This is a genomic window from Paenibacillus phoenicis, from assembly GCF_034718895.1.
GTDB classification, from domain to species: Bacteria; Bacillota; Bacilli; order Paenibacillales; family Paenibacillaceae; genus Fontibacillus; species Fontibacillus phoenicis.
On record NZ_JAYERP010000001.1, the window covers coordinates 1783027 to 1840697 of the forward strand.

52 protein-coding genes (2 of these 52 only partly in view) are annotated in these 57671 nt (G+C 52.8%); 8 read left to right on the forward strand and 44 right to left on the reverse strand.

The genetic code is table 11. The features are described from left to right. The 9 genes from nagZ to adhE all read right to left on the reverse strand — a co-directional run. Nucleotides 1–1497, reverse strand: partial view of a beta-N-acetylhexosaminidase gene (gene nagZ, locus U9M73_RS08485; RefSeq protein WP_323076834.1) — the 5' portion only. The gene continues 138 nt to the left of window position 1, outside the view; the window shows 1497 of its 1635 coding nt (coding positions 1–1497); it begins with the start codon at nt 1495–1497; the stop codon falls past the left edge of the window. 5 nt (nt 1498–1502) lie between these two features. Continuing rightward, nucleotides 1503–3110: a response regulator gene (locus tag U9M73_RS08490; protein WP_311202273.1), complete on the reverse strand. Its 1608-nt coding sequence runs from the start codon at nt 3108–3110 to the stop codon at nt 1503–1505. Continuing rightward, complete coding sequence (locus U9M73_RS08495; protein ID WP_260070925.1) at nt 3085–4935, reverse strand: cache domain-containing sensor histidine kinase; 1851 nt, start codon at nt 4933–4935, stop codon at nt 3085–3087. The genes U9M73_RS08490 and U9M73_RS08495 overlap by 26 nt, the downstream gene beginning before the upstream one ends. Nucleotides 4936–4986: 51 nt before the next feature. After that, nucleotides 4987–5814, reverse strand: a complete 828-nt coding sequence (locus U9M73_RS08500) for a carbohydrate ABC transporter permease (RefSeq protein ID WP_260070924.1) — start codon at nt 5812–5814, stop codon at nt 4987–4989. Then, on the reverse strand, nt 5814–6698 hold the full coding sequence (locus U9M73_RS08505; RefSeq protein WP_260070923.1) for a carbohydrate ABC transporter permease: 885 nt from the start codon (nt 6696–6698) through the stop codon (nt 5814–5816). Before U9M73_RS08505 ends, U9M73_RS08500 begins: the two co-directional genes overlap by 1 nt. Before the next feature lie 93 nt (nt 6699–6791). Continuing rightward, nucleotides 6792–8183, reverse strand: a complete 1392-nt coding sequence (locus U9M73_RS08510; RefSeq protein WP_323076837.1) for an ABC transporter substrate-binding protein — start codon at nt 8181–8183, stop codon at nt 6792–6794. 209 nt (nt 8184–8392) lie between these two features. After that, nucleotides 8393–9133, reverse strand: a complete 741-nt coding sequence (gene pflA / locus U9M73_RS08515; protein WP_323076838.1) for a pyruvate formate-lyase-activating protein — start codon at nt 9131–9133, stop codon at nt 8393–8395. Nucleotides 9134–9248: 115 nt separating this feature from the next. Then, nucleotides 9249–11516 (reverse strand): formate C-acetyltransferase, encoded by a 2268-nt coding sequence (gene pflB / locus U9M73_RS08520; protein WP_260070920.1) that lies wholly within the window; start codon nt 11514–11516, stop codon nt 9249–9251. A gap of 249 nt (nt 11517–11765) precedes the next feature. After that, on the reverse strand, nt 11766–14381 hold the full coding sequence (adhE, locus tag U9M73_RS08525; protein ID WP_260070919.1) for a bifunctional acetaldehyde-CoA/alcohol dehydrogenase: 2616 nt from the start codon (nt 14379–14381) through the stop codon (nt 11766–11768). Nucleotides 14382–14817: 436 nt separating this feature from the next. On the opposite strand from adhE, the gene U9M73_RS08530 reads away from it, so the two are divergent. Next, the gene (locus tag U9M73_RS08530; protein WP_036645269.1) at nt 14818–15534 is read left to right on the forward strand and encodes a Crp/Fnr family transcriptional regulator; all 717 of its coding nucleotides are present in this window, start codon (nt 14818–14820) and stop codon (nt 15532–15534) included. Between the two features lie 295 nt (nt 15535–15829). Here the strand turns inward: U9M73_RS08530 and nirD are convergent, their stop codons facing one another. The 9 genes from nirD to U9M73_RS08575 all read right to left on the reverse strand — a co-directional run bounded on the left by nirD (nt 15830) and on the right by U9M73_RS08575 (nt 24813). After that, nucleotides 15830–16177 carry a nitrite reductase small subunit NirD gene (nirD, locus tag U9M73_RS08535; protein ID WP_028538283.1) on the reverse strand — a complete coding sequence of 116 codons (348 nt, stop codon included), beginning with the start codon at nt 16175–16177 and terminating at the stop codon, nt 15830–15832. A 31-nt stretch (nt 16178–16208) separates the two neighbouring features. Continuing rightward, entirely contained in the window at nt 16209–18641 is a 2433-nt protein-coding gene (nirB, locus tag U9M73_RS08540; RefSeq protein ID WP_085278477.1) for a nitrite reductase large subunit NirB, read from the reverse strand. A gap of 239 nt (nt 18642–18880) precedes the next feature. Then, on the reverse strand, nt 18881–19513 hold the full coding sequence (locus U9M73_RS08545) for a hypothetical protein (RefSeq protein WP_139817480.1): 633 nt from the start codon (nt 19511–19513) through the stop codon (nt 18881–18883). A 256-nt stretch (nt 19514–19769) separates the two neighbouring features. Then, on the reverse strand, nt 19770–20336 hold the full coding sequence (locus U9M73_RS08550) for an FAD-dependent oxidoreductase (protein WP_323076841.1): 567 nt from the start codon (nt 20334–20336) through the stop codon (nt 19770–19772). Between the two features lie 63 nt (nt 20337–20399). Continuing rightward, entirely contained in the window at nt 20400–20717 is a 318-nt protein-coding gene (locus U9M73_RS08555) for a winged helix-turn-helix transcriptional regulator (RefSeq protein ID WP_323076842.1), read from the reverse strand. Between the two features lie 169 nt (nt 20718–20886). Then, nucleotides 20887–21855: a sugar phosphate isomerase/epimerase family protein gene (locus U9M73_RS08560; protein ID WP_323076844.1), complete on the reverse strand. Its 969-nt coding sequence runs from the start codon at nt 21853–21855 to the stop codon at nt 20887–20889. Nucleotides 21856–21874: 19 nt separating this feature from the next. Then, nucleotides 21875–22957 carry a Gfo/Idh/MocA family protein gene (locus tag U9M73_RS08565; protein ID WP_323076845.1) on the reverse strand — a complete coding sequence of 361 codons (1083 nt, stop codon included), beginning with the start codon at nt 22955–22957 and terminating at the stop codon, nt 21875–21877. Continuing rightward, nucleotides 22950–23720, reverse strand: coding sequence for a sugar phosphate isomerase/epimerase family protein (locus U9M73_RS08570; protein WP_009225298.1), 771 nt, complete (start codon nt 23718–23720; stop codon nt 22950–22952). Before U9M73_RS08570 ends, U9M73_RS08565 begins: the two co-directional genes overlap by 8 nt. Nucleotides 23721–23754: 34 nt before the next feature. Next, a complete protein-coding gene (locus U9M73_RS08575) occupies nt 23755–24813 on the reverse strand; it encodes a Gfo/Idh/MocA family protein (protein WP_260070917.1) in 1059 nt (352 codons plus the stop codon). Between the two features lie 149 nt (nt 24814–24962). On the opposite strand from U9M73_RS08575, the gene U9M73_RS08580 reads away from it, so the two are divergent. Continuing rightward, complete coding sequence (locus U9M73_RS08580; RefSeq protein WP_009225296.1) at nt 24963–25784, forward strand: AraC family transcriptional regulator; 822 nt, start codon at nt 24963–24965, stop codon at nt 25782–25784. 87 nt (nt 25785–25871) lie between these two features. Here the strand turns inward: U9M73_RS08580 and U9M73_RS08585 are convergent, their stop codons facing one another. Then, complete coding sequence (locus U9M73_RS08585; RefSeq protein WP_028538289.1) at nt 25872–26573, reverse strand: TerC family protein; 702 nt, start codon at nt 26571–26573, stop codon at nt 25872–25874. A 454-nt stretch (nt 26574–27027) separates the two neighbouring features. Between U9M73_RS08585 and msrB the strand changes: the two genes are divergently transcribed. Further along, the gene (gene msrB / locus U9M73_RS08590) at nt 27028–28017 is read left to right on the forward strand and encodes a peptide-methionine (R)-S-oxide reductase MsrB (RefSeq protein ID WP_260070915.1); all 990 of its coding nucleotides are present in this window, start codon (nt 27028–27030) and stop codon (nt 28015–28017) included. A 65-nt stretch (nt 28018–28082) separates the two neighbouring features. Here the strand turns inward: msrB and U9M73_RS08595 are convergent, their stop codons facing one another. After that, the gene (locus tag U9M73_RS08595) at nt 28083–28649 is read right to left on the reverse strand and encodes a CGNR zinc finger domain-containing protein (RefSeq protein WP_323076847.1); all 567 of its coding nucleotides are present in this window, start codon (nt 28647–28649) and stop codon (nt 28083–28085) included. 131 nt (nt 28650–28780) lie between these two features. Here U9M73_RS08595 and U9M73_RS08600 point away from each other — a divergent pair, with 131 nt between their 5' ends. Next, nucleotides 28781–29269, forward strand: a complete 489-nt coding sequence (locus tag U9M73_RS08600) for a DinB family protein (RefSeq protein ID WP_323076848.1) — start codon at nt 28781–28783, stop codon at nt 29267–29269. A gap of 29 nt (nt 29270–29298) precedes the next feature. Here U9M73_RS08600 and U9M73_RS08605 read toward each other — a convergent pair whose 3' ends face one another. Next, nucleotides 29299–29964 carry a YitT family protein gene (locus tag U9M73_RS08605; protein ID WP_323076849.1) on the reverse strand — a complete coding sequence of 222 codons (666 nt, stop codon included), beginning with the start codon at nt 29962–29964 and terminating at the stop codon, nt 29299–29301. A 444-nt stretch (nt 29965–30408) separates the two neighbouring features. On the opposite strand from U9M73_RS08605, the gene hmpA reads away from it, so the two are divergent. Continuing rightward, nucleotides 30409–31614: an NO-inducible flavohemoprotein gene (hmpA, locus tag U9M73_RS08610; RefSeq protein ID WP_323076850.1), complete on the forward strand. Its 1206-nt coding sequence runs from the start codon at nt 30409–30411 to the stop codon at nt 31612–31614. Nucleotides 31615–31684: 70 nt separating this feature from the next. Here the strand turns inward: hmpA and U9M73_RS08615 are convergent, their stop codons facing one another. From U9M73_RS08615 to U9M73_RS08660, 10 genes are all read right to left on the reverse strand, one after another. After that, nucleotides 31685–32197 (reverse strand): Crp/Fnr family transcriptional regulator, encoded by a 513-nt coding sequence (locus tag U9M73_RS08615; RefSeq protein ID WP_009225289.1) that lies wholly within the window; start codon nt 32195–32197, stop codon nt 31685–31687. 109 nt (nt 32198–32306) lie between these two features. Then, nucleotides 32307–33233 carry a hypothetical protein gene (locus U9M73_RS08620; RefSeq protein WP_323076851.1) on the reverse strand — a complete coding sequence of 309 codons (927 nt, stop codon included), beginning with the start codon at nt 33231–33233 and terminating at the stop codon, nt 32307–32309. A 14-nt stretch (nt 33234–33247) separates the two neighbouring features. Further along, nucleotides 33248–34588, reverse strand: a complete 1341-nt coding sequence (locus tag U9M73_RS08625; RefSeq protein WP_407673974.1) for a nucleotide sugar dehydrogenase — start codon at nt 34586–34588, stop codon at nt 33248–33250. Between the two features lie 66 nt (nt 34589–34654). Beyond that, nucleotides 34655–35467: a response regulator transcription factor gene (locus U9M73_RS08630; RefSeq protein ID WP_323076853.1), complete on the reverse strand. Its 813-nt coding sequence runs from the start codon at nt 35465–35467 to the stop codon at nt 34655–34657. Nucleotides 35468–35597: 130 nt separating this feature from the next. Beyond that, the gene (locus tag U9M73_RS08635) at nt 35598–36995 is read right to left on the reverse strand and encodes a glycosyltransferase family 2 protein (protein WP_323079096.1); all 1398 of its coding nucleotides are present in this window, start codon (nt 36993–36995) and stop codon (nt 35598–35600) included. 43 nt (nt 36996–37038) lie between these two features. Then, nucleotides 37039–37794 (reverse strand): hypothetical protein, encoded by a 756-nt coding sequence (locus tag U9M73_RS08640; protein WP_323076854.1) that lies wholly within the window; start codon nt 37792–37794, stop codon nt 37039–37041. 26 nt (nt 37795–37820) lie between these two features. Further along, the gene (locus U9M73_RS08645) at nt 37821–40052 is read right to left on the reverse strand and encodes a hypothetical protein (protein WP_323076855.1); all 2232 of its coding nucleotides are present in this window, start codon (nt 40050–40052) and stop codon (nt 37821–37823) included. A 514-nt stretch (nt 40053–40566) separates the two neighbouring features. Then, nucleotides 40567–40734 carry a hypothetical protein gene (locus tag U9M73_RS08650; protein WP_157273437.1) on the reverse strand — a complete coding sequence of 56 codons (168 nt, stop codon included), beginning with the start codon at nt 40732–40734 and terminating at the stop codon, nt 40567–40569. A 164-nt stretch (nt 40735–40898) separates the two neighbouring features. Then, the gene (locus U9M73_RS08655) at nt 40899–41693 is read right to left on the reverse strand and encodes an arsenite methyltransferase (protein ID WP_323076856.1); all 795 of its coding nucleotides are present in this window, start codon (nt 41691–41693) and stop codon (nt 40899–40901) included. 62 nt (nt 41694–41755) lie between these two features. Further along, nucleotides 41756–42202, reverse strand: coding sequence for a MarR family winged helix-turn-helix transcriptional regulator (locus U9M73_RS08660; protein ID WP_009225281.1), 447 nt, complete (start codon nt 42200–42202; stop codon nt 41756–41758). Nucleotides 42203–42387: 185 nt separating this feature from the next. Between U9M73_RS08660 and U9M73_RS08665 the strand changes: the two genes are divergently transcribed. From U9M73_RS08665 to arsC, 3 genes are read left to right on the forward strand one after another with little or no spacing between them, the layout of a single operon-like run. After that, on the forward strand, nt 42388–42711 hold the full coding sequence (locus U9M73_RS08665) for an ArsR/SmtB family transcription factor (protein WP_016311641.1): 324 nt from the start codon (nt 42388–42390) through the stop codon (nt 42709–42711). 16 nt (nt 42712–42727) lie between these two features. Then, nucleotides 42728–43783: an ACR3 family arsenite efflux transporter gene (gene arsB, locus U9M73_RS08670; protein ID WP_016311640.1), complete on the forward strand. Its 1056-nt coding sequence runs from the start codon at nt 42728–42730 to the stop codon at nt 43781–43783. A 20-nt stretch (nt 43784–43803) separates the two neighbouring features. Beyond that, nucleotides 43804–44232, forward strand: coding sequence for an arsenate reductase (thioredoxin) (gene arsC, locus U9M73_RS08675; RefSeq protein ID WP_016311639.1), 429 nt, complete (start codon nt 43804–43806; stop codon nt 44230–44232). A 106-nt stretch (nt 44233–44338) separates the two neighbouring features. Here arsC and U9M73_RS08680 read toward each other — a convergent pair whose 3' ends face one another. The 13 genes from U9M73_RS08680 to U9M73_RS08740 all read right to left on the reverse strand — a co-directional run. Further along, nucleotides 44339–44674, reverse strand: coding sequence for a YolD-like family protein (locus tag U9M73_RS08680; protein WP_323076858.1), 336 nt, complete (start codon nt 44672–44674; stop codon nt 44339–44341). Continuing rightward, nucleotides 44671–45915 carry a DNA polymerase IV gene (locus tag U9M73_RS08685; protein WP_323076859.1) on the reverse strand — a complete coding sequence of 415 codons (1245 nt, stop codon included), beginning with the start codon at nt 45913–45915 and terminating at the stop codon, nt 44671–44673. The genes U9M73_RS08680 and U9M73_RS08685 overlap by 4 nt, the downstream gene beginning before the upstream one ends. Further along, on the reverse strand, nt 45912–46301 hold the full coding sequence (locus tag U9M73_RS08690) for a YhjD family protein (protein WP_260070905.1): 390 nt from the start codon (nt 46299–46301) through the stop codon (nt 45912–45914). The genes U9M73_RS08685 and U9M73_RS08690 overlap by 4 nt, the downstream gene beginning before the upstream one ends. Further along, a complete protein-coding gene (locus tag U9M73_RS08695) occupies nt 46298–46684 on the reverse strand; it encodes a YhjD family protein (RefSeq protein ID WP_323076860.1) in 387 nt (128 codons plus the stop codon). Before U9M73_RS08695 ends, U9M73_RS08690 begins: the two co-directional genes overlap by 4 nt. 202 nt (nt 46685–46886) lie before the next feature. Beyond that, the gene (gene map, locus U9M73_RS08700) at nt 46887–47633 is read right to left on the reverse strand and encodes a type I methionyl aminopeptidase (protein WP_323076861.1); all 747 of its coding nucleotides are present in this window, start codon (nt 47631–47633) and stop codon (nt 46887–46889) included. After that, nucleotides 47630–48310 carry a TetR/AcrR family transcriptional regulator gene (locus U9M73_RS08705; protein WP_323076862.1) on the reverse strand — a complete coding sequence of 227 codons (681 nt, stop codon included), beginning with the start codon at nt 48308–48310 and terminating at the stop codon, nt 47630–47632. Before U9M73_RS08705 ends, map begins: the two co-directional genes overlap by 4 nt. 226 nt (nt 48311–48536) lie before the next feature. Continuing rightward, on the reverse strand, nt 48537–48827 hold the full coding sequence (locus U9M73_RS08710; protein WP_009225267.1) for a stage VI sporulation protein F: 291 nt from the start codon (nt 48825–48827) through the stop codon (nt 48537–48539). A gap of 104 nt (nt 48828–48931) precedes the next feature. Further along, entirely contained in the window at nt 48932–49786 is an 855-nt protein-coding gene (locus tag U9M73_RS08715) for a MurR/RpiR family transcriptional regulator (RefSeq protein ID WP_323076864.1), read from the reverse strand. Between the two features lie 113 nt (nt 49787–49899). Then, on the reverse strand, nt 49900–51351 hold the full coding sequence (locus U9M73_RS08720) for a PTS transporter subunit EIIC (protein ID WP_323076866.1): 1452 nt from the start codon (nt 51349–51351) through the stop codon (nt 49900–49902). Between the two features lie 43 nt (nt 51352–51394). Continuing rightward, a complete protein-coding gene (murQ, locus tag U9M73_RS08725) occupies nt 51395–52300 on the reverse strand; it encodes an N-acetylmuramic acid 6-phosphate etherase (protein WP_323076867.1) in 906 nt (301 codons plus the stop codon). A gap of 324 nt (nt 52301–52624) precedes the next feature. Further along, the gene (gene recG / locus U9M73_RS08730; protein ID WP_260070899.1) at nt 52625–54676 is read right to left on the reverse strand and encodes an ATP-dependent DNA helicase RecG; all 2052 of its coding nucleotides are present in this window, start codon (nt 54674–54676) and stop codon (nt 52625–52627) included. Nucleotides 54677–55270: 594 nt separating this feature from the next. After that, nucleotides 55271–56143 carry a DegV family protein gene (locus U9M73_RS08735; protein ID WP_323076868.1) on the reverse strand — a complete coding sequence of 291 codons (873 nt, stop codon included), beginning with the start codon at nt 56141–56143 and terminating at the stop codon, nt 55271–55273. A gap of 25 nt (nt 56144–56168) precedes the next feature. Then, nucleotides 56169–57671, reverse strand: partial view of a DAK2 domain-containing protein gene (locus U9M73_RS08740; RefSeq protein WP_323076869.1) — the 3' portion only. It continues 273 nt past the right edge of the window; 1503 of the gene's 1776 nt are visible here — the last part of the coding sequence; its start codon lies off the right edge, out of view; its stop codon occupies nt 56169–56171.

Consider the following 57671-nt stretch of genomic DNA (forward strand, 5'->3'; position numbering starts at 1 on the left):
GTCGTAAGGATTCCGCGTAGATACGACGATCAGACGTTTGCCCGACAGCTGCTGAAGGCGCTGGACGAGCTTCTGCTGACCTTCAGGGATCCCCCCCTCTGCTGTGTAGGTCGCCACAACGATTTGGCTGACCTCTTGACTTTGTTCCAGTACCGCGGCAATCTCTTCGTCGCTGGGCTGCGTTCCAATCACCGTCATGACGACCTGGCCATGAAGCGGCCGCAGCGCATCCGCCAGCGTATATTGATGCACCGCCGGCTCATCGACCTCGGTGCGGTGCCGCAGCTCCGGCCAGACGACCAGCACCGGCTGATCGCTCTGCAGCGGCAAGCGGCCCGCTCCCTTCACGAGCGTCACGCTGCGCTCTGCCGCATGGCGCAGCAGCGCGGCGCTCTCCGCCTCCGGCGTCAGCGGCGCTGCCGTCGCGGTCGCGGCGGCTACCGCCTGCGCCGCACTGCCGATCCGCTTCGCCTTGAGCGCCAAGATGCGCTCGAGCGAGCGGTCAATACTCGCCTCGCTGATCCGCCCGCTCCGCACCGCTTCGGCTACCCGCTCGATCGCCGCACGCTGGTCGGCCAGCGTATGGCTCACGAGCACGAGGTCTGCGCCGGCTTCGATCGCCTGGACCGCCCCTTCGGCGATGCCATAATGCCCCGCGATCGCCTGCATCTCCAGGCAATCGGTGACGATCAGCCCGCCGAAGCCCAGCTCTTCCCGCAGCAGGCCGGTCAGCACCCGGTGCGACAACGTTGCCGGCGTCCCCTCCGGCTCAAACGCCGGAAAGATCACATGCGCCGTCATAATTGCATCAACGCCCGCCGCAATCGCCTCCCGGAACGGGACCAGCTCGACCTGGTGCAGCCGCTCCTTCCCGTGCGGGACACTGGCTAAGCCGCGGTGGGAATCCACGGCCGTATCCCCGTGGCCGGGGAAATGCTTCACCGTCGCGATCACGTCTTCGGCCTGATATCCGCGAACCGCCGCGGCTCCATGCACGGCCACCCGGTCCGGCTGCTCCCCAAACGAGCGGACGCCAATCACGGGATTGGCCGGATTGTTGTTGACGTCGACGCACGGCGCAAAGTTAAAGTTGATGCCCAGCTGCAGCATCTCCTTGGCCGCCAGTCGCGCCACTTCCTCCGTCAACGCCGGATCATTGGCCGCCCCCAGCGCCATATTGCCGGGAATCCGGCTCATCCCTTCATGATCCAGCCGGGCTACCATCCCGCCTTCCTGATCAATCGAGATAAACAACGGAAGCTCCGGTTTGCTGCGCGGCAAGCCTTGCAAGCTTCGTGACAGCTCGGCAAGCTGCTCCACCGAAGCGATATTCCGGCGGAAATAAACTACACCCCCCACATGATACTGCTGCACCAGCGTCCGAATCTGTTCGTCCGGCACCAAGCTATGGAACCCACAAATAAATAACTGTCCGATCTTCTCCTCCAACGTCCATGCTGATAAATCCACGAGCCGTCCTCCTTGCCGCTTATCCATTAGTTTTAAGATACGTTTGATTCCTTCTGCCGGTAATCCGACGGCGTCATGCCGGTATACTTCTGAAAGACCTTCGTGAAATATCGCCGTTCCTGATAGCCGATTGAACTGCCGATTTGTGCGATCGAACGCTCACTGGTACGCAGCAGGCATTTCGCCATTTCCATTCGCTGTTTGGTCAAATACTCTACAAACGTTTCGCCAAAATGGTTCTTAAAGAGTAAGCAGAAATAACTGCTGCTAATGCCGAGATAGTCGGCGATGTCCTCGATCCCAAAGTCGCGGCCGAGATGGTTCTGAATATAATTTTGCGCGGACATCATTAGCAGCTCCGTAGATTTCTTCGCGGACAGGGAGCTGCGCGCATGCTCGATGAGCGAAACGATGATCGACAGCAACTCTTTCAAGCTCATCGGCTCCCGCAGCCGCTTCCATAGCCCTTCTTCCTGCTCCCTTGGGAGCATGTGCAGCTCGCGCATCTCGCGCAGCAAATGGATGAGCAAATAATGCATCAGCTTCTCCGCCGCACACGCCTGCCGTTCATCCAGACCGCCGATGTACGATTTCAATTCCCCGGCGATGCGATCCAAGACCTCGGTGCTCCCGTTGCGCAATCCGGTTCCAAGCTGCTCGATCCAGCCCCATTGCACTTCCACCGCGTCCTTATCCGGGGCGAAATCGTCTGTTGGCAGCGCGTCAGCCTTCACGAACCCTTCCTGCGCTGCTCCCAGAATCAACCGATGCTGCAAGCGATGGTACACAAGCGATAATTCCTGCAAACCATGTAGCCCTGCCGCCATGCACATCCGAACGGGAAGTTCCTCCTTGCTGCGGATGAGCTGTCGGATCCGCTCAAAGCCCGGCATCAGCGTCTCCTCGTCAACTGTCCGATCCGCTGAAGGGGACGGGAACACGAGGCACCATTCCCCCTCCCGGATCTGCAGCACAGTTAAGCCTGGCAAAACTTCGCCAAATACATCCTTCAGCGCATGCTTGATGTGCAGATTCCACGCTTTTCGTTCATGGAGCGTCCAGACGATGGATCGGTGCGAATAACCTTCCAGATCCAAGAGCAGCATGGCGTAACGCCGCTTCGCTTCACCGGCGTCCTCGTCGTCCCACAACAGCCCTTCCGCATCTGTCTCCTGTCCGAGCAAGGAATGTAATAGGAAGTTTTCATTGGCCAGATCAACCACCTGGTTCATCCGCTGCTCCTTGTTCAGGTTTTTGCGCTTCTCGCGAATCTGTTTGGCGATCCCCCGAACCGTCTCCTCCAGCTCAAAATAATTGATCGGCTTGCAAATATAATCCTTCACGCCGTAACGTATTGCAGTTCGAGCATACTCAAATTCCTGATACCCGGTCAACAGCAAAATTTCGCAAGGAATCTCCCGCTCCCGGAGCTCCTGCAGCAGTTGAATGCCGTCCATCACCGGCATGCGGATATCGCTTAAGATCAAGTCGGGACGATGCTGCGAAGCCATCTCTAACGCTTCCTTACCGTTCTTGGCCAACAAAACAACTTCAAACCCCATTTCCTCCCAAGGCAAAACCTTCGACAAGTTCGTGAGTATATGAATTTCGTCGTCAACCAGCAACGCTTTTAATTTCATCGTGATCCCCCGCCTCATATCTTGGTATCACACATTGAATCGTCGTCCCGTACCCGGGCTGCGAGCAAATAAACAATCCGTATCTGCTGCCATACTGAAATCTTAGCCGATCCGACACGCTGCGAAGCCCCAAGCCCCGGCGTTCATGATTCGGATATGGCGCCATGGAACGATACGCCGGATCGTCCAAATCCGCGTATTGGATCTTCGCCAGCTGCTCATTGGTCATCCCAATTCCGTTATCTTCAACCCTTAGCAGAATGCGGTCTTGCTCCATTCTCCCCGTGACCGTGATCCTGCCTTTATAATCGATGCCCTCAAACCCGTGCTGAATGCTGTTCTCCACGAGCGGCTGCAGCGTTAATTTCAACAGCAGACAGTTCATCATTTCGTCCGGAATATCAATCGAATACTCAAACAACTCCTCGAAACGGAACTTCTGAATTTCCAAATAGCTGCGCATATGCTCGATTTCGAGGCTCAGCTTGATCTCTTCCTTGTCTTGAATACTGATCCGCAAAATATTCGCCAGCCGCAGCACCATTTCGCTGACCTTACGCCCTTCGTTTTGGACGGCAAGCACGTTAATCGATTCCAACGTATTAAACAGGAAATGCGGCTTAATCTGAGCCTGCAGGACGCGCAGCTCGGCGTTGGCCTTCAGCCGTTGCTCCCGTTTCACTTGCTCAAACAGCTCATTGATTTTATCCATCTGGTTATTGAAGCCCTTCTGCAGCAGAAGCAGCTCATCGTCGCCTTTCTCATCTACCCGAGCTTTCAGGTCACCGCTTTCCACCTTGCGCATGAACCTGACAATCACACCAATCGTTCCCGTGATCCGGTTCATAAAGATCAAGTTAAATAACATCGCCGTCAGCACGCACACACAAATAATGGCAACAAACCATTTGGCAAAGGTCGTCACCTCCTGCGACAAATAGCTCCAGGAAGTAACCGAAACTAGACTCCACGGATAATCCTGCAATTTATAAATGGAGATAACGCTCTCTTGGTTGTTAAATTTACCTTTAAAGCTCCGATACCCCTCGCCGCTCTCCCATTTCAATTTCTTTGGCAGGTACGCTTCGATTTGCTGGCCATCCAACTCCAATTGATAATCGTATAGAATCAGGCCTTTGTCATTCACCAGCATAAACCGGGTATCGCGCATCTGACTGCCCAGTTTCAGGTTCTGAAAAATCTTCTCGAACTCCCAGTTCTTGATCTGCACCACCAGCACGCCAACCCGCTCCAGATTGCTAAGCTCCTTAATCAGGCGGATTTGCGTAAACACGTTGTCCGATCCGGTTAATTCCGGATATTCGTGGGGAGCGATCCATTTCGGTTGGCCGTTAAGGGCCATCACTTCGTTATATAAAGGATGCTCCTTAAATTTTTCGTAGGGCAGCGTCTCGAAATTTTCCTTATTAAATATCGCGATGACATTGGATTGCCGGCCCCCATGGATGTTGTACAAAAACGCGTAGTCAATGGCCGGATGGCTATACAGCAGGGAACGGAAATTTCGCTGATTGGCGTTCAGCTCCAGCTGGGTCGTGGCCGTCAAATCCTGGGTATCCGGGTCCTTGGCTGATAAAGCGGCCTGAAACACCCCTTTGGAGATGCCATTATCCGTGACGTTATTCATCTCCTGAAAGACGTTCTTAATGCTGTAGCTGATCGCCTTCAGTGAATATTCCGCCTGCTGGCTGTATTTCTTCTCAATCGAGTTAAACGTAATCCAAAACGTGATAATGCCTAACACAAACAATGGAATGATGACTAAACCCAAAAAGGCGGTAAACAGCTTAATGCGCAAATTCATCGGCGGCAGCTCCCAATTGGTAAGACTATCCCTATTCTAACACGCCACGATCTAACCCTTAACGCTGCCGGCCGTAACGCCTTCAATTATTTTTTCCTGAAGCACCGCATAGATGATCATGACCGGCAGCACGCTGAACACGATGCCAGCTGACATCTGCGCGTAGTTGGTGTTGTACGCATCGCGGAATCCGACCATCCCGACCGGGAGCGTACGAAGTTCTTCTTTGGATAGAAAATAGTTCGCCAGCAAAAACTCGTTCCAGTTGCCGAGGAAATTGATGATAAACACCGTCACGATCGCCGGTACTGTCAGGGGCAGCATCACGCGAAAGAACATCCCCGCTGAGCCTAAACCGTCCATGACAGCTGCTTCTTCAATTTCACCAGGGATCGAGCGCATAAACGCCGCCAGAATGATGACCGAAAACGGAATCGCGTTCGCCACATAAGGCAAAATCAACGCCATATGCGTGTCGAGCACGTTCAGGTTGCGCATCATGCCGTAGATCGGCAGCAGCAACGAGTTGTTGGGGATCAGCATCCCCAGCAGGATCAGCTGGAACACGACCGCGCTGATCCGATTGTACCGCATGCGCGTTACGGCAAAGGCCAGCATCGCAGCAAACAGGATCGACAAGCACGCCGATAATACACCGATATATAAGCTATTGAAAAAAAACGTGCTGATCTTGGCGTTCACCCAAGCATTCATGTAATTGTCAAAAATAATCGACGACGGCAACCCAAACGGATTGGAGGCGATCGCTTGGTTATCGGTTTTGACCGAAGAGAACAACACGAACAGAAACGGATACAAAATGATGAGTAGATACGCCATCAGGAACAGATGCGGGATCGTCTTTTTCAGCACTCTCATCAGTATTCAATCCTTTCTGTGCGTCGAACGACAAGGATTTGGTACAAGGCGGTAATAATGATCGTAAAGGCAAAGATCAGTACGGCGATGGCGTTGCCAAACCCGTGGCGGAAGCTGGTGATCGCGTAACGGATCATGTACGTCGCCATGACGTCCGTCGAGCCGGCTGGCCCGCCCTTGGTCATGACCAGCACAATATCGGCCGCTTTCATGGCGCCAGCCACCGACAGCATCACGACGACGCTAATGATCGGCATGATCAGCGGAATGGTGATTCGGATCGCCCGTTGGATGCCGCCCGCTCCATCAATCGCCGCCGCTTCGTCCAACTCGCGCGGGATCGCCAGGATCGCCGCCAGGACCATTACGATGTAGAACCCCGTCCACTGCCAAGCATTCGTAATCAGGATGGAGAGCATCGCCCAATTTTTGTCGGACAGCCAGTACACCGGGGGAATGCCAAAGATCCCAAGCACTTGGTTCATCAACCCGAAATCCGGGTTATAAATGAACCCCCACAAAATACCGATCACGGCAGTGGACATGATCGACGGCATAAAGACCGCGGTCTTATACAGTCCCTTGAGCTTCTTGACGTTTGCGATTAAGAGGGAGAAAAAAACGATCAGCGGAACTTGGATCAGACAGGAGAACAGAATGAAATATACATTGTTCCGCACCGATTTCCAGAACGCTTGATCCTTAAACGCCATCTCGTAATTATCCAAACCGATATAGGTCATATGCTTGGAAATACCGTTCCAGCTGGTAAAGCTGTTGTTGATGGCGGTAAAGATTGGATAGATGAAAAAGGCAAGAAACAAGATCAATGCCGGGAGAACAAATAAGCTGTAAATCAGAGGACTTCTGAGCGCTTTATTCATGCCTATACCTCCGTAGTTGGAAGCAAGGGCGTCCCCAGAACCGCTGCCGGCGGGTGACGCCCTTGTTCGATGATCAGTCTTAAGAATTAACGATTATTCCGCTGCGGCATTGGCTGCATCTTGCGCTGCCTGCACATTTTCCAGCATCTTCGCCGGCTCGATTTCGCCGCCGATGATTTGTTGAATGCCCATGCTCAGCGCCGTATTCACTTCCGCTTGCACGAGCGCGTCAAACGCCGGGAAGGAAGTGCCGATTTCACTTACCGCTCTAAAAATATCCTGCATCAGCGGGTCGTCGGACGCCGTCTTCATTTGCTCCAAATCCATCTTCATGGCCGGAAGTACGCCGTCTTCTTTCAAGCCGCGCAGCTGCATTTCTTCCGTCCACATGTTCTTAATGAACTCCTTAACGGCCGCCAGCTTCCGCGGATCCTCCGCCACCGCACTGGAGAAGCCGTAACCGTTGTTGGCATCCTGCATGACGACGACCGGATCCCCTTCATTCAACGGCGGCATATTGAAGAAGCCGATTTTACCCACCATATCGCCGGCTTGAGCCGGATCGCGGAAGACGGAGTTCGCCCAGGAGCCGTCCATCATCATGATAGCCTCGCCCGTAATAACCTGGTTTCTCATATCCGCGTATTCAAAGCCCAGTTCGCCTTTCTTAAAGTAACCTTTTTGAACCCATTCCTGATGTTTGGCAATCGCCTTAACCATATTCTCGTCCGTCCATTTCGTTGCGCCTGTCTTGAAGCCGTAAGTGATCTCCGGACCGGCAAAATAGGACCACAGGTTATTGGTCGTCATCAGCGGAATCCAAGCATCCTTGGAGGACTGAGCAAACGGGATTTTGCCGTCCGCCTTGATTTTCTCAGCGATTTGCTCCAGCTCCCCAAGCGTCTTCGGCACACTCAGCCCTTTGGATTCAAAGTACTCTTTATTATAGAAATACCCTTCGATGGAACCCCCGATTGGCAAGCCGTATACTTTGCCGTCAAGGGTAAACGGATCCAGTGTCGTAAATTTATCTTTAATGCCCAATTCTTCGATGATCGGTGTCAAATCCAGCATCAGGCCTTCCTTGGCATATAGCTGGGCATCCGGACTGCCAAATACGTCGAAGATTTCCGGCGGTTTGCCCGCGGCCATTTCGCCCCGCAGCTTCTCTTTGCGGTTCACTTCGGAGTCCACCGCATCCAGCTTGATGGTTAAGCCCGGTACAGCAGCTTCCGTCTTCTTGACGACGTCCTCCAGCATCGCCAGGCGGAACTTCTTGGATTCCCCAACCTGGGTGTGGCGGATCGTGATTTCAAACGGATCGTTGTTCGTTTCCGTTTCGGTCCCCGCATTTGACGTGCCCTGACTTTCATTCGACGGGGCAGGGGCAGCATTGTTTCCGTTGTTGCCGGATTTGCCGCAGCCGGCGAGCAGCGCGGATGCAACAAACACAAGAGACAGCAGCAGCACCAAACTCTTCCTCATGTTAGATAGACCCTCCTCAAACTCGTTTATGTGATACACCCTCATTATAGAAAGCGTCACCACCTTTGATAAGGAGGACATTTTTCTATTAAGGGGATAATATCCTCTAAAAACCAAAATGAAAACGGTTAAACCTAACGTATATCGAGAGGTTTAACCGTTTGGAATTGAGATATTGGATTTTAGTGTGAGAATATATGACATAGATTTCACGGTTTGGCTGCTACTTGCTGCTCGCCTTCACGAATCAACCGATAAGCTCGTTCGATCTCTTCATCCGTTGGCGAAGGTACGCCTTCCAGCGGATAAGCCCAACCGAGCTCCTGCCATTTGTACACGCCCATTTGGTGGTAAGGAAGAATTTCGAATTTCTCCACGCCCTTCAGGCTGCCGATAAATCTCCCAAGCTCCAGTAAATCCTGCTCATCGTCGTGGATGCCGGGCACATACACGTGACGAATCCACATTTTCCGATCATGATCCGACAGCCAGCGTGCCATCTTCAACATTCGATCGTTGGGTTTGCCCGTCAGCTTGATATGCTTCTCGTTGTCGATATGCTTCAGATCCAGCAGGACCAGATCCGTTACATCCAGCAGATCGCGAATTTTATCCCCTTCATTATAGCCGTTCGTATCCAGCGTCGTATGAAGGTTCCAGCGTTTCTTCACTTCCCGGAACAATTCCGTGACAAACGGCGCCTGCAGCGTCGCTTCGCCGCCGGATACCGTCAGTCCGCCGCCCGATGTACGGTAATAGTTCAAATACGGCTCGATCTCGGCCAGAACTTCCTCGACGGTCATCTCCTTGCCTTCCGTCAAGCTCCAGGTGTCCGGGTTATGGCAATATTGGCACTGCAGCAAGCAGCCTTGCATAAAGAGGACGAAACGAATCCCCGGTCCATCTACGGTTCCGAACGTTTCTAACGAATGTATGCGACCTTTAAGCATCTTCGTCACCCTTTCCCTAATTCGCCTCCGATAAAGGAATGAGGAGAAAGGCGATCCAAGCCCAACTCCCCATTTTATCGTTCAGCTTCAATTGTTGCTGCCCGTCAGCAGGTTATTACATTTTGCCGTGGAAGGTCCGGTTGATGACATCTAGTTGTTGTTCACGGGTCAACTTGATGAAGTTCACCGCATAACCCGATACACGGATTGTTAATTGCGGATAGTTTTCCGGATGTTCCATTGCGTCCAGCAGTTGTTCGCGGTCAAAGACGTTTACGTTCAAGTGATGCGCTTTGCTGCCGAAGTATCCGTCCATCATCGATACGAGGTTCGATTTTCGGGTTTCCGTGTCTTTACCCAAGGCCTTCGGCACGATCGAGAACGTATTCGAGATGCCGTCCAAGCTGTGCTCATATGGCAGCTTCGCTACCGAGCTCAGGGAAGCTAACGCCCCTTTCTTGTCGCGGCCGTGCATCGGGTTCGCCCCTGGTGCGAACGGTTCGCCGGCTTTACGTCCGTCCGGCGTGCTGCCTGTTTTCTTACCATATACAACGTTCGACGTAATTGTCAATACCGATTGGGTTGGCAGCGAGTTGCGGTACGTTTTATGCTTGCGGATCATGCCCATAAACGTTTCAACCAGCTCTACCGCAATTTGGTCAACGCGGTCGTCGTTGTTTCCGTAGCAAGGGAACTCGCCTTCGATTTCGAAGTCTACGGCAATGCCGTTTTCGTTGCGGATCGGTTTCACTTTGGCATATTTGATCGCACTGAGCGAGTCAGCCGCTACGGACAAGCCGGCGATACCGCAAGCCATCGTGCGGAGAATGTCGCGGTCGTGCAGCGCCATCTCGATCCGTTCGTAGCAGTATTTATCGTGCATGTAGTGGATCACGTTCAAGGTGTTCACGTACAGCTTAGCCAGCCATTCCATCATCGGGATAAAGCGTTTCTTCACTTCGTCATAGTCGAGGTATTCCGAAGTGATGGCCGGATATTCCGGACCAACTTGGACGCCGGATTTTTCATCCTTACCGCCGTTGATCGCATACAGCAGAGCTTTCGCCAAGTTTGCGCGAGCGCCGAAGAACTGCATTTGTTTCCCGATTCTCATCGCGGAGACGCAGCATGCGATACCGTAATCGTCACCGTAAATCGGACGCATCAGATCGTCGTTTTCATATTGAATCGAGCTCGTCTCGATCGATACCTTCGCGCAGTATTTCTTGAAGGCGTCAGGCAGTTGCTCCGACCAGAGCACGGTCAGGTTTGGTTCTGGAGCCGGCCCCAGGTTGTACAGCGTATGCAGGAAGCGGAAGCTGTTCTTGGTTACGAGCGTCTTGCCGTTTACGGACATCCCGCCGATCGATTCCGTTACCCAAGTTGGGTCGCCGCTGAACAGTTCGTTGTACTCTGGCGTTCTCAGGAATTTCACGATCCGCAGCTTCATGACGAAATGGTCAACCAATTCTTGAGCTGCTTCTTCGGTTAATGTTCCTTCGGCCAGATCGCGTTCGATGTAAATATCGAGGAACGAAGATACGCGTCCGAGGGACATTGCCGCACCGTCTTGTTCTTTGACCGCTGCCAGATAACCGAAGTACAACCATTGGAAAGCTTCCTTCGCATTGTTCGCCGGTCTGGAAATGTCGAATCCGTACATTTCGCCGAGCTGTTTCAATTCGCCTAAAGCGCGAATTTGTTCAGAAATTTCTTCCCGAAGCCGGATCACATCTTCATCGATGACATCTACTTCAAGAGATTTCAATTCTTGTTGTTTTTGCTTGATCAAGAAGTCTACGCCGTACAGGGCAACGCGGCGGTAGTCCCCGATGATCCGACCGCGGCCGTATGCGTCAGGAAGACCTGTGATGATCCCAGCCTTACGGGCGGCTCTCATTTCCGATGTATAAGCATCAAATACCCCTTGGTTATGGGTTTTGCGAATCGTTGTAAACAGATTTACGATCTCAGCTGGCAGATCAAAGCCATAAGCTTTGCACGCATTGATGACCATGTTGATCCCGCCGAATGGATGGATCGTGCGTTGGAAAGGGGCTGAGCCCTGAACGCCTACGATTTGTTCCTTCTCTTTATCCAAATATCCAGGAGCATGGGAAGTGATCGTGGATGGCGTGTTCACGTCTACATCCAGGACCCCGCCGGCTTCCCGTTCTTTCACGGACAGCTGCGATACGATATCCCACAACGCTTTCGTGTTCGCCGAAGCGCCTTTCAAGAAGGACTCATTACCTTCATAAGGATTCACGTTCGATTGGATAAAATCGCGCGTATCCACTTCCTTCATCCATTTCCCAGGTTTGAAGCCTCTCCATGCGTTTTGCGCCTTGGTTTCTGTTACTTCTCTTTCGATCACCGACATCTTGATTCCCTCCATTTTTATATGTGGTCGCGGTTGAAGGTCTATCCCGCGCCTCATGATCCCTAAAATTTGTGATACTTTTCACAACTTAGACAATTATGGTGCCCGGCCCCGAAGGACCGGGTTCCACTCCGTTAACAAACTTCTGAGGGATCATTTATATTGTAATCATAGCTCTTCCTATCCAAAAGTATTGTGACAAATATCACAATCAGTGATATTTGTCACCATTTTTACACGCCTGTTCACTTATTCTTCAAATCTTCCATAGAAGGCGTCGCGATAAATCTCAGCCAGCTCGCTGACCAGCGGCAGCTTCGGATTCGCAGTCGTACATTGGTCTTCGAAGGCACGGTCCGCCAGGTAATCGACGCGCGATTCGAAATCCTTCGCATCGAAGCCAAGCGCTTGGAACGATTCCGGAATGCCCAGCTTCTTGTTCAGATCGCGCACCGCTTTGATCAAGCTCTTCACGCCTTCTTCCGTCGTGCGAGCCGGCAGACCCAGAATGCGGGCGATTTCCGCATAACGTTCATCGGCAACGAAGTTTCTGTATTTCGGCCATGCCGCGAATTTCGTTGGTTTCTTCGCATTGTAGCGGATGACGTGCGGCATCAGAATCGCATTGGTACGTCCATGGGCCGTACCGTATTGACCGCCCCATTTATGCGCCAAGCTGTGGTTGATGCCAAGGAATGCGTTGGCGAACGCCATCCCTGCGAGCGTCGAAGCATTGTGCATTTTCTCGCGGGCCAGCTTGTCGCCGGTCAGCGCCGATTTCTCCAGGTATTGGAATACCAGCTGGATCGCTTTGATCGCCAGACCGTCCGTGTAGTCGTTAGCCATGACCGAGACGTAAGCTTCGATCGCATGCGTCAGTACGTCCATACCGGTATCTGCAACAGCCACTTTCGGCAAGCTGTAGACGAACTCAGGGTCAATGATCGCAACGTCCGGCGTCAGCTCGTAATCCGCCAACGGGTATTTCGTGTTGCCGTTGATTTTATCGGTAATAACCGAGAACGAGGTAACTTCGGAACCGGTACCCGATGTCGTTGGAATGGCCACGAATTTCGCTTTTTGGCCAAGACGCGGATATTTGTAGATCCGTTTGCGGATATCCATGAATTTTTGCTTCAGATTGTGGAAGTCGGTATCCGGATATTCATAGAACAGCCACATGCCTTTCGCCGCGTCCATCGGCGAACCGCCGCCCAGGGCGATAATGCAGTCCGGTTGGAACTTCGCCATCAGCTCAGTACCGCGTTGTACGGTCGTGGTCGATGGATCCGGTTCAACGTCCGAGAACACTTCGATGGCTACCGGCGTTTGGCGTTGACGCAGGAAATGTTCGACTCTTTCCACGTAGCCGAGCTTCACCATCATCGGGTCAGTAACGATCATGACGCGGGAGATGTCCGGCATCTTCGCCAAGTATTGCGTCGAGTTTTTCTCGAAGTAAATTTTGCTAGGCACTTTAAACCATTGCATGTTCACGGTACGATGATTCACCCTTTTCACGTTGATCAGATTCACGGCCGTGACGTTCGACGAAGTCGAGTTGCGTCCGTACGATCCGCAGCCCAGCGTCAGCGACGGCAGGTTTGTGTTGTAGATGTCGCCGATACCGCCTTGCGAAGAAGGTTGGTTCACCAGGATCCGGCAAGTTGGCATCCGATCGGAGAATTGTTGAATCACTTCCTCATTGTTCGAGTGGATTACCGAGGAGTGACCCATGCCGCCGAATTGCACAACTTCCAGCGCACGTTTAATGCCTTCCTCTGCATTCTTCACTTTGTAGCAAGCAAGTACAGGACTCAACTTCTCTGCGGACAATGGGAATTTCGGACCAACGCCTTCGATCTCGGCAACGAGAATTTTCGTTCCGGCCGGGACGTCGATGCCGCACATTTCCGCGATTTTTACGGCCGATTGACCAACGATCGCAGGGTTCACCGCACATTTCTCCGCGTTGATGGCTCCTGCGGTCAGCTTGGCAGCTTCTTCTTTATTTACAAAATAGCAGCCGTTGGCGATCATTTTCTTCTTCACTTGGTCGAAGATCGGTTCTTCGATAATCACCGCTTGCTCGGATGCGCAAATCATACCGTTGTCAAACGTTTTAGACAGGATCAGGTCGTTGACCGCTTGATCCAGATCGGCGCTCTTCTCAATGAAGCAAGGAACGTTACCAGGGCCTACGCCGAGGGCCGGCTTACCGCAGCTATAAGCTGCTTTAACCATCGCGGAACCGCCGGTAGCCAGAATGCAAGCGACATCCGGGTGATTCATCAGCGCGTTCGTGCGGTCCATGGATGGATTTTCGATCCATTGGATACAGTCCGCAGGTGCCCCGTGTTTAACAGCGGCTTCAAGCAATATTTTAGCGGCTTCCGTGCTGCAGGCTTGCGCGGATGGATGGAAGCCGAAGATGATCGGGTTGCGAGTTTTGATGGCGATCAGAGATTTAAAGATGGTGGTCGACGTTGGGTTCGTGACCGGGGTAATCCCCATGATGATCCCAACCGGCTCGGCGATTTTTTGGAAGCTCTCGTAAGGATTGTCTTCGATGACGCCTACTGTTTTTTGGTACTTAATGCTGTTCCAGATATACTCGGTTGCAAACATGTTCTTGATGATTTTATCTTCGTATACGCCGCGTCCCGTTTCCTCGATCGCCATTTTCGCCAGATGCATATGCTTGTCGAGCCCAGCCAAAGCCATCGCTTGCACGATCTTATCGATCTGCTCCTGATCCATGCTCATGAATGCTTCGGAAGCTTTCTTGGCTTTGTCGATCAACGTTTGAATATACTCTTGCGCGGTTGGCTGAGCCTTAGCAGCTACTTCGTTTTTAACAGCCATCTCTCTCATCCTCCTAAATTTTGATTTAGGGATTGCTTGCAGATGGTGGTCCTAAATCTTATTTGTGAAAAAATTCACTTGCAAGCGAATCCTTATGAAGCTTGTGCGCTTCTCTTTATGTCTTGATCATAGCACAGGCTTTTGATTTTGTATAGTGAAATTTTTCACATACTTTAAAAAAGTTGAAAGTTTTCACTTGTCACGATAAGTTTTTCATATATACTTTACATTGTGTACATAGTATCACCTTTAAATACTTACCGATCGCCAGTTTATTATTTTGCACCGTTTTTAGCGAGAACGTACTGTTCGACATAGTGAAATTTCTCACAATGTTCACTTTTTCGGGCTTTACAGCCCCCAAAAACTAAAAAAAACGGGTTATAATTAATTTAAAATTTTCAGAAAAATTTGGAGCACAAAGGGGAAATCGATGATGAGTGAAATTGTTAATGCCACCCTGCCCCGCGGCAATACGAGCTGTTTTTCAGAGCAAAACTTCAATCGCCTTCTCGTTACGATGAAAGACAAATCTTATCCCGAGGGGACACATTTGTTCTGGGAAGGTGACTATTCCGATAAACTGTTCTACATCAAGCGCGGCCGTGTGAAGTTGACGAAATCGACGGATGAGGGCAAAGAATTGATCCTCTACATGTATGGTGTCGGCGATATGGTTGGGCAAGCCGATCCGTTCTTCAGCTCGAAGCATAGCTTTACCGCCGAAGTCATCGAAGACTGTGAAATCGGCATTATCGAGCAGAAGGACCTGGAAATCATGATCTGTCAGCATTGCGATTTCGCCATCGATTTCATGAAATGGATGGGCATCCATCACCGTTTGACGCAAACCAAATTCCGCGATCTGATGATGTACGGCAAACCGGGCGCTTTGTGCTCGACCTTGATTCGCTTGAGCAATACGTACGGTGAGCCGCACGGAGACGCCATTCTGATCAATAAGAAGATCACCCATACTGACTTGTCCAACATGATCGGGGCAACGCGCGAAAGCGTCAACCGGATGCTGAGCGACCTGCGCAAGAAGGATGCGCTGGACTATGAGAACGGGATGATCGTGATCAAAGATCTGGTCATGCTGCAAGATATTTGCCACTGCGAGCTGTGCCCGAACGAAATCTGCCGCATTTAACCGCCTAGTACTCCCCCCATATTCGGCGTTAGTTCCGGTGTATTGAACCGTCCCATGATTGGAGGGCGGTTTTTTTGCTTTCTTCCCATCGCGTAAAAAAATCCCCCAATCCTCTTCGCTACCCAATGAGGTTGGGGGATACATATGTGGTTATGAGCCCTATGCTTTCTTGCGCATGGGGGAAATGAACCAATATGCCATTGCGACGAATACCGCACCGCCCCCAAATCAAACTTGCCTCATGCTTCAAAAATAGCGCGGCGACCTTCCGATCACCGCGCTGTCGATAGCCGCACTACGCTTGCTGCAAAGCAGCAGCGGCAATGTAGACCTGTTCGTCCTCCACCTTGACCGGGAACATCGTGACCTGCCCGGTATCCGGTGCTTGAACGAGCCCGGTGGTCAGGTCGATTTTCCAATCATACAACGGATCATACAGATAATGACCCGATACGATCCCCTCGGCCAGCGGTCCGCCCTTTGGATGCGGATTTTGGTTCAGCGCCGCAAAAATCCGGCCATCCGATGTTCGGAACACGGCAATTTGCAGGCCGGCCACTTCCACGACACGCCCGATTTGCAGCAGAAAATCCTCCAAGGCACCAACAGGATAAAACGTTTCGCCCTTACTCTCCATACTCATGCACCATGACCCCTTTCTCTAGGACGCTGTATTACAGCTGGCTGCTCACTTCTAACGAGTGATACAATTTGCCAAGCTGTTCGTTGTCGTTCAGCACTTTTTTCCATGGATCGGATACTTGCTTCAAAGCAAATTCAATCCGTTCCATCAGCGCTTTGCGGTTCTTCACATCGTCAACGATAACCGAGCGGATATGCTCAAGGCCCATCCGTTCCACCCATTCCGACGTTCTCTCCAGGTAGTTGCCGGTTTCACGGTAGTACTGCATCAGCGCGCCGCACACTTCAATCAATTCCTCATCGGTTTTCACCTTGCACAGCGAGTCCGCCAAGCGCGGCTTGATCCCGCCGTTGCCGCCAATGAAAACCTCCCAACCGCCGTCATTGCCAACGATCCCGATATCTTTGGTGCACGACTCGGCGCAGTTACGCGGGCAGCCGTTAACCGCCATCTTAAATTTCGCCGGGAAGTCCAGCCGCTCGAATTTGCGCTCCAGCAGCGCGCCCATACCCATTGAATCCTGGGTGCCAAAACGGCAGAACTGCGAACCAACGCAGGTCTTTACTGTGCGCAACGATTTGGCATAAGCATAACCTGACGGCATATCCAGCTCTGCCCACACCTTCGGCAGGTCCTCTTTCTTCACGCCGATCAAATCCAGCCGTTGTCCGCCCGTGACCTTGACCACCTTGACATTGTATTTCAACGAAACATCGGCGATTTTCTTCAGATCTTCCGGCGTTGTGACGCCGCCGTACATCCGCGGCACCACGGTATACGTGCCGTCCTTTTGAATGTTGGCATTCATCCGTTCGTTGACGAAACGCGAAGCTTTTTCATCTTCATGGGTATCCGGGTAGATCATGCCTAGATAGTAGTTAATCGCCGGCCGACACTTCGAACAGCCTTCCGGCTGCGTCCATCCGAGCACATTCATCACTTCTTTGGTTGTCTGCAGCCCTTTCGCTTTAATCTCGGCAACGATCTCGTCCCGGCTAAGCGTAGTGCAGCTGCAAATCCCCTGTTTCGCCGATTGGGTAAAGCCATCGCCAAGCACATATTGCAGGATCTGCTCGACGACCGGTTTACAGCCGCCGCAAGATCGAGTCGCTCCGGTGCTCGCTTTAATTTCGTCGACCGTCGTCATCCCTTGATTTACGATGCAGTCCACGATCGTGCCTTTCGTCACCCCGTTACAGCCGCAGACGATTTCCTCATCGCTCATCGTTTCGACCGATGCCTTCTTCTTGGTGCCGCCGCAGCAGCCCCCGCCCATCAGCGATTCGTACAACTCATCGGTCATCTCCGCGCCTTGCTTAATCAGCTTCTGCAGCTCAGCCGAATCTGTGATATCCCCGAACAGCACTGCCCCAACCAGCTTGCCGTCCTTCAGCAAAATTTTCTTATAGGTGCGTTTCCACTCGTCCTTGCTGACGATCACTGTATGCTCCGGTCCATCGATAAATTCACCGGTGGAGAATACATCCACGCCGGAAATTTTGAGCTTGGTCGATACGACCGAACCCTCATAAGGCGCGGTATCCACGCCGCTGATATGCTTCGCCAACACCATCCCCTGCTCGAACAAAGGCGCAACCAGACCGTAACAAACCCCGCGGTGCTCCGTACATTCCCCCACAGAATACACACCTTCAAGCGAGGTTTGCAGATAGTCGTTCACGACGATCCCACGGTTCACTTCGATGCCGCTGGCTTTAGCAACCGCAACATTAGGTCGGATTCCCACAGCCATAACGACGAATTCCGCCTCCAGCTCCGTCCCGTCGGCAAAGCGCAGGCCGCGAACCCGATGGTCGCCAAACAGCTCCGTCGTTTGTGCGCCCATCTTAAATTTGATCCCTTGCCGCTCCAACTCTGCTTTCAACATGCTCGCTGCCTGATGGTCTAACTGGCGTTCCATCAGATCTTCCATCAAATGTACAACCGTCACGTCCATCCCCAGTTGCACAAGGCCTTTGGCCGCTTCCAATCCCAACAGTCCACCGCCAATGACGGCCGCCTTCTTGTAGGTCTTCGCCGCCTCCAACATTTGCTTGCAGTCCGCGATGTCACGGAAGCCAACGACCCCTTCCTTATCGCTGCCTGGAATCGGCAAGATCAGCGAATTGGAGCCCGTTGCGATCAGCACTTTATCGTACGGGACGCGCAACCCATTATCGGCGACGACCTCTTTGGCTTCGGCATCAATCCGTTCCACTGCAGTTCCGACATGCAGGGTGATCCCGTTCTCTTTGTACCAGTTCAAATCGTTCAGCACGATATCGTCCAGCGTTTTGCTGCCTTCCAGCACATATGACAGCATAATTCGATTGTAGTTCGGATGCGGCTCGCTTCCGAATACCGTAATGTCAAATTTCGTAGTCAACTTCAGGATTTGCTCTACCGTGCTGATTCCGGCCATTCCGTTACCGATAACAACTAGTTTCTCTCGTTCCATTCCCATATCTTTAGAATGCCTCCTCCAATAAACACCTGGGTCTCATGCAACTTGGCGATAGTTAAAATTTGAAGTGCTCCCATGCTCCCAGTATACTTTTCAAATAAGGAGGACTTTGTGATTCCATTCACATTAATTGTGAAAATTTTAACATACTTTTGTCATAACTTTTTCAATGTTCTGTAAAAAAATCCGCTCTCCCGGATGATCACCAGGATTACGGATCTCTAAGTTACATCGTACTTCTATTGCGTCGTCAAGGTAATCTCCACGTAGTCTTGCGGCTTTAATCTCATATCCAGGCCATTATCCAGCAGCTTCTTCCCATTCACTTTCAGGATCCATTGCTCGTCCTGCTTAGGGGTATAGCCGCCGACGGAGATAATTGATTTATGGTTAGGGTTAAACTGTACCAATCCACTGTGCTTCAGGAGATCTCGAACGGTGGTGTTATCACTGTATTTATGGACAAAATATTGCTTCTGACTGCCCCCGTCGATAATCAACAGCAAGGACGCCAGCGGCGAGATCGCTTCATAGCTGTCCACCGTCTTGACGTAAACCAGCAGCTTGTCACCCATTTGCAGCTCCTGATCCCAGTTGGTAGAGGCCAGCTCCTTATCATTTAGCCGGGTCCCCCATTCCAACGCCGAATCCAGCGACACCTCCCCCACCGATTGAATGGCGGACTGGTCCTCTGTAAATTTGACAATCCCGCTGCTTGCCAAGGCATGACGTACCGTTAACCCGTCGATATAATCAAAATGCAGGTTACGCGTCACATCAGGGATAAAGGTGCCTCCATCAATCATTAATGTGATATCGTGGGGGTGTTCTACTTCTGTTGTCTGCGTCTCCGCTGGTGTCGGTTGATCCATAATCTGGCCGCGGGCGCACGCCGACGCGATTATGATTATAGTCAGTCCTGCCATACATCCAACGAACCATCGCCATCTGTTAAACATAGCCGCCCTGCCTTTCTCCTCATCATTTTCCCAACTTCGGCCAGATCGTATTCCTTCTTCTTAAGCATACCGGACAAAGTGCAGGTTCTCAAATTTCAGGCTCCCTGATGGATATTGGCAAAAATAAAAAGGCCCCCGTCATCGGAGGCCTGTTGTATGTTCAGATGTCTTACTTAAGTACGTCGTGATCAACGTAGCGTTCGCCGTTCATTTCGCTGATCAACTCAATCGCTACCTTCGCGCCGTCGCCGGCGGTAATGATCGTATGCACGCTTACCCCGGCAACTGTTCCCGCTGCCCATACGCGCGGAATGCTCGTACGGCCTTGGCCATCCGTAGCAATCACCGTCTTAATTCGAGGTTCGCGGCCTTCCTTCAACTCCAAGCCGATAGCGCTTGCAAGGTCGGTTAACGCGCCGGTGGCCAATATGATATGAGACGCTTCATAACTGCGGCCGGATTCGGTCTTCACCGTAACCGTTGAACCACCGTTCGTATCGATGTCAGTTACTTTCTCTTCAATGAACTTCGCGCCGAATTTCTCCGCTTGCTCCCGGCCGATCTTCAGCAAATCGGGTCCGGAAATGTCCTTCGCACCGTAATGATTCTCGATCCATGCCCGCTTGGTCATGCTGGTGTTGCTGTCCAGAACGAGCGTTTCTTTACCGGCCTTCGCCAAGAAAAGTGCTGCACTGGCTCCTGCAGGTCCTGCTCCAATAACAATTACATCAGCCACACGTACACCTACTTTCTATTATATTCCATGCCGCCCGCTCGCCGGTAACGGCATGTTTGTTGTTTACTTAATCCACTCTTCCGCCCAGGACTGCACTTGTTCCATAACGGGACGAAGCGCCCGGCCTTTCTCCGTTAATTCATATTCAATCCGAACCGGCGTCTCGGGATAGACATGGCGAACCAGGATTCCTTCACATTCCAGATCCTTCATCCGCTCGGATAACATTTTATCGCTCATGGAAGGAATCTGATTGGAAATATCCTTGAATCGCTTGGGACCGCTCATCAGCGTTTTGATGATCAGACCGTTCCAACGTTTGCCTAAAAACGAAAATGCCGATTCAAACCGCGGACACATCGCCTGGGAATGCTCATCCATAAAATTCACCTCGTTATCATCGCCGACCTAAAGGCTGAAAGCTTACAATTTGTTAGTATATATCATAATAGCATATTTATCGAAGGAAAGTAAGGGGGATGACCGATCATTTAAAAAAACGACCGCCCAGGCGGCGGCCGCTAATATAGTATATTACGTTGGTTGTAACTTATACCCACCACATTTCGGCGGCAGAATCCTCCACCAGCACCTGCTGAAGGTTGCGTACCGCCTTCGTAAACCCTTCGTCGATCGACATCAGGCCGTCTTCATGCTCGATGCTGACGACATAGTCGTAGCCGTACAAGCGAAGGGCGCTGATGATGTCCGCCCAGGTTTTCAAATCATGGCCATAACCAACCGTACGGAACTGCCAAGCCCGGTTCTGCATCATGGTATAAGGCTGCATATCCGTAAGTCCGTAACGGTTCACGTTCACCGGATCAATCGTCGTGTCCTTGGCGTGGAAATGGTGAATCGCACCAGCCCGGCCAAGGATCGAAATCGCCTGCACCGGATCAATCCCCTGCCACCACATATGGCTCGGGTCCAAATTGGCGCCGATAGCTTCCCCGGCCGCTTCGCGCAGGCGAAGCAGCGTGGCCGGCGTATGCACGGAGAAACCGCCGTGCAGCTCCAAACCGATTTTCACATGATGCTCTGCGGCATAACGGCCCATTTCCGACCAGTACGGAATCACCTTATTGTTCCACTGCCAATCGAGGATTTCCTGGTAATCGTTCGGCCACGGTGCGACCGGCCAATTCGGGTATTTCGCATCCTCATGATCACCGGGACAGCCGGAAAACGTATTAACAACCGGCACCTCCAGCAGTTCAGCCAATTGGACGGTCTTGACGAAGGCGTCATGGAACTCTTGCGCCACCGCCTTTTGCGGATGCAGAGGATTTCCGTGGCAGCTCAGCGCACTGATCGTTAATCCGCGCGATTCCACCGCCCGCTTGAACTCCTCCCGCGCTTGTTTATTCTCCAGCAGTACATCGGGATTACAATGCGCGTTGCCAGGATAACCGCCAGTCCCGATCTCTACGGCTTTTAACCCCTGGGCGGCTGCCTTATCCAACGCCTGCTCCAACGGGAGCCCTCCGAACAATACGAGAAATACGCCTAATTTCATTCCCGGTTCCCTCCCGTGATTAATCAAAATAAACGGTCTTACCTGTTCTCGCCGACTCGTAAATCGCTTCCAAAATTTCCGTGACGACCAGCGCTTGCTCCGGCTTCACCAGCGGTTCCTTATCCTCGAGAATCGCCTGCACCCAAGCTCTTGCTTCACGCGTTGCCTCGGTTTCCTGTTTGCCCTCAAAGAAGGCAACGCCGCCCGAACCCAAATCAATCTTCGTTTCATACAGGCGACTCATTTTCTCGCCGTTGATGCGCAGGCCGTTGGTCATGTCCGCGCCGCCTTCCGTCCCGCACAGCAGCGTCTTCGCTTCGCCGATATCCACGATGTTCAGCGCCCAGCTCGATTCAAGAATGATCGTCGCGCCGTTCTTCATCGTAATGAAGCCAAATGCAGAGTCCTCCACTTTAAATTCCTCCGGATTCCAAGGCCCAAACGCATTTGCTGCATTCTCGCGGCTGCCGAGTTTATGGAAGACGGAACCGGTGACGCTCTTCGGCTCGTAGTTGTTCATCAGCCACAAGGTCAGGTCCAGGGCATGGGTCCCGATATCGATCAACGGACCGCCGCCTTGCTTCTCCTCGTCGAGGAAGACGCCCCATGTTGGCACTGCCCGGCGACGAAGCGCCAGCGCCTTGCCAAGATAAATGTCGCCGAGCTCACCTTTTTCGCAAATCTCCTTCAAATACAAGCTGTCGCTGCGGAACCGGTTTTGGTAGGCGATTGTCAGCTTCTTGCCCGTACGCTTCGCTGCATCCAGCATTTGACGAGCCTGCTCTGCCGTCTTAGCCATCGGCTTCTCACACATGACATGGCGACCGGATTCCAACGAAGCAATCGTAATTTCGGCGTGGGAATCGTTTGGCGTGCACACATGCACAACTTCAGCATCGCTTTCCTCTAACAGCTGGCGATAATCGGTATACACCTTGGCGTTCTCCCCGCCGTATTGCGCTGCGGCTTTGGCTGCGCGCTCCTCGATAATATCGCAAAATGCGACCATCTCCACCTCAGGCTGCTGGGCCAGGCTTGGCAAATGTTTTCCGTTCGCAATCCCGCCGCAGCCGATAATGGCTACTTTCAACGTTTTAGACATGAAGTTTACCTCCTTTTTGCGCATAGTCACGTACCCATTCCATGCTTGTCTGAATGCTCGTGAGCGAATCTCCGGCGCAATGATCCTGCTCGACGATTAACCATTCCACCCCCGCAGCAATCGCAGCATCGCCGATTTCCGTGATGGCAATCTCCCCGCGGCCAAGCTCAACCGTATCCGGCGAACCGTCCGCCTTCTTGACCACGTCCTTCCAGTGCACCAGCGGAAGCCGCCCCGTATATGTAGCGATATAATCCAGCGGATTCGCTCCAGCAAAGGCGACCCAGCAGGAATCAAGCTCAACCTGCAACAGGTGTTCAGGCACTTGCTCGTAGATGGCGTCAAGCACCGGCTTGCCGTCGTGCTGTAACGTCAGCTCAAAATCATGATTATGATAGCAAAGCACCAAATCTTCCTCTTTGCACTTTTCACCGAATTTTTTCAAATCTTCGATGATTTCCGACCAACGGTTGCGGTCTTCCTCTGCCAAATAAGGAACGATGATATAGCGGCTGCCAATCGCTTTATTAAACGCCAATTCCTCGTCGATCGCTTCCTTCAACCGGGTATATGGGGTATGCGCACCAATCGCCGTTAATCCCGTCTCCCGCAAAATCTCCTGTACTTGCTCTGCCGTGCGCCCGTAAAATCCGGCAAACTCGACCCCTTGATAGCCAAGCTCTGCCACTTTGCGCAAAGTTCCTTCAAAATCCCGTTCCAAATGATCTCTTACCGTATACAACTGCAAACCAAGCTTCGTCATGATTTCATTCTCCTCTTCATCATAGTAAGTCCGATTAGAGCTCTACAGGGCTCAACAGGATATGCCGACCTTCCTTCGAGGACCGGGCAACCGCATGCATCGCCTCCAGGACATGATAAGCCAGTTTGCCGCTGGCTCGATGCTCCCGGCCTTCCTGTATCGCTTGCACCATTTCCTCAATACCGCGTCCCCGCTCGTTATCTCCGCTGGCAAACACCGGCGGCAGCGTCTCCCAAGTCTCTTCCCCGGCCCGACGCAGCTTCACCTCACCGGTAAACCAGTTCGGATCAGGGACTTCCAGCGTACCTTCGGTGCCGTAAATCTCAATCCGCGGCAGCATGCTGCCGCCCCGCACGTCAAAGCTGGTCACCAGCGTACCGATCGCCCCTCCCACAAAATCCAGCGTTGCGCTGTAATGGGTTGGCGTATGAACGGGAATCGGGGTGCCCGCTTTGGGACCGGACCCGATCGTCCGCTCCGGAATCTGGCTTCCCGCCGAACCGCTGATCCGGCGAATCGGTCCAAGTAATTGGACCAGCGCCGTCAGATAGTACGGCCCCATGTCGAACATCGGCCCGCCGCCTTCTGCATAGAAGAACTCCGGATTCGGATGCCAGCTCTCCGGCCCGCCGCTTACCATAAACGCGCTGGCTGCCACCGGACGGCCGATCAGCCCGTCTTGAATCGCCTTGCGGGCCGTTTCCAGTCCGGCGCCAAGGAAGGTATCGGGGGCACAGCCGACGCGAAGATGGCGTGCAGCGGCCAGCTCCAGCATTCGACTGGCATCCTCCAAGTGGATGGCCAGCGGCTTCTCCACGTAGACATGCTTGCCGTGCTCCAGAGCCGCAATGTTAATCGCCGCATGGGACGAAGGCACCGTGAGATTCAGAATCAGGTCGATCTTAGGATGCCGCAACATTTCTTCAACTGTGAATACGTTTTCAATTCCGAATTCCTCGGCCCGCTCGCGCGCCTTCTCCGGAAACTGGTCGGCCAGCGCCACAACCTTCAGCCTGTCGCTCTTCGCCAAATGACGGAGGTAAGCCGGACTGATGTTGCCGCAGCCGATAATGCCAATCTGGATGTCTGTCATTTTGGTCACTCCTGCCAAGCAGATGTTTGTCAATTTGATGCGCTACCCATGTACCATGGTATTTCAAATTGCTCCAATGTAAAATGAATAATATGATTGAAACATGAACAATCTGGTCATTTTTTTCGAGAACCCTGTGGAGGACACCGATGAACAAAGAGGTAAACCTGCAAATTTTACATGCCGGCTATTCGTTGCACCGCAAGCCGTTCCACACGACCCAGCCGAACGGGCACGAAAATTATCTGATCCGCCTGCAGACGTTAGGCAAATGCCGTACGCGGTTAAACGGGCGGCTGGAGTTGCTTGAGCCTGGGGATTTGCTGCTGTTTGCCCCCGGGGACCCTTACGAGCTGAAAATCGAAGCCGAAACGAACGGAACAGGCGAACCGGTGGTTTCCAGCGGAGATTACCATATTTTTTTGTCCGGGGAATGGATCGAGTCCTGGTGGAACCGCCGGCCGCTTCCGCACCGCTTGAAGGTTCCCCTGTCCGAAGGGATGGTTGGGGCCTTCCGGCAGATTATGCTGGAGCAGCGCCGCATCTCCAACCCGATGCCGGAAATCTCCGAGTACTACTTGAAGATTCTGTGCCTGGAGATCGAACGGAATTTGCTCGAGCAGCCGCAGCCCACCTATCCTACCTATCTTGCCCACCGTCTGAAAAATTATATCGAAGAAAACGCCTCCTCCCCATTTAAGCTGGAGGACGCTGCAGCCCACGTCGGCATCAGCGTGTCGCGGGCGGTGCATCTGTTCAAGCAGGCCTTTGGCACCAGCATGATTCAATACACGCTGGAGGTGCGGCTGAACATGGCGCGCGAGCGGATTATTTTCAGCCCTCTGTCGCTGGAGCACGTTGCGGAAAGCTCCGGTTTCCCCAGCTACAACTACTTTCATAAAGTGTTCCGCAAGCGGTTTGGCATGTCGCCTAAGCAGTTTCGTTTATCTGCCCGGGAGAACAACACTTAACTCCGGAGCCAAAAAATCGCAAAAAAACAACGCCGCGACGGGCCAAATGATCAGCCACCTGCGGCGTTGTTTGCATGCGTTTTTCCTTTAACTTCCGTTTGTCTGCGGCATCGCTTTCGCTTGGTGAAGCCGCGCTTTGCGCTTCTTCATGAATTTGCCCAGCAGCACGACAGCGGCGATGATGAGCAGCTCGAAGCCGTATTTAATCCAAGGGCTGGCGAACCAGTCATGAATCAGCGGTTCTTCGACGATCATCTTGGATGCTGTCCAAGCCAGCACGGCTGCCCCAATCGTAATGACGATCGGAAAGCGTTCAGTCAGCTTCAAAATCATCGTGCTGCCCCAAACCATAATCGGTACGGATACGGCCAGACCGATAATGACCAGCATGGTGTCCCCGTGCGCCGCGCCAGCTACCGCAAGCACGTTGTCGAGGCCCATCATGGCATCGGCGATGATGATCGTGCGGATGGCCGCCCACATCTGGTTTCCGGCCTTGATCTCATGACTTTTCTCCTCAATCAGCAGTTTATAAGCAATCCAGACTAATGCAAGCCCCCCGGCAAGCCGTAAACCCGGGATGTTGAGCAGCTGCACGACGAGCAGTGTCATGATCACCCGGATCAGAATCGCCCCCAGGGTCCCCCATACGATAACTTTCTTCTGATCCTGTTGCGGCACATTGCGGGCGGCAAGCCCAATGACGATCGCGTTATCCCCGGCTAAGACGAGGTCGATCAGGACGATGGATAATAAGGCCATCCAAAATTCCGGTGACAGTAAGTCCATGTTCTCTCCCCTTTCTAAATGTTCCATGCAACGGATCTATTTTTTCTGGATAACGGCCTCGCCATTCACGTCAATTGCCGCTGGCCTGCAAAGGCTGCGAGACGGTACAATCGGACGTTCGATATGGCTGGGACTACGGGAAGATCCCACCGTTCCAAAAAAATACGCCGTGTCCGTATTGGGCACGACGCATTTACGCATCAAAAAAGACCTTTACCCAATACTCGCTACGGGCAAAGGTCTCGCTAACAACTCTTCGTTGCCAATAAAGCCGGGGTATGTATAACTCCCGTAATGACGACTTTATTGTAACAGCTACTCCCCTTTGGGAACCATGCATGTTTTATTGAGTTATATTATAGCACGCACTTTACGAGAGAACCAGCCTTTTATGCTATCATTTTGGCTTTGTGCCAAAACAAGTTATAATAGTGATGAAATGGAGGGATCCCAAATGAGTCCATCATCAAATTCCAATCTCAAATTAGCCACGTTTGCCGGAGGCTGCTTCTGGTGCATGGTATCACCATTCGAGGAACTGCCCGGCGTTCACGGCATTATTTCTGGATATACCGGCGGTCATACGGTGAACCCTACGTACGAGGAGGTTTGCGCCGGGAATACCGGGCATTACGAAGCCGTGCAAATTACGTACGACCCGGACATCTTTCCTTACCGCAAGCTGCTGGAGTTGTATTGGCAGCAAATTGATCCAACGGACGAAGGCGGCCAATTCCATGACCGCGGCGATTCGTACCGGACCGCGATATTTTATCATGATGAGCAGCAGCGTCTGGAAGCGGAAGCTTCCAAGCAAGAGCTTGCGCAAAGCGGCCGCTTCGATAAACCGATTGTCACCCCGATTCTGCCGGCAGCCCCATTCTATCCTGCCGAGGAGTATCATCAGCAATACCATAAGAAGAATCCGGGACACTACCGGCTGTATCGCAAAGGCTCCGGCCGCGAGGATTTCCTGGAGCGCCACTGGTCCGGCCCTGCCGATCGGGAAGAGCTGAAGCGCAAGCTGACGCCGATCCAATATGAGGTCACGCAAAATAATGCGACCGAGCGTCCTTTTACCGGAGAGTATTGGGACCATGAGGAAGAAGGCATTTACGTCGATGTCGTTTCCGGCGAGCCGTTGTTCAGCTCCCGTGACAAATACGATGCCGGCTGCGGTTGGCCGAGCTTTACCCGCCCGATCCGGAGCTACCACATCAAGGAGAGAACCGATACCAGCCATTTTATGATTCGCACTGAAGTGCGCAGCCGGCTGGGTGATTCCCATCTGGGCCACGTCTTCGAGGACGGCCCAGAACCAACGGGACTCCGCTATTGCATCAATTCCGCAGCGCTCCGCTTCGTGCCGAAGGCCGATCTGGAGAAGGAAGGGTACGGCGAATATCTGTATCTGTTTGAAGACGCGCCAAAATCGCAAAAGTAAATACCCCAACAAGAAACAGGCAGCCCCTCTCGGCCGCCTGTTTCTTGTTATTTATAGAAGAATCGCTATTGCTCGCTTTGATCGATTCCAGTCTTCTTCCGGGCGCGAAACCGCCGTACCTTCATCAGGTTGCCGCACGTCTTGTCTTCGCAGTATTTCTTCGTCCGGTTGCGCGTGTCATCGTAAAAAAACCAGCGGCAATCGGGGTTATCGCACATGCGAATCCTTGACGTTTCCCCGTTAAGCAGCGTTTCGCCGAAGCTGGCGGCGATTTCTGCCCGCACATGACGCCAGTCCTCCGTCACCGGAAAATATTTCAGCCGGATGTCTCCCGGTTCTCCGGTCAACCGGCGAGTGACTTGATCCTGCGCCAAATGCTCATTGAGCAGCTGCCAATCCGCTTCTTCCATATGGCCGCCTTCCGCCAATTTGACCGTCAAGGCATGCAGGCGCTCCCGAAAATGACGCATGGCCAAAACCTCTTCCGTCGGCATCGGTACGGGAGCTGTCAATTGCCAGTCGTGAAGAAACCGCTCCTGCCAGGCCGGCTTCTCCAGCCGATCTTCACTGCGGCCGCTCCCCTGCCAATCATGACACTTGCTATTCAAAAAATCGCTCCACAATGTCTCCACTTCGAAGCCTCCAAAATTGTAACGACCTAATTCATAAATAAATGGTTACATTTCTCATTTCTTCTGCTACTATACCATTGTAACCCTTTAAATCGTAATTAGCCAGTTACAATGATGAAGGAGGAAATGAAATGAGCGTTAACCCCGTGGATTTACTCGTCGTGCAAAAGGACAATACTTGGGATGTAGAGGAATGGATCGTGCCGTTGTCGACGGCATTGGAAGGTTTGACCGCCGAGCAAGCCGCTTGGGCTCCGCCGGGAGGCGGCAATACGATCTGGCAAACCGTCAATCACATCAATTATTATAACGGGCGGATCCTCAGCCGCTTAAGAGGAATCAATCCGGGCCCGGCCTTAGAAAAAAACGAAGACACCTTCGCCGGAACCGGCGGGACCTCGGATGAAGCGGCATGGGCCGACGTTCTGGCCGAAACGAAACGAATCCAACAGGAATTGCGCGAGGCGATCGCTTCTTTAACCGATGAAGCCCTAGGGGCACCATACGCCAATACGGGCGAATCGTTCGGACGCGAGCTCTCCCGCTGGTTGCTGCATGATGCCTACCACGCCGGACAAATCGTGCTGATCCGCCGGCAGCAGGGATCCTGGAGATCCTAATAAATCTTGAAAAAAAAACGGCCCGAGCCTTAAGCTCGAGCCGTTTTCTCTTTGATTGGGTGGTAAGGCAGCCGCATCGGCGACAGTTGTCCCTGACCGTAATGGACGGTCCAGGTGATCACTTTGCCGGCGATCAGCACTGCCAATATGGTAAACATCGTTTCTTTGAATGGTAAATATAACAATGAGACCGTCAGCACGACCGCATCCATGATAATAAACATCGTACCGATCTTAATGCCGGACCACTGGCTTAGCAGCATGGACAAGATATCGTCCCCGCCGCTCGCTCCGCCGGCCCGCAGTACAAGTCCCGCCCCGAAACCGGTGAGAAGACCCGACAATAATGCGGCCAACGGCAGATTGCCGTGCAGGTTCATCGTCAGCGGCGAGAATTGCTCGCACAGCTCATAAACCAGCGAAAACGTCAGTGATGCCACCACCGTATTCATCACGAACCGATGGCCCTTCAGCCACCAAGCAAGCACCACGATCGGCAAATCGAGTGCGATCATGGTTAAGGCCGGAGGCAGGTTAAACAAGTATTTGCCAAGCAACGCCAGGCCAACAAATCCGCCTTCCGACAGTCCGTTCTGAAAATTGATGTGGTAATACGTAAACGCCAATAAACTAGACCCTGCTAACATCATTAATAACCGAGTACCGTACGTTTGCCATCTTGCTTTTGTCCTCATTTGGAATCCCTCTTATCGTAGTTTGGTTGACCATCCGGCAACACCCTACGGAGTGAGTCCATGAGGAGTTCATCCTTCGCATGATTTCACGCTTCTTTCGTAGGTTTGTCGCCGAAATACCGACTAGCTACGAAAGGAGCTAAGTATAAGAGAGATCAAAACGTTTCCAAATCGTCCTTTGGGATTTCGTCCTTCGGGGACACATGGTATCCTGATCCTTTCTGTTAGAATTTCTTCTATTCATATTATACCACAAAACGAATCATGACTCCACGGGACAGACGACAAGCTATTTTATTTTCTGCGAACAATGTGATAGATGTCATTGCATTTTAGTAGCAGTTCACACTTTGGCAATTTTCGATGTGACGAAAGTCACCTTTTTACGATTCAAGGCTTCCTATACTGAGGTGGAACGAAAAATCAAGGAAAGAGGGTTCACCGATGCTTGATTCAAAAACGATCGAAGTCATTAAATCCACTGTGCCGGTTCTCGAAGTTCATGGACAAACGATTACGAAAACCTTCTATCAGACCATGTTCAAAAATCATCCCGAGCTGCTGAACGTGTTTAACCATGCCAACCAACGTCAAGGCAAACAGCCTACCGCGCTGGCCAATGCGGTGTATGCCGCCGCGGCGCACATCGACCGCCTGGAAGAGATTCTTCCTGTCGTTCGCGGCATTGCCCAGAAGCACCGCGCGCTAGGAATCCAGCCGGATCAATACCCGATTGTCGGCGAGAACCTGCTCGCCGCCATCAAGACGGTGCTGGGTGACGCCGCCACCGAAGAAATCCTCGATGCTTGGGCCAAGGCGTATGGCGTCATTGCGGACGTATTTATCAGCGTAGAAGCGGAGATGTACCGCGAAGTCGAGCAGAAAGAAGGCGGTTGGCGCGGATTCCGCCGCTTCATCGTTGACCGGAAGATTAAGGAGAGCGACGTGATCACCTCCTTTTATCTGAAGCCGGAGGACGGCCAAGCGATTGCCGCCTATGAGCCGGGGCAATACATTACCGTCCGTGTAAAACCGGAAGGCCAGGAGTTTACCCATCTGCGCCATTACAGCCTGTCCACGGCACCGGGCAAGCCGTATTATCGGATTTCAGTGAAGCGGGAAGATGCTGCGGAGGACCGCCCAGCGGGCATTGTCTCGACCTATCTGCATACCCAGATCGAAGAAGGCGATGTGCTCGAACTTAGCGCGCCGGCCGGCGATTTCACATTGAATCCATCGTCGAACCTGCCGCTCGTGTTGCTCAGCGGCGGCGTTGGTCTTACGCCGATGGTCAGCATGTTGGAAGCAGCGCTGCAAGGCGAAAACAAACGCGATATCGTCTATGTCCACGCCGCTCGCAACGCGAAGCACCATGCGATGAAGGAGCATATTGCCGAGCTCGCACGGATCAACGACAATCTGCGTGCCTACACCGTATATGAAACGTCAGAAGCCGGCGAAGGCTGCGACAAAACCGGCTATATCGATCTGCCTTGGCTGAAGACGATTACGACAGCTGACAGCGACTTTTACTTCTGCGGCCCGGTTCCCTTCATGAAGGCGGTTCGCCGCGCCTTGAAGGAATGGGGCGTGCCGGAAGAGCGGATTCACTTTGAATTTTTTGGACCGGCTGGCACCCTGGACGAATAAGCGGCTTACCAAAAGCGCGGATAACCGGAGCAATCCCGGTTATCCGCGCTTTTGTTCGTAAAGCCGTTTCTTATGACCGTTCGTGACCATGGCTGCGCAGCAACCGGTTCACCGTCTCTCGCCGTACGCCGATCAGCTGTCCGATCTCTTCTTGAGTCAAATAATCGGTCAAAGGTACGCCATGAGCATGCTGTCCCAGCCATTTCGTCAGCAGCTCCAGCCGTTCGGCCGGCGTCCCAATCGTCAAATGGTCAAGCCTCTCCTGCATGAACCGAACCTTCTCCTGCAGCAGCTGCGCGACCTCCAGCGGCTTCTTCGGATCCTCCTGAAGCTCGCGATACCATACCTGCGCAGGGATCGCTTCAACCTCGCTGCGCATGAGAGCGATCGCCGTCCCGTGCACCTCTTTCGGGGTAATCAAGGAATGATGCGGTACCGTTTCCCCCGGGTACAAAATATTAAACAAAACCATGTTCCCGTTCGGGTGCAGACGCGTTACCTTAAACAGCCCGCTCTTAATATGGTATAGAAAAGAACCATCGTCCCCTTGACGGAACAAGATTTCGCCTTTATGCAGGATCATGCCAATCTCTCCATTTCCACAACTGCCAATTAACTTTATTATAGCAAAAACAGAGAAGACTGTCCTAACCAAGATCAAAACAAAGGCTGCCCCGTCTATATCTTCCGTATTACGGCCCGCGGAGTTTACGATGCCAAGCCTCGTAGCTGTGAACGGCAATCCCGGCAAACGAGCCGTGCCTTTTTCCCAGCTCCTCCAACCTTTTCATCTCCCGGTCTAGCGAAGCAAGCGGCTGATCATGGAAGGAAACGCCGGGCCCTTCCCGGCTCTCGCCCAGCTCGACGCCCACCCAGACCCGTTTCTTTTGCCGATCCGCTTCATTCAGCGTACGCTGCGAGATTTCATAGATGCGACCTGCGGCATCCCGGTAGGCCATAATTGCCAAATAATCGAACTGATCTACCATCCAATCGCCCAGCGGCAGCTGCAAGGCCCCGCTCGGGTGGTCGATCCGATCCAGCCAGAACGGAACGGCCGCACCGATCGCAAGATCGTTATATCTCGCCTCTTCGGTCCAGACGCGGACGCCCTCCATCCACTGCTCTACCACGGCTTCTTGATCCTTCTGCCATCGGTCCAGCAGGTAGGGCTCAACGTCCAGTTGGACGCCGGCAAACCGCTCCTCCGGCTTCCCTTCCCGGTTGAAGTCGATCACCCATTTCAGAAACGCCTCGGCTTCATCCCGGTGCTCCCGCAGCGCCCACTCCGGATGACCGCTTAAGGCATGCACCTGGATGCCTGCTTGGGCGGCAGCACGGATGAAGCTGCGGTAACTGTCCTGCTCCACCCCGCTGCCAATTTGCAAGAAGATCGTGTCCACACCCTGCCCGCGGACAAAGTTCAGCAGCTCACCCGGTTGCTGTTCGATAACCTTCGTCTCCCAAATCCAGGTCGCCTTCGCATGTGAACCCGATGGCCGGATAAAGGCCAATAACATAAGCAAAGCCATCAACAGCATCCCGCCAAGCGCAAGCAGGGCCGGCCGCTTGCTTCCCGACAACGCCCGAAGGCGGACGAAGATCGGTTTTTTGAGCATCAATCCTCGTATCCTTAACCTACGATCAGCGCTGGGGACTCTTCCTTGATATGCGCAACGGAGTGGCCGATCTTATACACATGCGGCAGCGGATAATCGCGGAACGCATTGCGCGTATCCACGATCGGCACGCCGAGGTGAGCGATTCCTTCATAATCGAAGTTGCTGTGATTCGTCACCAAGACGATGCAGTCGTAGGCTTTGAATTTATCGAGATCGTATTCGACGCTGTGCACCACGCCGCCGGATTTTTCACGGAAGCTTGTCGCATACGGGTCGTAATAGTCCACCTTGGCGCCGCTGTCCTTAAACAGCTCGTACACGGACAATCCCGGCGATTCGCGCAGGTCGGCGATATCGGGCTTGTACGCCATGCCAAGGATCAAGATGCGGGATTTCTTAATCGATTTGGCGTATTCGTTCATGATTTTGGACGTTTTATTCACGACATAATAAGGCATGTTGTCGTTGGTCGACTGCGCCAGCTCGATGAATTGGCTGTAGAACCGGAAGCCCTTCGCTTTCCAGCTCAGGTACATCGGATCCAGCGGGATGCAGTGGCCGCCGATGCCTGGTCCCGGATAGAACGGCATAAAGCCGAACGGCTTGGTCTTCGCCGCGTCGATGACTTCCCAAATGTCGATGCCCATGCGATCGCACATCATGGCCATTTCATTCACAAAAGCGATATTCACGCTGCGGAACGTGTTCTCCAGCAGCTTGGACATTTCCGCCACTTTAGGCGAGGACACAGGAACAACCGTTTGGACATATTGGGAATACAGTGCCGTCCCCAAATCCAAGCAAGCCTTGGTGGTTCCTCCGATGACTTTCGGCGTGTTGTAGGTATTAAATTTCGGATTGGACGGATCGACCCGCTCCGGCGAGAAGCAGAGGAAGAAGTCCTCGCCAACCGTATAGTCCAGCTTCTCCAGCTCGCGCTGAATCAGCTCTTCCGTCGTCCCCGGATAAGTTGTGCTTTCCAGCGTAATCAGCATGCCTTTTTTCATATACCGCTTCAACTGATCCACCACGGTGACGATATAGGAGGTATCGGGATCCTGATTTTCACTCAGCGGCGTCGGCACGCAGATGCTGACTGCGTTAATCTCGGACAATACCGCGTAATCCGTGGTTGCCTGGAATCGCCCTGTGGCCATCACTTCGGCCAGAGTTTCGGACGGGATATCGTGAATATACGATTCCCCGCGGTGGATTTTCTCGATTTTCGCTGTATCCAGATCGATGCCCACCACCCGGAATCCTTGCTTCACCATTTCCACGGCCAGCGGCAAGCCGACATAACCTAAACCCACTACGCCCAGTACGGCGGTCTTCGATTCAATCGCATTCATCAGCTTCTGGTAATGATTGTTCACAGGTTTCTACCTCCATTATGTTCTCTATATTGGAATCAGGTGTTATTGGATGCAACGGCGAATCCGCGCGTCGAGTTCAACCGGGGAGAACGGCTTGGTGATATAATCGTCTACCCCGTTTTGGAAGCATAAGCTGATCGTTTTCTCGACCCGCTGCTCCGTAAGCACAACGATTTTAGGCATTTGCTCGTTGCCGACTTTCTGAATTTGATGGATATACGGCAGTCCATCGATACCGTACAGATTCAGCTCCGTCAGCACCAGATCCGGTTTCCAATCGGCGATCAAGTCCAGGGCGGTTAAGCCGTTATCGGCTGTCATCGTTTCATAGCCCTGCATATTCAGCCGGATTTGAAGGAATTCGCGTACCGCCGGATCTCCTTCGACGATGAGAATTCGGCTTTTGACGAGCAGCATATCGGCCTTGGTAAAAATATAAATATCATCGGAGTAGTTCTGCTTGGCTTTTTCCTCGATTTGACTCAGCACCTGCGGGGTAATCGCTGCCCGCGAAGTGAAGCTGGCCAGCGCCATCCGCGGACGATAGTCGGCAATGCGCTCCTGCAGCTGCTGCTTCAGGCGCAAGCCTTGATAGTGAACGGCATCCAGCGTCAGGCCTGGCAGCAGCACCGCCACGCTTCCTGGCTCATCCCCGCTCCATACATCAAACTGAAGTCCAGGTTCAGACTCCAAAATTCCCCGCACCTGGGATGCCACGTAAAAGGGGCCGCCTGCGGAATAAATGAATAACACCCCGTTCACCTCGCTGGCTGTTTCCCTCACGCGTTGCCCCATGCCGGCGTATAAGCCGGATTGTTCCGTTTGGTTATGCAGTGCTGTCAGGTTTGACATCATTCATTCCCGCCTTTCTTCTTCCGTAAGTTTATCCTTAAGTTTGGTTACTTCTTGGATCCAAGCCTTCCTTTGCCCTATCATCTCCTTTCCGGCAACCGCCGCAAAGCGGGGGAGGGGAGCTCCCTGATCACTAGGCTGACTTGGCCGGCTTGGCCGCTTTGGCAGCCGAATCTCCCTTGTCCTGCCAGCTTTGACGGGTCATCGTCCCCCAGGAGTTGTTATTGCGCATAAACTGGATATGTCCCTGGATGCGCCACAATCCCCCGAGCTGCGCGTAACCGAAAAACTTTAGCGCCGAGAACAACAACAGCTTGCACAAATCCGACAGCTTGTCGAATCGTTTGAACGCCAGTTCCTCCAGTAAGAGCGCCCCGATACTGAGCACGTAACCGCTGAGGAAGTTGATCAGCCAGAAGATCGCAAGAATCCGCCAGTGCGTCATGTCCATCAGCGTGTACCCAATCAGGGCGAGCAGCCCCGTGATTTTAAAATAAGGGTTCAGCGCTTCAAAAATAATGTTGTACGGCATCGTCAGAAGCCCCATCACCTTGTATCTCGGATTAAAGGCCATGTCGTAGTTCTCGATCATGTTCTTCAGGTTCCCGCGGCCCCAACGCTTGCGCTGGTTCGACAGAATCCGGTACGTGTCCGGCGCCTGCGTCCAGCACACCGCCTCCGGACAGAACGCGATGCGGTACTTCAGCTTGTTCTCCAGCATGTAGCGATGAAGCTTGATGATGATGTTCATATCCTCGCCGGGATACCCGCCGCGATAACCGCCGACGGCAATAACGTAATCCTTGCGGAACAGGCCAAACGCTCCCGAGACGATGATCAGCCCATTGATGGAGCTCCAGCCGATCCGGCCGCCGAGGAACGCCTTCAAGTATTCCGTGGCCTGGAACATCGGCCAGATTTTGCGAGGCAGCGAAACCTCTTTCACTGCCCCGTTCTCAATCACGCAGCCGTTGGCAATCCGCACGTCGCCGCCGATGGCCACCGTTTCCTCCGGATTTTCCATATACATCCGGGCCATCCGGATCAACGCGTCCTTCTCCAGCAACGAGTCGGCATCAATCGAAGAAATGAGCGGATAATGCGCCAGGTTGATGCCGGCATTCAGCGAATCGGCTTTACCGCCGTTCGGTTTGTCGATGACGTACAGATGCGGGTACTTCGGATTGTGGTACACCGCCGTAATCGGTTGGCAGTCGATCGTGTGACGAACGTCTGGATTCGGGAGCGGCATCAGCTCAAATTCTTCCCGCAGCACGCCCAGCGTGTTATCCTTCGACCCGTCGTTAATGACGATGACCTCATAGGTCGGATAATTGAGGGTCAGCAGGCATTTCACATTCTCGATGACCGTGAGCTCCTCGTTAAAGGCTGGCACCAGCAGCGAGACCGGCGGTACCAGCTCGGAGCCGGACAGCGTGTTGTATTTCGAATAGGCCGCCCGGCGGAAGATCGTCAGAATTTGGCGGAACGAGAACGTCATAATCGAAAAATAAATCAAGTTAACCGACATGACGTAATACGTCGCAAACAGACCATAAATCAGCAAAATATCTCTAAGCAGTGGTCTCCCTCCTCTCAAGCGCAAACGCATAACGCCCCAGCGCCGGGACTTGCCCCGGCATTTCTTGGCCGCGCATCGCAGCCATCGCCACCTTCACCAGATCCGGGTTATCCTCCTTCATCAACTGAAGCAGAAGCCGGCTGGTGTCCAGCCGCGTCTCCATCAGAATATCAGCGGCGAGATGGTGAATCGGTTTGCCATGACGCAACAGATAGACCAGCATATCTCTGAGCTGCTGCTCATGCTCCGCGCTCTTGGCAATTGAGCGGGCAATGACGATGCTCAGCGGGCTGTATTTCTGATGCTTCAGCATCGTGAGCAGCCGCGGCACCGCCTCCACCGCCCGCATCCCGCCAAGCCGGTAGGCGGCGGCGATCCGCCGGCCGTAGAACAAGCTGTCGAGCAGCTTCAGGTCCTGCTGGACAAAGCCAGCGTTGTAACATAATGCGATCAGCTTCTGCTGCAGATCGCCCTTAAATTGTTCGATCCATTCGGTTACCCGCTGTTGGATCACCCGCCGTTCCAGCTCAGTCAGCTTGCCCGGCGGCAGCGGAAGCTCCTCAGCATCGCCCAAATGAGCCTGAAGGAACAGGAAATAGTCCTGGTGCTTCTGCAAGTATTCCTTCGTTTTACGCTGAATGAGCAAATGCCGGATCTTTAAGTAAAACAAGAGCAGTATGCCTATGCCGATCAGCCCCAGGCATACATAAATAAAGGCAATTGCCAGGCCAAGATGCTGACCCGCCATCTTCATTTCCTCCTCTCGGCGCCTGGTTATTCTCCCGTGGTCCTGCGATCTGGCAAGCTGCGGTAGAACGCCTGCAAGGCGTAATAACCGGACTTAAGCCGCTCGGTGTACTGCACGGTTTCCCATGGCTGCCATACATATTTCGGGAACGTGTCCAAAGAGACATTCTCCCCACTGTCACCGCTATCCGTCCCCGATTCACTCCGCTCCCCGATCCAAGGCACGAAGGTGATGCCGTCGGTCTCGGTCGTCGAGAAGGCGAGGTCCTCCTTCAAAGGCCGGTAGTCGATAACCTGGCGCGAGCTGGGATCAGCGAAGCCCAGCAGCATCCAAGGGATACGCAGTTCTACCTCATTGCCGCTGTACTGCCACGAAGCGAGAGAGTTGAAATCATCGCTTCCCGTGTCGGTTGTGCCGCGAATCAGCTGCCCAACGGTCATGTCCTGAAACGGATGGGCCGATCGGGTATCCGGAGGTTTCATGGTCAAGCTGACCGCCAGCTTCCAAGGTTGAAACTGCACGGTTTGCTCCTCGGTAGGATCGTCCAGCATCCAATAACCGTGCCGCCCGTAGAGACGGCGGTGGAAATCGTAGCTTGGCGCCACCCGCACTTCGGTCTCCTCATCGCTCCCGATATTTACGATCGCCTCGAGGCCATCGTTTAACCGCAGCCCCGGCATCTCCGACACCGGCTGGTTGCCGCCAGGTTGCGTATTCGCACCCAGCCGGATCAACCGCTTAGCAGGGGCGAACGGCTCGCTGAGCCGCAGCCCGACATAAACGTAAGCTTCATCGTGCGTTACCTGCAGCCGGTCGATTCCAGCCGCTGGTTGATCCCAGGCTTGGACCTCTCCCTCCGGCAGCGCGTCCCAATCGTCCAGCTTGCCATCGATGATGAGGTCGTCTTCTTTCCCGGGGCCCATGGCCAACAGGCCAAATTGTTTTTCGTTGGTGAGCACATTCAGCCAAAAGGCGCGCCGATCCTCTGGGATCTCAAAGCGCATCGTATTCCACGTCTTCTTAAACCATTCGTCCTGCCACATGAACAAGATCGCGCCGGCATACCCGGTATCGTAAATATCCTTCGTCAGGGAGACGTTGATTTCGCCTTGCTCTTGTTCGTTGTGGCCCCCCTGGTTCCGCCCCCCTCGGCCGAGGTGGGAAACGCCCAGCGAAGACGGGACGCCATATTCGGTAATCATTACCGGGATGTCCTTATAGTAAGCTTTGAGCTCCTGTAAGTAAGCTTTATAGGTGTTGAAATCCCCATTCCCGTCCGGAATCGTCTCGAGCGTCTTATCCAGATGGAAAAAGTCGGGATAATACGGATACGCATGATAGGCAGCGAAATATCCCGCTTCCCATTTCACCGGCTGAATATGGGTTGCATCCACGCTGACCAGATCCTCCTCGAACAGCGGTTCGCCAGGATGCTCCAGCACGTCCGTGGTCACCCAATTCGTAAACGTGATCGGATGCTCCCACCCGTAAGTTCGCTCCTTCCGGGCCGTGTCGTCCACCAGTTCCGCGAGCCAGCTCTCAAACGGAGTTGCCTCCTCGGTCGCCGCAAAATACTGCCCTTGATACGGCGTAATACCAGCGTGCTTGCGGTTCGTATTGTCCACCATTTCCGGGTCCCATTCGGTGCCGATATGCCATGCCATGAGATAAGGACCAGCGTTGGCGGTATATTTGCCGCCCGATGTTCCCGGCTGCTTGGGCACCTTCAAATCGCCGTATACAGCTTTGACCGCTTTTTCAATTTCCTTGTGAAAGGCTTCCTTGATCCCCGGAATATAAGCGTCCTGCTGCTCGATGAGCTGCTCTTCCGGCGACCAGATCCCTTGAATGAAATAAAGGGGATCCTTCCCTTTGTCCCGGTTGTATTTGACTAGCGCCTTGTAGAACACCGGGTTGTGCACCGTATAAATGCGAATGACGTTTGCGCCCATATCGTCAATTTGTTGGAACCAGCGCAAGTAGTCGTCTTCCGTGATCGGAAATTCCCCAGGAAAATGTCCCGGCACCGTCGCCCCCAGGTTGACGCCTTTGACGAACATTTCCTCCCAGCGGCTCTCGCCGTCATAGGCTAGAAATTTGTCGCCTTCGGTGCGGAACTTCAGCTCGGTTCCGTCCTCTGCCGCATAGCTGTAATGGGGCGGCGGCCAGTTTAATACGACCAGCACCACGCAGCCTGCGATCAAGAGGCCTGCCAGAACGAGCCCGATCGCTAATCGTTTTTTCGCTAATGTCGTCATCGGATTTACCCTTAGTTCACCTCGCTGTTCTTCTTCTCGTGCACGTTCCGTTTAAGATCGAAGCCCCTGCCGTGCCCGGCCTCTCCTATGAGGCAGCGATCTTACGTACTGCCGCTTTCTATGCAGCTATGCAGGTGATGATCCAGTATGGCCGATTCGCACCTCCGCTTCTCAAAATCACTTTTAATCATGAACCAAGCGGACCTGTCGTGTAACTAGGCTGATGGGAGTGTTTTACAGTTGGGTCTGTTTTCCGGGGGGATACGGATTTTCGGCATACTTGCCCGGTTGGGTCATTTCGTGATAATAGACGTGCAAAATTCATCTAGGTTTCGCTCAATTTTTACACCCTTTTCCATAATGGTTACAAAATTGATACCAAAGTCTTGTCCGAAAATCGCGTCATTCTGCGGTTTTTCGCGATTTGCTTCCGTTACAGCCCATCGCAAAAAAAGCTTCCCAGGTCCCAGCTTGGGACTAGCGTTTTTCCAGCATCCCGGGTGACGCTTTTACGTCATGCCATCCTACCTTGGTCGGCGACTTCTTTCCTAAAAAATGATGTTTTCCCGCCCACTTCCATTTCAGAAGCAAGCAAATTGATTTCACCTGGCGTTAACAAAAAAAGCTCCCGACCTGCCAGCGGCAGATCAGCAGCTTCTTTGGTTTTACCTTGGTTTTGCACAAATTTACCCGCCGTTAATCCGGCGAATCGGCCGCGGCCCCATCATGCCCGCGAACGCGATCCATTCCGGTCCGGACTCGGTCTGAAGGCGCGCCCGCCGTGCGCCGGGATTGACTCGCGTCACGGTTCCTAGGACCTCTCGCCCCTGCCATTCCCAATGAATCTTATGGTTTGACAGCTTTAATGACTGCCGAGACGATATAGTCTTCTACCTTCGACTCAGGAACCCAATCTTTAATAAACGTCCGGGATTCCTCGTTTGGCTCGACTGCGATATCCTTAAATCCACTTTGTGCAAGCATCGTTTTTAGTTCGTCAACCGACGAAGCTCCGGATATGCACCCTGAATATAAAACATCCAGGTCGTTTTTGATTTCCGCCGGAAGCTCTGCCGTTGTGACAACATCGGAAATGGCCAGACGCCCGCCGGATCGCAGGACACGGAATGCTTCGTCAAAGACTTGCTGTTTATCCGGCGAAAGATTGATGACGCAGTTGGAAATGATCACATCCACCGTTTGATCCGGGACCGGTAAATGCTCGATCTCCCCTAGCCGAAAATCCGTGTTCGTGAATCCTCCTTTGACGGCGTTGCTGCGAGCGCGACTCACCATTTCCGGCGTCATATCGACCCCGATCACATAGCCGGTGTCCCCAACCTGTCGAGACGCCAGAAAACAATCGAAACCGCCGCCGCTGCCAAGATCCAATACGACTTCTCCCGGTTTCAGCTCCGCGATGGCTTGCGGATTGCCGCAACCTAAGCCAAGGTTCGCGCCGGCCGGAACCGCCGTTAATTCTTCAGTAGAATAGCCCAGCTGCGAAGATACGCCATTAGCCGATCCGCAGCAGCTTGAAGCTGGTGAACAGCACGAGCCCGACTCCACTTCTTGCAAGGCGATTTCCTTATACCGGCTGCGTACATTTTGGCGAATTTGATCATTCTTTAATTGATTCATGAATCCTCTCTCCTTCATTTTAAATATTTGCAAATTGCAAGTATTATAGAAAAAAGACACCCTCAAAAAGGGGCTGAACAGCATTGGCTGGATTTCGCCATCGCTTCGTTTAATAGTTTGATCGAGCGTATGACCGTATCTTTTTCAAAATCGTTCATGTGTGAAAAGATTTCGTTGAAATAGTCATTCATTTGCCGGTCAATCGCCCCCGCAACATATTTGCCTTCCGTCGTTAAGGAAAGAAGATGCACCCTCCGGTCGTTTGGATCGGGCGTTTTCTTGACTAAATTCATCTTGATTAACGATTGGACCTGTCTGCTAAATGTCGTGATATCTGTCCCTAATGTCTCTGCTACTTGCTGAATAGAAGGCTTATGCTGACGATCAATTTCGTAAAGGATATGGCTTTGAATGACGGAGATGTCACAGCCGCCGGCAGAACAGCAGTTTTTATTCAGAAAGCCAAAGCGACGAGTCATGATTTGAAATAATTCACGTACATTTTCCACATTTTCCACGGTGCCTCACCTCTCATGAAACAGTTATACCGCATTTATTTGCAATTTGCAAGTATTAACTTTACCTTTATCTCAGGAAATGGGTTATGAGGAGGGCGTAAATTTCGGTATTGACTTTTTTTAATACAAATAACAATATGGTTATATGGTTTTAATATGGGGTGATAATCATGACAATGGAATTTGAAAAGATAGCGGATATTCTGAAAGCTCTAGCCGATCCGACAAGGTTGAAAATCCTCTCTTTGCTCCGTATTCGCGATTGCTGCGTGTGTGAACTGGTTCCCATCTTTAACATTTCCCAGCCAGCCATTTCTAAACATGTAAGCCGTCTAAAAACGGCTGAATTGGTCCGCGAAACGCGAAAGGGGCAATGGGTGTTCTATTCGATCAACGAGAAGCGGTTAGAGGAAATTGGTTATGCTCTGTCCCATTTGCCTGATCTGTCCGAGGAGCTGCGGAAATTGGAGCAACGAGGAATGACAGTTACATGCGAGTAAAGGGAGTGTACAGTAATTGAGTAAACAAAAGAAAAAGCGACTCTCATTTCTGGATCGCTATTTGACGTTATGGATTTTTATTGCGATGGCGATAGGAATTGGCTTGGGTTACGTATTTCCTAACTTTGTCGCCGGTTTGAATGAATTTCAAGTTGGAACCACGTCGATACCGATTGCACTTGGCCTTATTTTAATGATGTATCCGCCGCTGGCGAAAGTACGATACGAAGAAATCGGCCGTGTCTTTCGAAATGGCAAAGTGTTATCCATTTCATTGATTCAAAATTGGCTTATCGGCCCGATCTTAATGTTTTTCTTGGCTATAATTTTTCTCCAAGGTTATCCAGAATATATGGTCGGCCTGATCATGATCGGTTTAGCCCGCTGTATTGCAATGGTTATCGTCTGGAATGATTTGTGCAGAGGGGATGCCGAGTACGCGGCGGGACTCGTTGCTTTCAACTCGATCTTTCAAGTTTTGTTTTACTCCGTCTACACCTATATCTTTGTTACGATTTTGCCGGGATGGTTCGGGTTGGAGGGCGTCGTTGTTGATATTACGATGGTCGAAGTCGCCAAGAGCGTGTTTATTTATTTAGGGATACCGTTTGTAGCCGGAATGATTACTCGCTATTCGCTTGTAAAAGCAAAAGGGCGATCCTGGTACGAAACGGTCTTTATTCCAAAAATCAGTCCCATCACACTTATCGCATTGCTGTTTACGATTATCGTCATGTTCTCACTGAAAGGCGAGATGATCATCCAATTGCCTTCGGATGTCGTGAGGATCGCGATTCCGCTATTAATTTATTTTGTCGTTATGTTCCTGATTTCGTTCTTCATGGGCAAAAAAGCCGGAGCTGACTATCCAGTGACTTCTACACTGGCATTTACCGCCTCGGGAAATAATTTTGAGTTGGCAATCGCTGTTGCCGTTGGGGTCTTTGGAATTCATTCCGGCGCTGCATTTGCGGCCGTGATCGGACCTCTTGTAGAAGTCCCTGTGATGATTGCGTTGGTCAACGTCGCGCTCCGATTTCAGCGAAAGTACTTTTCAAAGGAAGCTGCTTAACATAAACAGGAGGTATCATCATGTCAGATAACAAAAAACTCGTTTATTTTCTTTGCACAGGAAACTCTTGCCGCAGCCAAATGGCGGATGGTTGGTTGAAGGCGCTCGGTAATGATCGGTACGAAGTAAAAAGCGCCGGGTTGGAGGCACATGGGCTGAATCCGCGTGCCGTCCAGGTGATGAAGGAAGCTGGCGTCGATATTAGCGGTCATACATCGGATGTTATCGATCCGGAGATTTTGAATCGGGCTGACTATGTGATTACGTTATGCGGCCATGCAGACGAACATTGTCCGGTGATTTCGAATAAAAACGTCGTGAAGTGGCATTGGGGCTTCGATGATCCAGCCAAGGCAACCGGCACCGAGGAAGAAATCATAAGCCAATTTCGAGCAGTTCGGGACGCGATTAAGTCGCGTGTCGAAAAGTTTCTTGCTGAAGACTGCTAATCTGTCAACATTATCCTAACTTTGCATATTTCAATAAAAAGAGCTATCCCGGAAGCCGTCTACGACGACTTTTAAGGATAGCTCTTCAGGCATTCTTTATTTCATATCATTTCCACATACCATCAATAATGTCCGATAGCTTGATCCAACGAAAATCATTTCCATCAGTGATTCTGATGTTTTTTTGTTGCAGATCGATCTTCGTCACGACTCCGGTTATTTCCGCTCGATTCAATTCGCCAAATAATACTAAAGTGATCTCTTTCCTGAGCTGCATGGATTCAGCAATGAGCATGGAGATCCGTTCCATCTCTTGATCATCTAATTGCGGCCGTGTATTCTTGCGCAAATTCTGCTGGTGCATGAGATAAGCTTCCTTGTGCTCTGGGAGCATCATTCTGGACGATTCGAACAAGCCGTTTCCTTTCAATTTTTTGCTCATTTATAATGTCCTCCAATTTTTTGCGCACGATCCCGCGCTTGGCCCGACGCTTTTAAAGAAGAGGCCCTCATAATCGCGGTGCTTCCGTATTTCTCTTTAATTCGGTCCGTGGTTCTTTCCAACGCTAACTTTACTTCGCGGTTATTGAATAAAGTAAGCTGATATTCCTGGTCGCTTACCAACTGACTTAAAGTGACCCCAATTTTTCGAATGGGTAAACCGTCCCAATGTCGTTTAAATAGTTTTTTCGCTGCATGGAACACCTCATCCGTGAGGTTCGTCGGGTCGGGTAATTTCATTTGTCTGTAGAAGCCGGAAGGGTGATCAAAATCCGCTCCTTGACACCCTACCGAAACCACCCAGCCCATATAGCCTTTCATTCGAGCTCGTTGACATACTAACTCTGAGAGCTCTAATAGGGGAACCATGATATCGTCAAACTCCCAATAATCGTAGGGAAGGGTCATTTGATGGCCGATGGCTTTTTGCAAATCGTGTGTACTTGGCGTTACCGGGGAATGATCCTTGCCGTTGGCAATGAGCCACAGAACTTCCCCGTTCACTCCCCATTTGGCTCTTAATTTGGTCAGGGGAGTCTGGGCCAGCTGGCCAATGGTATATATCCCCATTTTCATTAAATGCCGGCGCATCCGGGAGCCCACCATAAACATCTGATGAATCGGCAACGGCCAAAGCACTTCTTGCAGATCTTTCACAGGCAAGTGAAAAATCCCCGAAGCATTACGTTTGGCGAAATTATCGCAGGCCATTTTGGAGAGCACCTTATTTTCACTAATTCCAATGCGTACACGAACGCCCGTCTCCTTCATGACTTTATCCTGAATGCTCCTCGCAATCTTATCAGGACCGCCAAAAAGCTGTAAGCTTCCCGTGACATCCAAATACTGTTCATCTATGCTGTACGGCTCTACCAAGTCCGTGTAGGATTGATAAATTTCTGTAATTTGCAAGGATACCCTGATGTATTCCTCCATACGGGGACGAATAACCACAAGATCCGGGCATTTGGCAAGTGCCTCTCCCAGCCTCTCTGCCGTAGTGATCCCATATTGCTTGGCAAGGGGACACGCGGCGAGGATAATCCCTGAACGACGCGCGGGGTCTCCTGCAACCACAACAGGTTTGTCTGCATACTCGGGGTGGGCCGCTTTTTCAACACTTGCGTAAAAGGATTGACAATCCGCCAGCATGATGACTCGACTTTTGTTATCGCTTTTCATAGGCCGTCGCTCCTTAAGTCGACATTAAGATACTTACTCAAATATTGATTAAGCTCCGCTTTCACCAAGCTCCAAAGCATGGAAAATCTATGTTGATAGCCCCTGCACAAATAACGGGCTTCAATGCCCAATTCAGTACGTTGTTGCTCGAACACTTTTATTCCTCTGTCGCGCATTTTTTTCCGAAGCAACGTCAAGTCTGCAGTGATCAAATCTTGGGCAGTTCGTAAAGCTCTTACGTATACAACGTCCATCTTTAGCTTTACTGTCCCCAATGCTTTCATGTCCCTTTCCAACACATTCAAAAGAACAGGGAGTAAAATGTATTCTTTGACCAACTGGAGATCTTCTTCTGTCTCCAAGGGCGCTGGGGGCATACCTTTCATGAGAACATCCCCTCTTTCCTCACATCGATCCCCAGATAGGCGCAAAGCCGGCGGATCAGTTCCGCCTTGACCAATCCCCAGAGCATGGAGAACTCATACGTATACCCCCGGCATAAATAGCGGGCTTCAATCCCCAGGTTCGTCCGCCGCTCTTCGAATACCTTCAGTCCATGCTCACGCATGCCTTGGCGCACCCGGGCCAAATCCGCGGCTGCGGCGTTCTGCAGCAAGCGGATCAGCCCCTTGTATACCTGAGGCAGCTTCAACGAAGCGGATGCCAATGCGCGCTGGTCTCGTTCCAGCACATCAAGCAACAGAGGAAGCAGCACATATTGCTTGATCATCTCCGCTTCCTCCTGCGTTTGCCAGGGAATAGGGCTCATGCGTCTCCCTTCTTCATACTGTCTGTCATATGCTCACCTTCTAATCAGAACGTCTGTTCCTATTATACTCATAATACGAACAAACATTCCCTTTCGCAACAGGTTTATGTTGGATAATTTGGCAGAGCGAAAGCATGCCAAAAAAGGCGGATCCCTTGTCCCTTCGGACTTTGGGCATCCGCCTTCCTTTCCTGCTTGCTGCTTATTGAGCTGTTAAAATCAGCGGTCCGTCCGCCGTCAGCGCGATCGTATGCTCGAATTGGGCCGACAATTTGCCGTCCGCCGTACGCGCCGTCCAGCCGTCATCGTCAATCATGATGCGGAACGTGCCTTCATTGATCATCGGCTCAATCGTAAACACCATGCCTTCCTTGAGCCGAATGCCCTTACCCGCTACGCCGACATGCTCGAAGTTGGGCTCCTCATGCAGGCTACGTCCGATCCCGTGACCCAGCAGATCGCGCACAACGGAATACCCGTTCGCTTCCGCATGCTTCTGAATTGCTGAAGTCACATCGCCCAGCCGGTTGCCCGGAATCGCTTGGGCGATCCCCAGCTCCAGACATTCCTTCGTCACCCGCATCAGCTTTTCCGCCTCAGGACTCACCTGACCTACCGCATAACACCAGCACGAATCGCCAAACCAGCCATCCGCCTCCGCCACGATGTCCAGCTTGAGCAGATCGCCGTTCTGCAGCGGCCGGTCGGAAGGGAAACCATGGGCTACCACATCGTTTACTGAAGCGCAGGTTTCGGCCGGAAACCCGTTGTATCCTTTCGTAAACTGCTTGCCGCCCAGTTTCGTAATATGCCGGGCGACGAAATCATTAATTTCCTTTGTCGTGACCCCGGGTTGAATCATTTTGGCGACTTCCCGGTGACAATCCGCAACAATTTGATTCGCCCGTTTCATCTCTTCGATTTCCCGCGGCGATTTTAAAATGATCATTCAGCTCTCACTCCTTCGAGGGTCTGTCGGGTTCGCTCCGACAGCCGATACAATAGCAGGCGCGCAATGTCTGCCGCTTCGTGGTCCAGCGTGCCTTGGCGCAGCGGAGAGCCGGCGCAGCCGGCCAGCGCAGCCAGCAACAATTCCGCCTGACGGACGCCCTCTCCCCCAGCGCCTTGTCCCGCCGCTAAGCTCGCAGTCGCAGCGGTCTCTCCGGAACCCGGCGGCAAACCGCGCTCCAGCACCGCGGCGAACGGCAGCAACACCTCGCGGCGGAACGTCTCCGCAAGCGGCAGTGCCCGGGCTTCCGGCAGCAGCTGGAAGCCATCCGCCGCCAGCTTATACAACAGATAAACGCCGTGATCCTTGGCCCACAGCTTCAGCAGCCGGGTACCTGCCGCAACAAGGGAATCGGCGGCCGCTTCCTGCTCCTCCGTCCTCAGGTCGATCCATTCCCCGGCCCGGTCCATCGCCGTCCACAGCACGTCATGCAGCAGATCCCCTTTATTACTGTAATAGTGGTAGACCGTGCCGTAACCAAGCCCGGCCTTGGTCGCCACGTCCCGAATCTCTAACGTCAGGCCTTTCTCAAGAAACACATCGGCGGCCGCGACACGAATTTGAGCAAGCCGGCGCAGCCTGATCTCTTCATTTTGTTCCTTCGTACGCGGGGTCATCCGCCACAACCTCCTTTTATTTTTGACCTACTCTCATGTCAATATAAAACAAAACATGGAGATTGGCAAGCAGAAATGACTCCCGGCGCTTTGTGCCCCGCTCATGTATCGTTTAGCTTATCTCGCCTGGCCCCGGATCATCCCTCCGAGAAAATAGCAAAAGGCCGCCGGGGTACCGGTCCCCAGGGCCTTATCACCCGTCCCGCCGCATCTCTGCGCGCTTGCTCTAGCGGAACATTCCCCATAAGCGCAGCAAGTGAAGCGTATTCCGCGGGTCGATTCGCTGATCGATGACGAATTGGACGATTTGCTCTTCCTGAACGCCGCTCAATCTTTCGCCAAGCACAGAAGCGGCCGTTCTAACGAGCCTGCGCACCTTAACGCGATCCTGCAAATCCGCGCGGGTGAGGCCGTCGACGACCTGTTTCATCCGCTCTTTGATCGCCGGATTTTTCATTTTCAACTTCACCCGTTCGACCAGCTGCGGACTGATTCCATACTGATAATAGCTGGGCATCGTGACTAGCACCTCCTGTCCCGTCATTTCCGGACTTCAACCCTAATATATGACGGTAAGGCTGTCCATAGTGCCTGAAAATCCAAAAGCACGCGGGAAAGCCGCTAGTTCTGTTTGAGGAACGCCGTTGCCTCATGGGTTTGACTCAACCTGAGGATCGTCTCTTCGTATTGCGTCGAGGCGTACGCGAAGAACAAAATATCGATCATGACCAATTGTGCCAACCGCGAGCTGGACGCCCCGCTACGCAGGGTCGCTTCCGGCGCCTGCGGCGTGTACAGCATCAAATCGGCCAGCTCGGCTACTTTATGATTGCCGAAACGGGACAAGCCGATGGTGCGCACGCCGTACTTTTGGGCAACCCGGAACAATTGCATTACTTCCTTGGTGTTCCCGCTGTAAGAGATGCCCATAAACAAGGCCCCCGGCGGAGCGCTGGCCAGCGCGGCCGCAATTAGATGCTCGTCCTGCAGAGCGAACGCTTGCTTCCCCAGGCGCAGCCACTTTTGTGCGGCATCCGCTGCGACGATCGCCGAAGCGCCTACCCCGTACATATGGATGACGGAAGCCTCTCGGAAGCTGTCCACCACCTGCTCGATCAGTTCGGGCTGCAGGTGAAGCATCATATCTTGAATGGCTTGGAGACTGTTGGAGACCGTCTTTTGAATGACGTTTTGAATCGTCTCCCCGCGTTCGATGTCATAATAGCCTGGTCTTTGCGGTTTGGCATTATCGACCGACAAACGCATTTTCAAATCAGGAAATCCGCTCAGCCCCAGCGAACGGCATAGCCGGGTAATCGCCGCCGCACTGGTCCCCGCTTTATCGGCGACCGCATGGATACTTAAGCCGGAGACTTCCGCCGAAGCCGTCAAAATATATTGGGCCGCCTTTCTTTCCGATTCAGGCAGTTGTTCCAGCATGGCCTCCATTTGCGTAAGTACGCTTCCCGTCGTCACGGTCATCCCCTCCGTATTCCCAATCCGTCTGATGCTATTTCCATTCCCATAAAACGCAAAAGAAACGCGGCGGCCTGGTTAAAGGCAGCCAAACGTTTCTCTGCTGGCTTGTATTATCTATTATGCTCTATAAGCATCTGCTTTGTAAAACCAAAGAAATACGTGAGCAAGAATCCGGCGACATAGGAGACGATCAACCCGGCCAAGTAACCGAGAATCGTCATGCCGATTCCCATTGGGCCTTGAATCAGCGGGATCAGGACGAGGCCGGAAGGTCCAATCGCCACCGAGCCGATGAAGTTCCCCGTCATCGCGAACAAACCAAGCACAGCCCCGCCAAACCCACCGCCAAGACAAGCGGTTACAAACGGCCGGCCCAGAGGCAAGCTGACCCCGTAAATGAGCGGTTCACCGATGCCAAGAAATCCGACGGGCAACGCCCCTTTGATCATGTTGCGCATTCTCGCGTTATGCTTCAGCTTGATATAAATGGCGATCGCCGAGCCGACTTGCCCCGCCCCCGCCATGGCCAGGATCGGCAGCAACGCCGTGTATCCGACCTGCGAAATCAATTCGGCATGAATCGGAATGAGCGCCTGGTGCAAGCCGAACATGACCAGCGGCAGGAACAGCGCAGCGAGAACGAAGCCGGACAGCGGTCCGCCATGGGCCAACAGCCAAGTTGTTACCTGTCCGATGCCTTGAGAGATAATACCGCTGACCGGCATCAGGAAGAACACGGTAACCAAGCCTGCAAGCAACAGCGCAATGGTAGGAGTTACGATGATATCAATCGCTGCTGGCATCCGTTTACGAATCCATTTTTCCAACACAGAGATCAGCCCTGCGGCCAAAATCGCCCCGATGATTCCTCCCTGCCCCGCATTCAGCTTAATTTCACCAAACAGGGGATAGGTATAAGAGATATTCGCCACCGCCGGTGCAACGATGATCGCGGCCACGGCACCGCCAAGCGCGGGCGTTCCCCCGAACTCTTTCGCGGCATTCACCCCGGCAAAGATCGTCAAATACCCGAAGAAGGCCGAGCCAATGACACTAATAATCGGTTGGAGCGTAAGCAGCCAGTCCGCCCCGTTGCCGGAAGTAATCAGGTTATTGATCAAGCCGGCGATACCGTTGATAATCCCGGCCCCTACCAACGCGGGAATCAGTGGAATAAAGATGTTGCCGATTTTTCGCAAGAAATTTTTGAAAGGCGTGTTGTTCTTCTTTTTGAGCTCTGCCTTGATCTCCGAGCCCTCGCGGAGCGTCGCCGTTTGGCCGCCAGCTGCTGCTCCTTGGCCGCCATGCCCCTCCGCTTTCAGAAGTTTGCCAAATTCCTCCGCCACACTATTCACAACACCCGGTCCGAGGATTACTTGATACGTCTCATCATCAACCGCACCAAGTACGCCCTCGATCTGTTTGAGCCCGATTTCGTCAATTTGGCTACGGTCCCGGACCGACACCCGCAACCGGGTCATGCAGTTCGTAAATTGCTCCACATTGTCAGAACCGCCGATGGATTCCAAGATCCGTTTCGCCATAGTTTCATATTTGCTCATTGGGAAGCCTCCTGCTCTCTATAGGATGGGCTTACTTGTTTCTTCAACGTATTGCAGACGCAGACTTCGCAGCCTTACCGATAAACCCTTGGTTCTCCTCCAATTTCTCCAAGGCTACCTCATACGAACATCCTGTCAAAATCATCAGGATCGCTGGTTTCGGTTTCCCTTCGGCAAGGCGCAAGGTGTTCTCAGCGGTTGATGCATCGCAGCCAGTTGCCTCCATCACAATCCGCTTCGCCCGATCGGCCAGCTTCTCATTGGTGGGCTGAACATCAACCATCAAATTGCCGTAAACCTTACCTAAGCCAATCATCGACGCGGTAGACAGCATATTGCAGACCAGCTTTTGCGAGGTTCCCGCTTTAAGCCGCGTCGACCCAGTCAGCACCTCGGGACCGTTCTCGATCTCGATCGCGATGTCAGAAATGGTGCTGATCACCGCATTCTTGTTGCAGCTGATACTAATCGTCTTTGCACCAACTTGCTTGGCGTATTCCAATCCGCCGATGACATAAGGCGTACGACCGCTCGCGGCGATTCCGACGACCGCATCCTTGGCGGTAAGCCCGAGGTTTTGCAGATCCGTCCGACCGAGCTCGGCCCGATCCTCCGCTCCCTCAACGGCCTTGATAAAAGCGTTGCTGCCGCCTGCGATCAGCCCAACCACCTGGTCCGGGGAAGTACCAAATGTCGGCGGACACTCCACCGCATCCAGCAAACCGATCCGTCCGCTTGTGCCAGCCCCCATATAAATCAGCCGGCCCCCTTTTTTGAGCGACTCCGTAATGGCAGTCACGGCCTGGGCGATTTTGGGAATTTCCTTTTTAACCGCTCCGGCTACTTTCGCATCCTCTTCGTTCATCACCGTAAGCAGCTCGGTCACTTCCATTTCATCCAAGCGCATCGTTCGCTCGTTTCTCGCCTCGGTTGTCAGTTTTTCCAGCATATAAGATACACTCCTTTGTTTGCGTCAATCCTAGTTGTAAGTGCTTTCGACATGATTATAATCTATTTGATATTTTATTTCAATATATTACTTTTTTATTGAAATAATATGTCAAATCGTGTTACTTCCTGTTTTTTTAAGTTATCAGAAAGTATAAACTTCGGGGCATTGGCATCCTGATATCGCAAGAAAAACTTCCGCTTAAACGCGGTCTGTCAACTTTGAATGTACATCGATAGACGTTTTTCTTATGATGTATTTTGTGCAAAAAAATAACCGTCCGCGGATCCCGCGAACGGTTTGATGCTTGCTTGCCGTATCAATTTAATCGATCAGCTCACCTTGAAAAACCTGCTCCCGCCGCAGATATTCCCGCAGCGGTCCGTACTCGGGCGAAGTCCAGAACGCTTCGCCCGCAACCAGCCGGGCGGCATCGTCCCGCGCCGCCTCCAGCACCGCGTAGTCGCTGACCATGTCCGCGACGCGAAAATCCGGCACGCCGCTTTGCTTCGTGCCGAAGAAATCCCCGGGACCCCTAAGCTCCAGGTCCCGCCGGGCCACCTCGAAGCCGTCGTCCGTATCGGTCATGACCTTCATCCGCTCCTGACCTACCTCCGACTTCGGATCGGCGATGAGCACGCAATACGACGCGTGCTCCCCCCGGCCTACACGCCCGCGCAGCTGGTGGAGCTGGGACAAGCCGAACCGGTCGGCGTCCATTACGATCATCAGCGTGGCGTTGGGCACGTCGACGCCGACCTCAACGACGGTCGTCGAGACGAGCAGCTGCACCTCGTTCTCGTAGAACGCGCGCATCACTTCGTCCTTCTCCGCCGCCGTCATCCGCCCGTGCAGCAGCCCGACCTTCATGTTCGGGAACGCCTGCTGCATCGACACGTACAAGTCGATCGCGTTCTGCACGTCCAGCTTGTCCGACTCCTCGATCAGCGGGCAGATGACGTAGGCTTGCCGGCCTTGCGACACCTCCCGCTCAATAAAGCCAAGCACGCGGTCCATCATGCTGTGCTTCACCCAATAGGTCGTGATCGGCTTGCGCCCCTTCGGACGCTCCGACAAGGTGGATACGTCCATATCGCCAAAGGCGGTAATCGCCAGCGTGCGCGGAATCGGCGTCGCCGTCATCGTCAGCACATCCGGGTTAAAGCCTTTGCGCCGCAAAATGCTGCGCTGATTCACGCCAAACCGGTGCTGCTCATCGGTAATCACCAGGCTCAGCGACCGAAAAAACACGTCCTCCTGGATCAACGCATGCGTACCAACCACGATGTCGGTGAGCCCCATTTGCAGCGAGCCAAGCAAATCCTTGCGTTTGCGCCCCGTCACACTGCCGGTCAACAGACCGACCGTGATGCCAAACGGCTCAAACAGCCGGGACAGTGAGCGCATATGCTGCTCGGCCAAAATTTCCGTCGGCACCATAAAGGCGCCCTGGTGCCCGGACTTCACCGCCGCGTACAAGGCGATGGCGGCGATTACCGTCTTGCCGGAACCGACGTCGCCTTGCAGCAGCCGGTTCATGCAATAGGGTGAGCGCATATCCTTTAGAATTTCCAGCTCCACCTTCTTCTGGGCATCGGTCAGCTCAAACGGCAGGCTACGCACAAATTCCCGAATCGTGGCGTTATCAACCACATGCGCTACCCCGTCCATCCGCTCGTGGTTCATCGCTCGATACGCCTGCAGCTTGAGTTGGAACAAGAACAGCTCCTCGTACACCATGCGGCGCCGCGCCTGCTGTCCCTCCTCGCTGTCCTGCGGCTGGTGCAGCCGCAAAATCGCCGTCTTGCGGGGCATCAGCCCATATTTGCGAAGCAGTTCGGGCGGCAGGATCTCCGGGATCATCTCCCCGTATTGCTGCAACGCTTGTCCAATCGTCTTACGCATCCATTGCTGCGTAATTTTGCCGCCTACGGAATAGACCGGCTGCAAACTGCCGCTGCGGAGCGTCCCGCGGTCGGGGAACTCCGACTCCGACACCGTCAGCTGGCTGCGGCGCATGTCCCATTTGCCGGTCAGGATAATCTCCCGTCCCGTCGTCAGCTGATCCTTGAGGAAATGACGGTTGAACCATGTCGCCGTAAACATCCAGTCATCGGCGATCATTTTGCAGGTCAGGCGGGATTTCCGCCCGTACCGTTGCAGTACCGGAAGACCCATGATTTGGGCCTGCACCGTCACCTTATCCCCATCCTTCACTTCCGTCAAGGAGCGCAGCCGGTAATCCTCGTACCGGAACGGATAATATTCAATCAAATCATTCACCGTAAAGATGCCAAAGGCGTGAAGCTCTTCTTGTTTAAGAGCGCTCACGCCGCTGACTTGCTTTACGGGGATGTGATGTAAATCCAACTTCATCCCCTCACTTTATAGAGGTAGTTCAAAAACGCATCTTCGGATCACGTAGTTCAGGCGAAGGTGCATATTCGGCGTCGAATCTTGAATTCAGCCGGGCCTAAGCGGATGCTTCCGATGTATGTTTCCTGAGGAAACATTTCAGTTGCTCACGTACCCCTAATGTACGCTCTGCTACTCAGTCCCGGGTTCATCCGACCTAAAGCGTTTTGAAAAAACGCACTTCGGAAGCATATGCTTCGGTGCTCCAAACCTGCCTTTTTGAACCTCTATTGAAACGGTAGTTCAAAAACGCATCTTCGGATCACGTAGTTCAGACGCAACCCGGACAGCAGCCTAACGGAACTGAGAGACGTTATTTATCCTTTTTGCAGCGATTTCTGTGGCTAACGGAACGGAAAGACCTTATTTGGAGCTTTAGCAGCTTATGATCAGCCTTTCGAGCCAAATAAGGTCTCTGAGTTCCGTTACACCGGGAAATCGCCGGGAAATGGTCAAATAAGGGCCCTCAGTTCCGTTAAAATCGTCCAGAGCCACGGCCACGGACCACAGCCACAACCACAGCCACAACCGCACGCACACCGCAACTTCCAAACATCACTTCGCCGGCCAAATAAACGTCGCCACAGTCCCCGGACCTACGTGCGTGCCAACAACCGCACCGATGCTGTTGCGGACAACCTCATGCAGCGTAAAGTGCTGCCGCAGCAGATCCAGGATTTCCTCGGAGACTTCCGGATTCACGCAATCGCAAACGGCCACGTTGATATCCTTCGTCCCACCGAAATCGTTCACGAACAATTCGATAACGCGGGAGATCGCCTTCTTGCGGCCGCGAACCTTCTCCACGGCGTAAATGATGCCTTCCTGGTCTACTGACAGAATCGGCTTAATGTTCAGCAGGTTGCCCAGGATTGCCGCGGCTTTACCGATCCGTCCGCCTTTTTGCAAGTATTCCAGCGTATCAACGAGAAAATACAACCGACGCGCCTTCCCGAGCCGCTCAACCTCAGCTCGAATTTCCTCGACCGAAGCCCCTTGCTTCGCCAGCCGTGCGGCATGTACAACCAGCAGGCCGAAGCCATAGGACGCGCACAGCGAGTCAATGACCGTGACATCTACCGAATGACCCAGCTCTTCTTCCAGCATCTCCTTCGCCAGCACCGCGGATTGATAGGTTCCGCTCATCCCTGAGGAGATATGGATCGAAATGATCGGTGATCCGGGATAGGCAGCAAGCAAGTTGCGGTAAACCTCCACATACTGAGACGGCGAGGTCTGCGAAGTGGTAGGCAGTTCCTTCGATTTGCTCAATTTATCGTAGAACTCTTCCGCGGTGATGTCGATGCCTTCGAGATAAGATTGGTCCCCGAAGGCCAGCCGCATCGGTACGATATGAATGCCGTATTCCGAAACGGTCGCCTGCGGGATATCCGCCGTACTGTCGGCAATAATGATAGCCTGATTCATAAGCATCTTCATCCTCTCATGGGGATTAGGATTCTACCGAAAACAGATAATAATAAATCGGTTGCCCGCCGTTATGGACCTCTACCTCGACGTCGGGATACTCCTCATGAATCCAGGCCACCAGCGCATTCGTCATCTCTTCGTCAGCTTCTTCACCGGCCAGCACCGTCACGATTTCATCGCCGCCAGTGAGCATCTTGGCTAATAAGCCCTGACTCGTTTCCAGCAAGCCCTCTTCGGTGGCCACGATTTTAGAATCTGCAATACCGATATAATGACCTGCCGTAATCTCCAAATCATCAAACATCGTGTCGCGGACCGCATACGTCACTTGGCCCGTCTTCACGTGTTGCACCGCGTTCTGCATATTATCCGCGTTGGCTTCCACGCTTTCTTCTTCTTGGAAAGCAAACGCTGCGGCAATCCCCTGAGGAATGCTCTTGCTTGGGATAACCGTCACGCTGCGCTCCCCTTCAAGCAAATCACGTGCCTGCTGCGCAGCCAGAATAATATTCGAGTTATTCGGCAGGACAAACACGTGCTGAGCCGAAATCGATTGGATCGCCTTCACGAAATCTTCAGTGCTTGGGTTCATCGTCTGCCCGCCGGACAGGACGACATCCACACCTAAGCTCTTGAAAATTTCCGAAATTCCCTGACCGGAAGCAACGGCGATAAAGCCATAAGGCGCCAGCTCATCCGCAGGAATCCCTGCCGGATCCACCGGTTGGGCCGGTTCTGCCGGAATTTCGGCGAACAGCTCCGGCATCGGCGGCGCGGCATCCATCCCTGCAATCAACAGATCCCGGTGCTGCTCACGCATGTTCAAGATATGAATTTGTGTAATTTCACCGTAACGCAGCGCCAGATTCAGCACGTCGCCCGGCGTTTTGGAATGGACATGGACTTTGATGATCTCGTCGTCCGCGATCACGATAATCGAATCCCCATTGACCGAAAGCGCTTTCCGGAACTGATCCTCGTCAAAAACAGCATCCTTGATTTCACCGATTTTTCGATTAATGAAAAATTCCATGTCATAGAGGTATTCGATATCCTCTGTTTCGAGCTTGGCCTGTGCCGAAGCTGGAGCATGCACCGGTACGGCCGTTTGAGCACGCTGCTCTGGTTTGGCAACTGGTGCGGGGGCTTGTCCCAATGTCGCTGCGGCTTCACTGCTGGCGCCGCCTTGCAGCCATTGTAAAAATCCTTCATAAATATAAACAAGTCCTTGACCGCCCGAATCCACGACGCCAACCTGTTTCAACACCGGCAACAGCTCCGGCGTATTCGCGAGCGCTTCCTTCGCTTTGGCCAGCACCTCGCTCATCAATTCCGTGATATCCGTTGTTCTGCGCGAATAATAGACGGCATGCTTGGCGGCTTCCTTCGCCACCGTCAGGATCGTGCCTTCCACCGGTTTGACGACCGCTTTATAAGCGGTATCTACCCCGCTTTGTAGAGCGGCGGCAAATTGAGCTGCATTCATCTCTTCCAATGATGCAGCATAACGGCTAAAGCCGCGGAA

Coding starts and splice junctions, on each gene's coding strand:
- U9M73_RS08490 (WP_311202273.1), bottom strand. CDS start 3,110: ATGAAATTAAAAGCGTTGCTGGTTGACGACGAAATTCATATACTCACG.
- U9M73_RS08495 (WP_260070925.1), bottom strand. CDS start 4,935: ATGAATTTGCGCATTAAGCTGTTTACCGCCTTTTTGGGTTTAGTCATC.
- U9M73_RS08500 (WP_260070924.1), bottom strand. CDS start 5,814: ATGAGAGTGCTGAAAAAGACGATCCCGCATCTGTTCCTGATGGCGTAT.
- U9M73_RS08505 (WP_260070923.1), bottom strand. CDS start 6,698: ATGAATAAAGCGCTCAGAAGTCCTCTGATTTACAGCTTATTTGTTCTC.
- U9M73_RS08510 (WP_323076837.1), bottom strand. CDS start 8,183: ATGAGGAAGAGTTTGGTGCTGCTGCTGTCTCTTGTGTTTGTTGCATCC.
- pflA (WP_323076838.1), bottom strand. CDS start 9,133: ATGCTTAAAGGTCGCATACATTCGTTAGAAACGTTCGGAACCGTAGAT.
- pflB (WP_260070920.1), bottom strand. CDS start 11,516: ATGTCGGTGATCGAAAGAGAAGTAACAGAAACCAAGGCGCAAAACGCA.
- adhE (WP_260070919.1), bottom strand. CDS start 14,381: ATGGCTGTTAAAAACGAAGTAGCTGCTAAGGCTCAGCCAACCGCGCAA.
- U9M73_RS08530 (WP_036645269.1), top strand. CDS start 14,818: ATGAGTGAAATTGTTAATGCCACCCTGCCCCGCGGCAATACGAGCTGT.
- nirD (WP_028538283.1), bottom strand. CDS start 16,177: ATGAGTATGGAGAGTAAGGGCGAAACGTTTTATCCTGTTGGTGCCTTG.
- nirB (WP_085278477.1), bottom strand. CDS start 18,641: ATGGGAATGGAACGAGAGAAACTAGTTGTTATCGGTAACGGAATGGCC.
- U9M73_RS08545 (WP_139817480.1), bottom strand. CDS start 19,513: ATGGATCAACCGACACCAGCGGAGACGCAGACAACAGAAGTAGAACAC.
- U9M73_RS08555 (WP_323076842.1), bottom strand. CDS start 20,717: ATGGATGAGCATTCCCAGGCGATGTGTCCGCGGTTTGAATCGGCATTT.
- U9M73_RS08560 (WP_323076844.1), bottom strand. CDS start 21,855: ATGAAATTAGGCGTATTTCTCGTATTGTTCGGAGGGCTCCCGTTGGAG.
- U9M73_RS08565 (WP_323076845.1), bottom strand. CDS start 22,957: ATGTCTAAAACGTTGAAAGTAGCCATTATCGGCTGCGGCGGGATTGCG.
- U9M73_RS08570 (WP_009225298.1), bottom strand. CDS start 23,720: ATGACGAAGCTTGGTTTGCAGTTGTATACGGTAAGAGATCATTTGGAA.
- U9M73_RS08575 (WP_260070917.1), bottom strand. CDS start 24,813: ATGACAGACATCCAGATTGGCATTATCGGCTGCGGCAACATCAGTCCG.
- U9M73_RS08580 (WP_009225296.1), top strand. CDS start 24,963: ATGAACAAAGAGGTAAACCTGCAAATTTTACATGCCGGCTATTCGTTG.
- U9M73_RS08585 (WP_028538289.1), bottom strand. CDS start 26,573: ATGGACTTACTGTCACCGGAATTTTGGATGGCCTTATTATCCATCGTC.
- msrB (WP_260070915.1), top strand. CDS start 27,028: ATGAGTCCATCATCAAATTCCAATCTCAAATTAGCCACGTTTGCCGGA.
- U9M73_RS08600 (WP_323076848.1), top strand. CDS start 28,781: ATGAGCGTTAACCCCGTGGATTTACTCGTCGTGCAAAAGGACAATACT.
- U9M73_RS08605 (WP_323076849.1), bottom strand. CDS start 29,964: ATGAGGACAAAAGCAAGATGGCAAACGTACGGTACTCGGTTATTAATG.
- hmpA (WP_323076850.1), top strand. CDS start 30,409: ATGCTTGATTCAAAAACGATCGAAGTCATTAAATCCACTGTGCCGGTT.
- U9M73_RS08615 (WP_009225289.1), bottom strand. CDS start 32,197: ATGATCCTGCATAAAGGCGAAATCTTGTTCCGTCAAGGGGACGATGGT.
- U9M73_RS08620 (WP_323076851.1), bottom strand. CDS start 33,233: ATGCTCAAAAAACCGATCTTCGTCCGCCTTCGGGCGTTGTCGGGAAGC.
- U9M73_RS08625 (WP_407673974.1), bottom strand. CDS start 34,588: ATGAATGCGATTGAATCGAAGACCGCCGTACTGGGCGTAGTGGGTTTA.
- U9M73_RS08630 (WP_323076853.1), bottom strand. CDS start 35,467: ATGATGTCAAACCTGACAGCACTGCATAACCAAACGGAACAATCCGGC.
- U9M73_RS08635 (WP_323079096.1), bottom strand. CDS start 36,995: ATGTCGGTTAACTTGATTTATTTTTCGATTATGACGTTCTCGTTCCGC.
- U9M73_RS08640 (WP_323076854.1), bottom strand. CDS start 37,794: ATGGCGGGTCAGCATCTTGGCCTGGCAATTGCCTTTATTTATGTATGC.
- U9M73_RS08645 (WP_323076855.1), bottom strand. CDS start 40,052: ATGACGACATTAGCGAAAAAACGATTAGCGATCGGGCTCGTTCTGGCA.
- U9M73_RS08655 (WP_323076856.1), bottom strand. CDS start 41,693: ATGAATCAATTAAAGAATGATCAAATTCGCCAAAATGTACGCAGCCGG.
- U9M73_RS08665 (WP_016311641.1), top strand. CDS start 42,388: ATGGAATTTGAAAAGATAGCGGATATTCTGAAAGCTCTAGCCGATCCG.
- arsC (WP_016311639.1), top strand. CDS start 43,804: ATGTCAGATAACAAAAAACTCGTTTATTTTCTTTGCACAGGAAACTCT.
- U9M73_RS08680 (WP_323076858.1), bottom strand. CDS start 44,674: ATGAGCAAAAAATTGAAAGGAAACGGCTTGTTCGAATCGTCCAGAATG.
- U9M73_RS08685 (WP_323076859.1), bottom strand. CDS start 45,915: ATGAAAAGCGATAACAAAAGTCGAGTCATCATGCTGGCGGATTGTCAA.
- U9M73_RS08690 (WP_260070905.1), bottom strand. CDS start 46,301: ATGAAAGGTATGCCCCCAGCGCCCTTGGAGACAGAAGAAGATCTCCAG.
- U9M73_RS08695 (WP_323076860.1), bottom strand. CDS start 46,684: ATGAGCCCTATTCCCTGGCAAACGCAGGAGGAAGCGGAGATGATCAAG.
- map (WP_323076861.1), bottom strand. CDS start 47,633: ATGATCATTTTAAAATCGCCGCGGGAAATCGAAGAGATGAAACGGGCG.
- U9M73_RS08705 (WP_323076862.1), bottom strand. CDS start 48,310: ATGACCCCGCGTACGAAGGAACAAAATGAAGAGATCAGGCTGCGCCGG.
- U9M73_RS08710 (WP_009225267.1), bottom strand. CDS start 48,827: ATGCCCAGCTATTATCAGTATGGAATCAGTCCGCAGCTGGTCGAACGG.
- U9M73_RS08720 (WP_323076866.1), bottom strand. CDS start 51,351: ATGAGCAAATATGAAACTATGGCGAAACGGATCTTGGAATCCATCGGC.
- murQ (WP_323076867.1), bottom strand. CDS start 52,300: ATGCTGGAAAAACTGACAACCGAGGCGAGAAACGAGCGAACGATGCGC.
- recG (WP_260070899.1), bottom strand. CDS start 54,676: ATGAAGTTGGATTTACATCACATCCCCGTAAAGCAAGTCAGCGGCGTG.
- U9M73_RS08735 (WP_323076868.1), bottom strand. CDS start 56,143: ATGAATCAGGCTATCATTATTGCCGACAGTACGGCGGATATCCCGCAG.